51 protein-coding genes, 1 tRNA gene and 1 pseudogene (1 of these 53 only partly in view) are annotated in these 55,845 nt (G+C 71.8%); 23 read left to right on the top strand and 30 right to left on the bottom strand.

Annotated features, from left to right (window positions below; all coding sequences use genetic code 11):
• Together G3I54_RS35240 and G3I54_RS35235 are read right to left on the bottom strand one after the other, a co-directional pair.
• Positions 1–436 carry the 5' portion of a hypothetical protein gene (locus G3I54_RS35240; protein WP_164618738.1) on the bottom strand. Its footprint begins 56 nt before the window's first position, so only the first 436 of its 492 coding nucleotides appear in the window; it begins with the start codon at positions 434–436; the stop codon falls past the left edge of the window.
• 342 nt (positions 437–778) lie between these two features.
• Positions 779–2,416, bottom strand: a complete 1,638-nt coding sequence (locus G3I54_RS35235; protein WP_164618740.1) for a penicillin-binding transpeptidase domain-containing protein — start codon at positions 2,414–2,416, stop codon at positions 779–781.
• 239 nt (positions 2,417–2,655) lie between these two features.
• Here G3I54_RS35235 and G3I54_RS35230 point away from each other — a divergent pair, with 239 nt between their 5' ends.
• Positions 2,656–4,056 carry a hypothetical protein gene (locus G3I54_RS35230; protein ID WP_164618742.1) on the top strand — a complete coding sequence of 467 codons (1,401 nt, stop codon included), beginning with the start codon at positions 2,656–2,658 and terminating at the stop codon, positions 4,054–4,056.
• A gap of 86 nt (positions 4,057–4,142) precedes the next feature.
• On the opposite strand, the gene G3I54_RS35225 is transcribed toward G3I54_RS35230, so the two are convergent.
• Both G3I54_RS35225 and G3I54_RS35220 read right to left on the bottom strand, forming a co-directional pair.
• Positions 4,143–4,988: a hypothetical protein gene (locus G3I54_RS35225; RefSeq protein WP_164618744.1), complete on the bottom strand. Its 846-nt coding sequence runs from the start codon at positions 4,986–4,988 to the stop codon at positions 4,143–4,145.
• 67 nt (positions 4,989–5,055) lie between these two features.
• On the bottom strand, positions 5,056–6,822 hold the full coding sequence (locus G3I54_RS35220) for a phospholipid carrier-dependent glycosyltransferase (protein WP_164618755.1): 1,767 nt from the start codon (positions 6,820–6,822) through the stop codon (positions 5,056–5,058).
• 53 nt (positions 6,823–6,875) lie between these two features.
• On the opposite strand from G3I54_RS35220, the gene rsmI reads away from it, so the two are divergent.
• Entirely contained in the window at positions 6,876–7,757 is an 882-nt protein-coding gene (rsmI, locus tag G3I54_RS35215) for a 16S rRNA (cytidine(1402)-2'-O)-methyltransferase (protein WP_203687326.1), read from the top strand.
• A gap of 14 nt (positions 7,758–7,771) precedes the next feature.
• On the opposite strand, the gene G3I54_RS35210 is transcribed toward rsmI, so the two are convergent.
• The 5 genes from G3I54_RS35210 to G3I54_RS39155 form a co-directional block, all read right to left on the bottom strand.
• Positions 7,772–8,845, bottom strand: a complete 1,074-nt coding sequence (locus G3I54_RS35210; protein ID WP_164618760.1) for a serine hydrolase domain-containing protein — start codon at positions 8,843–8,845, stop codon at positions 7,772–7,774.
• Entirely contained in the window at positions 8,842–9,771 is a 930-nt protein-coding gene (locus tag G3I54_RS35205; RefSeq protein ID WP_164618762.1) for a hypothetical protein, read from the bottom strand. The genes G3I54_RS35210 and G3I54_RS35205 overlap by 4 nt, the downstream gene beginning before the upstream one ends.
• Positions 9,768–10,703, bottom strand: a complete 936-nt coding sequence (locus tag G3I54_RS35200; protein ID WP_203687343.1) for a hypothetical protein — start codon at positions 10,701–10,703, stop codon at positions 9,768–9,770. The genes G3I54_RS35205 and G3I54_RS35200 overlap by 4 nt, the downstream gene beginning before the upstream one ends.
• A gap of 101 nt (positions 10,704–10,804) precedes the next feature.
• Positions 10,805–11,581: a hypothetical protein gene (locus G3I54_RS35195; protein ID WP_164618766.1), complete on the bottom strand. Its 777-nt coding sequence runs from the start codon at positions 11,579–11,581 to the stop codon at positions 10,805–10,807.
• 10 nt (positions 11,582–11,591) lie between these two features.
• Complete coding sequence (locus G3I54_RS39155; protein ID WP_007455151.1) at positions 11,592–11,768, bottom strand: hypothetical protein; 177 nt, start codon at positions 11,766–11,768, stop codon at positions 11,592–11,594.
• Positions 11,769–12,220: 452 nt separating this feature from the next.
• Between G3I54_RS39155 and G3I54_RS35190 the strand changes: the two genes are divergently transcribed.
• The 5 genes from G3I54_RS35190 (at position 12,221) to G3I54_RS35170 (ending at position 16,815) form a co-directional block, all read left to right on the top strand.
• A complete protein-coding gene (locus G3I54_RS35190; RefSeq protein WP_164618768.1) occupies positions 12,221–12,592 on the top strand; it encodes a hypothetical protein in 372 nt (123 codons plus the stop codon).
• Between the two features lie 102 nt (positions 12,593–12,694).
• Positions 12,695–13,561, top strand: coding sequence for a TatD family hydrolase (locus G3I54_RS35185; protein ID WP_164618770.1), 867 nt, complete (start codon positions 12,695–12,697; stop codon positions 13,559–13,561).
• Positions 13,562–13,736: 175 nt separating this feature from the next.
• Entirely contained in the window at positions 13,737–15,035 is a 1,299-nt protein-coding gene (locus G3I54_RS35180) for a resuscitation-promoting factor (protein WP_164618772.1), read from the top strand.
• Entirely contained in the window at positions 15,032–15,922 is an 891-nt protein-coding gene (rsmA, locus tag G3I54_RS35175; RefSeq protein WP_164618774.1) for a 16S rRNA (adenine(1518)-N(6)/adenine(1519)-N(6))-dimethyltransferase RsmA, read from the top strand. Before G3I54_RS35180 ends, rsmA begins: the two co-directional genes overlap by 4 nt.
• The gene (locus G3I54_RS35170; RefSeq protein ID WP_164618776.1) at positions 15,919–16,815 is read left to right on the top strand and encodes a 4-(cytidine 5'-diphospho)-2-C-methyl-D-erythritol kinase; all 897 of its coding nucleotides are present in this window, start codon (positions 15,919–15,921) and stop codon (positions 16,813–16,815) included. Before rsmA ends, G3I54_RS35170 begins: the two co-directional genes overlap by 4 nt.
• Before the next feature lie 19 nt (positions 16,816–16,834).
• On the opposite strand, the gene G3I54_RS35165 is transcribed toward G3I54_RS35170, so the two are convergent.
• Entirely contained in the window at positions 16,835–17,566 is a 732-nt protein-coding gene (locus G3I54_RS35165) for a hypothetical protein (RefSeq protein WP_164618778.1), read from the bottom strand.
• 335 nt (positions 17,567–17,901) lie between these two features.
• On the opposite strand from G3I54_RS35165, the gene G3I54_RS35160 reads away from it, so the two are divergent.
• Positions 17,902–19,239 (top strand): acyltransferase, encoded by a 1,338-nt coding sequence (locus G3I54_RS35160; protein ID WP_164618780.1) that lies wholly within the window; start codon positions 17,902–17,904, stop codon positions 19,237–19,239.
• A 3-nt stretch (positions 19,240–19,242) separates the two neighbouring features.
• Here the strand turns inward: G3I54_RS35160 and G3I54_RS35155 are convergent, their stop codons facing one another.
• From G3I54_RS35155 to G3I54_RS35135, 5 genes are all read right to left on the bottom strand, one after another.
• On the bottom strand, positions 19,243–19,503 hold the full coding sequence (locus tag G3I54_RS35155) for a Txe/YoeB family addiction module toxin (RefSeq protein ID WP_164618783.1): 261 nt from the start codon (positions 19,501–19,503) through the stop codon (positions 19,243–19,245).
• Positions 19,500–19,751 (bottom strand): type II toxin-antitoxin system prevent-host-death family antitoxin, encoded by a 252-nt coding sequence (locus G3I54_RS35150; RefSeq protein WP_006125193.1) that lies wholly within the window; start codon positions 19,749–19,751, stop codon positions 19,500–19,502. Before G3I54_RS35150 ends, G3I54_RS35155 begins: the two co-directional genes overlap by 4 nt.
• A 104-nt stretch (positions 19,752–19,855) precedes the next feature.
• Positions 19,856–20,938, bottom strand: a complete 1,083-nt coding sequence (locus tag G3I54_RS35145) for a hypothetical protein (RefSeq protein ID WP_164618785.1) — start codon at positions 20,936–20,938, stop codon at positions 19,856–19,858.
• Positions 20,935–22,035, bottom strand: a complete 1,101-nt coding sequence (locus G3I54_RS35140) for a hypothetical protein (protein ID WP_343240457.1) — start codon at positions 22,033–22,035, stop codon at positions 20,935–20,937. The genes G3I54_RS35145 and G3I54_RS35140 overlap by 4 nt, the downstream gene beginning before the upstream one ends.
• A gap of 127 nt (positions 22,036–22,162) precedes the next feature.
• A complete protein-coding gene (locus G3I54_RS35135; protein ID WP_343240458.1) occupies positions 22,163–22,498 on the bottom strand; it encodes a hypothetical protein in 336 nt (111 codons plus the stop codon).
• Between the two features lie 198 nt (positions 22,499–22,696).
• On the opposite strand from G3I54_RS35135, the gene G3I54_RS35130 reads away from it, so the two are divergent.
• The 5 genes from G3I54_RS35130 to G3I54_RS35110 all read left to right on the top strand — a co-directional run bounded on the left by G3I54_RS35130 (position 22,697) and on the right by G3I54_RS35110 (position 31,515).
• A complete protein-coding gene (locus G3I54_RS35130; protein ID WP_164618791.1) occupies positions 22,697–24,520 on the top strand; it encodes an ABC-F family ATP-binding cassette domain-containing protein in 1,824 nt (607 codons plus the stop codon).
• A gap of 76 nt (positions 24,521–24,596) precedes the next feature.
• Positions 24,597–26,333 (top strand): PQQ-binding-like beta-propeller repeat protein, encoded by a 1,737-nt coding sequence (locus G3I54_RS35125; RefSeq protein ID WP_164618793.1) that lies wholly within the window; start codon positions 24,597–24,599, stop codon positions 26,331–26,333.
• Positions 26,334–26,569: 236 nt separating this feature from the next.
• Positions 26,570–28,498, top strand: a complete 1,929-nt coding sequence (locus tag G3I54_RS35120) for a PQQ-binding-like beta-propeller repeat protein (RefSeq protein ID WP_164618795.1) — start codon at positions 26,570–26,572, stop codon at positions 28,496–28,498.
• Between the two features lie 130 nt (positions 28,499–28,628).
• The gene (locus G3I54_RS35115; RefSeq protein ID WP_164618797.1) at positions 28,629–30,545 is read left to right on the top strand and encodes a PQQ-binding-like beta-propeller repeat protein; all 1,917 of its coding nucleotides are present in this window, start codon (positions 28,629–28,631) and stop codon (positions 30,543–30,545) included.
• 250 nt (positions 30,546–30,795) lie between these two features.
• Positions 30,796–31,515, top strand: coding sequence for a LuxR C-terminal-related transcriptional regulator (locus G3I54_RS35110; protein WP_164618799.1), 720 nt, complete (start codon positions 30,796–30,798; stop codon positions 31,513–31,515).
• 42 nt (positions 31,516–31,557) lie between these two features.
• On the opposite strand, the gene G3I54_RS35105 is transcribed toward G3I54_RS35110, so the two are convergent.
• A complete protein-coding gene (locus G3I54_RS35105; RefSeq protein ID WP_164618800.1) occupies positions 31,558–31,866 on the bottom strand; it encodes a hypothetical protein in 309 nt (102 codons plus the stop codon).
• 15 nt (positions 31,867–31,881) lie between these two features.
• The gene (locus G3I54_RS35100) at positions 31,882–33,552 is read right to left on the bottom strand and encodes a sodium:solute symporter family protein (protein WP_164618802.1); all 1,671 of its coding nucleotides are present in this window, start codon (positions 33,550–33,552) and stop codon (positions 31,882–31,884) included.
• Between the two features lie 235 nt (positions 33,553–33,787).
• Between G3I54_RS35100 and galT the strand changes: the two genes are divergently transcribed.
• Genes galT through galK form a run of 3 tightly spaced genes read left to right on the top strand, consistent with a single transcriptional unit; the run spans position 33,788 to position 37,001 of the window.
• Positions 33,788–34,831, top strand: coding sequence for a galactose-1-phosphate uridylyltransferase (gene galT / locus G3I54_RS35095; protein ID WP_164618804.1), 1,044 nt, complete (start codon positions 33,788–33,790; stop codon positions 34,829–34,831).
• 14 nt (positions 34,832–34,845) lie between these two features.
• A complete protein-coding gene (gene galE / locus G3I54_RS35090; protein WP_164618867.1) occupies positions 34,846–35,823 on the top strand; it encodes a UDP-glucose 4-epimerase GalE in 978 nt (325 codons plus the stop codon).
• Positions 35,820–37,001, top strand: a complete 1,182-nt coding sequence (galK, locus tag G3I54_RS35085) for a galactokinase (protein ID WP_164618806.1) — start codon at positions 35,820–35,822, stop codon at positions 36,999–37,001. The genes galE and galK overlap by 4 nt, the downstream gene beginning before the upstream one ends.
• A gap of 36 nt (positions 37,002–37,037) precedes the next feature.
• Here galK and G3I54_RS35080 read toward each other — a convergent pair whose 3' ends face one another.
• On the bottom strand, positions 37,038–37,478 hold the full coding sequence (locus tag G3I54_RS35080) for a GNAT family N-acetyltransferase (RefSeq protein ID WP_164618808.1): 441 nt from the start codon (positions 37,476–37,478) through the stop codon (positions 37,038–37,040).
• A gap of 246 nt (positions 37,479–37,724) precedes the next feature.
• Between G3I54_RS35080 and G3I54_RS35075 the strand changes: the two genes are divergently transcribed.
• Entirely contained in the window at positions 37,725–38,510 is a 786-nt protein-coding gene (locus G3I54_RS35075; RefSeq protein WP_164618810.1) for a response regulator transcription factor, read from the top strand.
• Here the strand turns inward: G3I54_RS35075 and G3I54_RS35070 are convergent.
• On the bottom strand, positions 38,466–38,963 hold the full coding sequence (locus G3I54_RS35070; RefSeq protein ID WP_164618813.1) for a MarR family transcriptional regulator: 498 nt from the start codon (positions 38,961–38,963) through the stop codon (positions 38,466–38,468). The two genes, G3I54_RS35075 and G3I54_RS35070, sit on opposite strands and share 45 nt — an antisense overlap.
• An 89-nt stretch (positions 38,964–39,052) precedes the next feature.
• Here G3I54_RS35070 and G3I54_RS35065 point away from each other — a divergent pair, with 89 nt between their 5' ends.
• Positions 39,053–39,862, top strand: coding sequence for a trans-aconitate 2-methyltransferase (locus G3I54_RS35065; RefSeq protein WP_164618815.1), 810 nt, complete (start codon positions 39,053–39,055; stop codon positions 39,860–39,862).
• Positions 39,862–40,245 carry a VOC family protein gene (locus G3I54_RS35060; RefSeq protein ID WP_164618817.1) on the top strand — a complete coding sequence of 128 codons (384 nt, stop codon included), beginning with the start codon at positions 39,862–39,864 and terminating at the stop codon, positions 40,243–40,245. Before G3I54_RS35065 ends, G3I54_RS35060 begins: the two co-directional genes overlap by 1 nt.
• 11 nt (positions 40,246–40,256) lie before the next feature.
• Here G3I54_RS35060 and G3I54_RS35055 read toward each other — a convergent pair whose 3' ends face one another.
• The 3 genes from G3I54_RS35055 to G3I54_RS35045 form a co-directional block, all read right to left on the bottom strand.
• Positions 40,257–40,859, bottom strand: coding sequence for a Uma2 family endonuclease (locus G3I54_RS35055; RefSeq protein ID WP_164618869.1), 603 nt, complete (start codon positions 40,857–40,859; stop codon positions 40,257–40,259).
• A 103-nt stretch (positions 40,860–40,962) separates the two neighbouring features.
• Positions 40,963–41,649, bottom strand: coding sequence for a TetR/AcrR family transcriptional regulator (locus G3I54_RS35050; protein ID WP_030086289.1), 687 nt, complete (start codon positions 41,647–41,649; stop codon positions 40,963–40,965).
• The gene (locus G3I54_RS35045; RefSeq protein ID WP_164618819.1) at positions 41,646–42,641 is read right to left on the bottom strand and encodes a fatty acid desaturase; all 996 of its coding nucleotides are present in this window, start codon (positions 42,639–42,641) and stop codon (positions 41,646–41,648) included. Before G3I54_RS35045 ends, G3I54_RS35050 begins: the two co-directional genes overlap by 4 nt.
• 400 nt (positions 42,642–43,041) lie before the next feature.
• On the opposite strand from G3I54_RS35045, the gene ppc reads away from it, so the two are divergent.
• Positions 43,042–45,771 (top strand): phosphoenolpyruvate carboxylase, encoded by a 2,730-nt coding sequence (gene ppc, locus G3I54_RS35040; protein WP_030086285.1) that lies wholly within the window; start codon positions 43,042–43,044, stop codon positions 45,769–45,771.
• Between the two features lie 28 nt (positions 45,772–45,799).
• Here the strand turns inward: ppc and G3I54_RS35035 are convergent, their stop codons facing one another.
• From G3I54_RS35035 to G3I54_RS35010, 6 genes are all read right to left on the bottom strand, one after another.
• A complete protein-coding gene (locus tag G3I54_RS35035; RefSeq protein ID WP_164618821.1) occupies positions 45,800–46,270 on the bottom strand; it encodes a hypothetical protein in 471 nt (156 codons plus the stop codon).
• Positions 46,271–46,399: 129 nt separating this feature from the next.
• Positions 46,400–46,993, bottom strand: a complete 594-nt coding sequence (gene pth / locus G3I54_RS35030; protein WP_164618823.1) for an aminoacyl-tRNA hydrolase — start codon at positions 46,991–46,993, stop codon at positions 46,400–46,402.
• 146 nt (positions 46,994–47,139) lie between these two features.
• On the bottom strand, positions 47,140–47,730 hold the full coding sequence (locus G3I54_RS35025; protein WP_164618826.1) for a 50S ribosomal protein L25/general stress protein Ctc: 591 nt from the start codon (positions 47,728–47,730) through the stop codon (positions 47,140–47,142).
• Between the two features lie 207 nt (positions 47,731–47,937).
• The gene (locus G3I54_RS35020; RefSeq protein ID WP_007455203.1) at positions 47,938–48,915 is read right to left on the bottom strand and encodes a ribose-phosphate diphosphokinase; all 978 of its coding nucleotides are present in this window, start codon (positions 48,913–48,915) and stop codon (positions 47,938–47,940) included.
• A gap of 119 nt (positions 48,916–49,034) precedes the next feature.
• The gene (glmU, locus tag G3I54_RS35015; RefSeq protein ID WP_164618828.1) at positions 49,035–50,483 is read right to left on the bottom strand and encodes a bifunctional UDP-N-acetylglucosamine diphosphorylase/glucosamine-1-phosphate N-acetyltransferase GlmU; all 1,449 of its coding nucleotides are present in this window, start codon (positions 50,481–50,483) and stop codon (positions 49,035–49,037) included.
• A gap of 108 nt (positions 50,484–50,591) precedes the next feature.
• Positions 50,592–50,662: transfer RNA gene (locus tag G3I54_RS35010), tRNA-Gln, on the bottom strand.
• Between the two features lie 264 nt (positions 50,663–50,926).
• On the opposite strand from G3I54_RS35010, the gene G3I54_RS35005 reads away from it, so the two are divergent.
• On the top strand, positions 50,927–52,246 hold the full coding sequence (locus G3I54_RS35005) for a histidine kinase (protein WP_164618830.1): 1,320 nt from the start codon (positions 50,927–50,929) through the stop codon (positions 52,244–52,246).
• Positions 52,247–52,475: 229 nt separating this feature from the next.
• Here the strand turns inward: G3I54_RS35005 and G3I54_RS35000 are convergent, their stop codons facing one another.
• Positions 52,476–52,973, bottom strand: coding sequence for an SUKH-3 domain-containing protein (locus tag G3I54_RS35000; protein WP_164618832.1), 498 nt, complete (start codon positions 52,971–52,973; stop codon positions 52,476–52,478).
• A 10-nt stretch (positions 52,974–52,983) separates the two neighbouring features.
• Entirely contained in the window at positions 52,984–53,508 is a 525-nt protein-coding gene (locus tag G3I54_RS34995; protein WP_164618834.1) for a YwqJ-related putative deaminase, read from the bottom strand.
• A 235-nt stretch (positions 53,509–53,743) separates the two neighbouring features.
• Here G3I54_RS34995 and G3I54_RS34990 point away from each other — a divergent pair, with 235 nt between their 5' ends.
• Positions 53,744–54,721 carry an SMI1/KNR4 family protein gene (locus G3I54_RS34990; RefSeq protein ID WP_164618836.1) on the top strand — a complete coding sequence of 326 codons (978 nt, stop codon included), beginning with the start codon at positions 53,744–53,746 and terminating at the stop codon, positions 54,719–54,721.
• Positions 54,718–55,845: pseudogene (locus G3I54_RS34985) on the top strand (hypothetical protein); the annotation flags it as partial. The gene G3I54_RS34990 and the pseudogene G3I54_RS34985, both read left to right, overlap by 4 nt.

Below are 55,845 nucleotides of genomic sequence, written 5' to 3'. Positions count from 1 at the left end.
TGTTTCCGGACTCAATCGTCTGGTACGGGCCCGCGTAGGACGTGTTGAAGAAGACCCGATGGGATCGGCTGTCGGCATTGGATCCGCCGGCGGCGTTGTTCTTCACGCCGTCGCCGAGTCCACTGTTGTCGCAGCCGCTTCCGTTGACGAGTGTTATTCCGTTGTTCGCGAACTGGTATCTGACGGTAACCACCGAACTGCCGTTGGGTGAGTACTGGTAGCCGGTGTGCGAATACTCCGACTTGTTGGTCAGGAAGCATCCGGTGCGAAAGAATCCGCCGCTCTGGAGGCTGTTGTACATGATGCCGAAGCATCTGGTACTCGAACTGCATTCGTCATTCGTATAGACGGTCTGGGCGCTGGCGGGTGTCGACAGGGAGACGGAAGCCGCGAAGGCGCCTGCTGTGACAGCGATGATCCTGAAGGCTTTGTTCATGATGCTCTGGACTTTCTCTTGGTGAGATGCAAGTCAAGCAGCGAGTCGCCGCGAGGGAGATCCCCGGGGCGTTTTATGGGCGGAGCATAATTCGACCCCGAGTTAAAGGTCCAGGCCTATGGGCTGCGCATCGGGTGGCCACTGTGTGGTTAATTGCCCAAAGTGGACAGTGACATGCATCACGTCCACTTCTGTGTGTGGTTTCGCGCAGTCGATATCGGGAGCCGAAGAGGCTTCACCGTGAACAATGGCTGCGAAATGGCAGCCGTGAGGCGGGCTGGTTCCGGGTGAGCGCCGCGGCGTGCCGCCGGCGGCTTCTCCTGCTCACCCGGAACCCACGCCTCAGCCGCCCGCCTGCAGCACCTCCGCCACGACCGGGCCCGCCGCGTCGGCGCCGTGGCCGCCGACCTGGACGACCGCCGCCGCGGCGAGGTCGTTGCTGAAGCCGGTGAACCAGCTGTTGGAGGTGTCCTGCCCGTCGACCTCTGCCGAACCGGTCTTGGCGCCCTTGTCGCCGCCGACCGCGCCCATCGCCTTCGCGCCGGTGCCCCAGGCCGCCGTGGCGCGCATCATCGTGTTCAGCTGCTGGACGACAGACGCGGGCAACGAGCGCGAGGCCTTCGCCAGCTCCCGGTTGTCCAGGGACTGCGGGACGATGATCGGCTGCCGGAAGGTGCCGGTGCGGGCGGTCGCGGTGATGGACGCCATGTTGAGGACGTTCATCTGGACGGTGCCCTGGCCGATGTACTGGGCGGCGGCTTCGCCCTCGACCTCCTCCGGCACGCTGCCGTCGGACGACACGACACCGGTCTTCCAGTCCAGGCCGATCCCGAAGACCTCCCGGGCCTCCTTGGCGAGTGCCGAGTCGTCGTCGACGTCGTCGATCATTTTGATGAAGGCGGTGTTGCAGGACTTGGCGAAGCTCTGCGTGAAGGTCGAACCGTCCGGCAGCGAGAAGCGGCCCAGGTTCTCGATCGTGCGGGTGTAGTACCTGACGTCCGGCGGGCACTCGGCTGCCCCGTTCGCGGTGACGAGGCCCTTCTCCAGCAGCATCGCCGCCGTCATGATCTTCAGCGTCGAGCCGGGCGCCTGCTTGCCCTCCAGTGCCACGTTGAACTCGGTCACCGGATTGTTGGCCACCGCGCGGATCGCCCCGGTGGACGGCTTCACCGCGACCACGGAGGCCTGCTCGAACTTCTTCACCGCCCGCTCGGCCGCCGCCTGGGCGCCCGCGTCCAGCGTCGTCTGCACCTTGCCGGGCCTGCCCTTGGCGAGCGTCACCAGGCTGATGTCCGGCTGGGCCTCGTCGGCGGGCTCGATCCAGGTCTCGATGCCGGCCGAACCGCCCGACGTCTCACCGTACTTCTTGCGCAGCGTGTCCAGGATCGGCCCGAGCGAGGGGTATTTCTCCTTGGTCAGCACCGTTCCGTTGCGGTCGACGGCCTCGATCGTCGGCGTCGAGGACTCGCCCGTCTTCAGCGTCGCGCCCTCCGTCAACTGCGGGTGCACGACCGTCGGAGCCCAGTCGACCAGCGCCTTGCCCGTCGTCAGACCGCGGACGACCGTCAGTTCCGAGGCGTACGACAGGGGCTTCGACCTGCCCTCGTACGAGATGGTCGCCTTGACCGTGTAGGGCACCTTCGTGCCGGTCGCCGGGCCCGGGGTGATCTTCACCTTGCCGATGTGGGCGTCCTCGCCGTACGAGGCGAGCACCGGCTCCGCGCCCGACTCGTTGTTGGTGAGGACCGCCGCCGCCGACGCGTCCCCGGCCGCCCACGCGTCGAAGAAGCCCTTCGACGTCTCGGCTATCTCCTCCGCGCTCGGCGGTCCTGACTTCACCTTCGACGACTCGGACGCGCTCTGCGTACCGCCGCCCCCGTCGCCCGTGTCCCCGAGCACGCTGTACGCCCCGTAGCCGATCCCGCCGGCCACCAGGACGAACGCTCCGCCGATCACGGCGACCTTCGCTCCACTGCGCATCTCGCAGTCCCCCTCCCCAGGAGAGCCCCTTGAACATGTTCAAGGGGCAACTGTGAGGAAGACTAAAGGGCTGTGGCGGATGGTGAGGGCGTTGTTACCGGACCGGAATGCTTGGCCGGAAAGCGCTCTCCGCGGTGTCGCGAAGGACCGGCGTGGGCAGACTGGCGGGGAAACGCACGGGGGAGCGAGCGTCGGGGGGCGTGCGGCATGGGCATACACGGGTGCGCGGCGGTGGACCGGTGACGGCGTATCACATCAAGCATCTGCCGCCGGAGATCCTGCCCGACGGCGGTTCCGTCACCTGGTCCGTGGCCGGAAACGGCACGGTCTCCCGGCTGTCCGGCGGGGTCGCCGTCTGGCCCGTGGCCGAGGCCGAACGGTGGCGGAAGGCAGGAGTTCCGGCCGTGCTCGCCCCGGTCCTGGGCGGCTGGATCCTCGCCGCCCTGGTGGTGGCGGCGTACGTCCTCCTGTTCGGGATCGCGGCCGGGGCCGGGGTCTGGGGCGGCGGACCCGGGAACGGGACGGACTGGTCGCGGTATCCGGGCGTGGTCCTGCTGACCGCGCTGCCCTTCTGGTACCGGTACGTTCCGGTCGCGGCCATTTTGGCGGCGCTGTACGTGGCCGTGGAGGCGGGCCTGTCGACGGCCTCGACCGGAGCCTCCGGCGGCGCGGCGACGGCCGGGCGGCTGGTCGTCCTCACCGCCTGCGCCATGGCGTTCACGGGAAGCTGCCTGCGGCTGTCGGCCCGCCGCCGACAGCGGGCCCTGGCCCTCGCATCGGCCGGAAAGCGACGCTTCCCGCTGCCCGAGCGCGTCCCGGAATCGGACGGCTACCGAGGCCACGCGCAGGTGTACCTCGGGCTGGCGCTCTGCGTCGTCGCCGCGGGCATCCTCGCCGACGGCCTGGTCGAGGACCTGACCTCGGGCGGCATCGCGTACGACGCCGTCGGGCAGCAGCGCATCGGCCTGGTGCTCCTCGTGGCCGGTACGACCTTCGGCGGCTGGGGCCAGCTCGCCTACCTGGCGGCGCGACGGCTGTACGAGAAGGAGCAGCCGGCCCTGATCGTGGGCGTGCGCGCCGGGGCGGACGGACGCCACTGGATCTGCGCGGACGCCCGCACCCGCGCGGCGCGGCCGCTGATCGCGTACGTCCCCCGCGACCGCGACACCCGGAACATGACACGGCTGCTCGGCAGCGGTTCGGCGTACGGGGTGGGAAACGGGCACCACGACATCGACCCGAGGCACGAGCCGTTCGAAGTGGTGCTGTACGGAACCCTCGCGGAGGGCGACGAGGTCGTCCTCGAATACGCCTGCGCCGAATATCACCGCTACCAGGACACGGGCCGGATGTCCGCGACGGTGACCACCGCCCCGCTCCGCCCGGACCGGCGCCACGGGCTGAGCCCCTGGGAACCGGCGGACGGCCCCGCCCGGCAGCGCGAGCGGCTCCGCGAGGCCCAGGAAGAGGCGGCGCGCCGACGGGCGGCGGACGAGCGGGCGAGGCGCGAGGCGGAGGACCGCCGCAAGAACCCGCCGCGCACCTCGTCGACCCGTAGCACCCGGCGCGACGACGACCGGAGCAGGAACCGCTGCGGCTCCGGCTGCGGGTCGAGCTGCGGCGGCTGCGGGGGCGACTGAGGCCGGGCGCGCCCGGCCACCGAGCCCGGGCGATCCCCGTAGCGCCGTCAGTGAGCCCGGGCCGCCCCCGCCCCCGACCGCGCCCGCTACTGCGCCCAGTCGAAGACGCCCGACTCCAGGTCGATCTGCGCGTTGCCGCCGCCGAGGTTGAACCCACCGACGCCGTCCTCCAGCTCGAACACGTACGGCGTCAGCCCCTCCGGCAGCCCCTGGCAGGGCATCACCGTTCCGCCGAGGTGCGAGATGCCGCCGACGGACGACCAGAACGCTTCGAGCTCCTCGTCGTCCGAGGACCAGGCCTCCACATAGCCGCCGGCGCCGTCCTCCGCCGGGGCTATGCCGGTGTTCGGGTCGCCGGTGCGCTCGCCGATCCACACCGTGGTCTCGGGTGCGCTGTCGTCCCAGGCGTTCTGGCCGCGGCTGTACTTGTCGCCGAGCCCGTCCGGCCGGATGTCGGCCGGGGGACCGATGCGCGGCGCGGCGAACTCCTCGGCGGTGAGCCAGATGAGCGCGTGCGTGCCGCCGATCATGTCCTCCAGGTCCTGCTGCCGGGGATGGCGAGCCGCCGCCGTCGCGGCCACTTCGGCGAGGAACGGATCGGCGGCCTGCTCCGCGGTGGGCTCGGCACCCGCCAGCAGCTCGGCGACGCCCTCGATGTCATCGGCGACATGGTCGTCGGCGTGGAAGAGGGCGACGGCCACCAGGTCCGCGCCCTTGCGCCGGTAGTCCTCCGGCAGTTCGAGCGTGATGATGTGGGTCATCGGCAGCCCGGTGACGGGACTCCGGGGCCAGGAGGCCGTCCCGATACCCGGCGCACGACCACCGCACCACCCGGCGACGCGGGCCCCGGGCAGATCGATCTCGATGGTCTTGCCGGGCCGGACCGACAACTCGTCCGCGGATTCCCCGAACCCCAGGTCGTACGCCTTCACCTTGTTCCTCCCGTTCGACTGCGACGGCGCTCAAGGTACGCGAGGGGGGTCGTGGTCCGCCGTCCCGCTACACCCAGGTGTCCAGCCACATCCGGTCCCGCCACAGGTCCTCCGGGATCTGCGTCCCCGTGTACAGCGGCCAGAAGTAGATGAAGTTCCAGATGATCAGGAGCACCAGCACGCCCACCGCGATCGCCCCCAGCGTGCGGCGGCGTTCGCCGGTGGGGTCGTGGGTGGTGAGGCCCAGTTCGGCGCGGGTGCCCGTGTCCGTCGCCGGGCCCAGGATCGCGCCCAGCATCATCGTCACGGCCAGGCAGAGGAACGGGACGAACACCACCGCGTAGAAGAGGAAGATCGTGCGCTCCTGGTAGAAGAACCAGGGCAGCCAGCCCGCCACCACACCGCAGGCGATCGCGCCCGCCCGCCAGTCGCGGCGGAAGAACCAGCGCCAGACCACGTAGGCGAGGGCGAAGCACGCCAGCCACCACAGCAGCGGGGTGCCGATGGCCAGGACCTCGGCGGCGCACTTGCCCGTCGACGACTCCTTGCAGCCCGTCTGCTCCTCGTAGAAGTACGAGACGGGGCGGCCGAGGACGAGCCAGCTCCAGGGGTTCGACTCGTACGTGTGGCCCGAGGTCAGGCCCACGTGGAAGTCGTACACCTGGTTCTCGTAGTGCCACAGGCTGCGCAGCCAGTCCGGCAGCCAGCTCCAGGAGGAGTCCTTGCCCTCGGTGGCCGCCCAGTTGCGGTAGTAGCCCTTGTCCGTGACGATCCAGCCGGTCCAGGACACGACGTACGTGACGATCGCCACCGGGACCGTGGAGAAGAAGGCGGGGATCAGGTCGCGGCGCAGCACCGCCTGATACGGGTGGACAGCCCCTGCCGTACGCCGCGCCCCTACGTCCCACAACACCGTCATCAGGCCGAACGCCGCCAGGACGTAGAGGCCGTTCCACTTCGTGGCGAAGGCCAGGCCCAGCATCACGCCCGCCGCCAGCCGCCACGGCCGCCACCCCAGGCGCAGGGTCTCCGCGATCCGGGCGTCCGGGCGCAGGACGCCCTCCTCGTCCTCCGGCAGCGCGTCGGAGAGTCTGCGCCGGGCGTGGTCCCGGTCCACCACCAGGCAGCCGAACGCGGCCAGCACGAAGAACATGACGATCAGGTCCAGCAGCGCGGTCCGGCTCATCACGAAGTGCAGCCCGTCCACCGCGAGCAGCAGGCCCGCCAGACAGCCCAGGAACGTCGAGCGGAAGAGGCGTCGGCCGATCCGGCACAGGAGCAGGACGGAGAGCGTGCCGAGCACCGCCACCATGAACCGCCAGCCGAACGGCGTGAAGCCGAACAGCTGCTCACCGAAGCCGATGATCCACTTGCCGACCGGCGGATGCACCACATAGCCCGGGTCGGTCGGGATCGGCACGGAGGACGGGTCGTTCAGGATCTGCTTGTCGACGTCCTTGGGCCAGGACCCCTCGTACCCCTGGTTGACCAGCGCCCACGCGTCCTTCGCGTAATACGTCTCGTCGAATATCACCGCGTGCGGCTGGTCCAGCTTCCAGAAGCGCAGCAGGCCCGCGACCAGGGTGACCAGGAGGGGGCCGCCCCAGCCGGACCAGCGCACCAGGCGGTCCGCCAGGTGCGGCGGGATCGCGAGCACCGACCACATCTGCCGCCCCGGCCGGGTGTACGGCGGGTCCAGCCGGTCGCGGAGAGAGGTCTCCGGGCGCGGAACATGGCCGAAGCGGCGCAGCCGCCGTTGCCAGGAGGTCGGCTGTTCGCCGAGCGGGTCCCCGGCGTCTTGGCCCCGCTGGGTCTCGGGTGCGGTACTCGTCACCGCGCCATCGTAGGGAACGCATCTGTGCGGAGGGCGCTGCCCGTGCTGCGAGGATGGCTGATGTGACTGGAACGACTGGAACGCTCGTGCTCGCAGGAACCCCCATCGGTGACGTGGCGGACGCCCCGCCGCGCCTCGCCGCCGAACTGGAGCGGGCCGACGTCGTCGCCGCCGAGGACACCCGGCGGCTGCGCCGGCTCACCCAGGCGCTCGGCATCCACACCTCGGGGCGTGTCGTCTCCTACTTCGAGGGCAACGAGTCCGCCCGTACGCCGGAGCTGGTCGAGGCATTGGCCGGCGGCGCCCGGGTGCTCCTCGTCACGGACGCCGGCATGCCGTCCGTCTCCGATCCCGGGTACCGGCTCGTCGCCGCCGCCGTGGAGCGGGACATTCGCGTCACCGCCGTCCCGGGGCCCAGCGCCGTACTGACGGCCCTGGCCCTGTCCGGGCTGCCCGTCGACCGTTTCTGCTTCGAGGGGTTTCTGCCGCGCAAGGCCGGTGAACGGCTCTCCAAGCTCCGTGAGGTCGGGGACGAGCGGCGCACCATGGTCTTCTTCGAGGCCCCGCACCGGCTCGACGACACCCTCGCCGCCATGGCCGAGGTCTTCGGCTCCGAGCGCCGCGCCGCCGTGTGCCGCGAGCTGACCAAGACGTACGAGGAGGTCAAGCGCGGTCCGCTCGGCGAGCTGGCCGTGTGGGCCGCCGAGGGCGTACGCGGGGAGATCACCGTCGTCGTCGAAGGCGCCACCGACTCCGGCGACGAGGGGCTGGACGCCGAGGAGCTCGTACGGCGTGTGCGGGTGCGCGAGGAGGCGGGGGAGCGGCGCAAGGAGGCCATCGCCGCTGTCGCCGCCGCCGCCGGGCTGCCCAAGCGGGAGGTGTTCGACGCGGTGGTCGCCGCCAAGAACGCGGAGAAGGCCCCGCCGAAGCCGTAGCCGTACCGCCTGGCCTACGGCGTTTCCGTCAGGAGTCCGTACGCCGTCGCCACGAACGTGTCCGCCCGGTGCACCCGCCGCGTCGCCGTCGCCGCCACCGCCAGACCCGTGTCCGGGCGGAAGCCCAGGAACGCCTGCTGGCCGAGCGTCGCCCCGGCGTGGAAGAGGACCGGGCCGTACGGGGACGGGTGGTGGAACCACGTGAGGGTGTGGGTGTGCGTGTGCCGCAGGCCGCGTCGCAGCAGCGGGCGGCACACGTCGGCGAGCGCGGCGCTCAGCGCCGGGTCGCGGGGGTCGGACCCGCCCGCATCCGCCGCCGGGCCCACATGCGCCTCCAGGAACGTCAGCAGGTCCAGCGGGGTGGCCCGGACCGCGCCCGCCGCCGTGAAGCCCCCGGTGTCCAGCGTGGGCACCGGCGTGCCGTCGCGGCGGTGGCCCACCGCCTCCGTGCCCTCCAGGCCCGGGCGCACCCGGGTCGCTTCCAGGTGCAGCGGGGCCAGCACCTGCTGGTGCAGCAGGACCTCCCACGGCGTCCCGGTGGCCGCCGCCAGGGTGTGGCCGAGCACCGAGACGGCGAAGTTCGAGTAGTGCCAGCGGGTTCCGGGCCGGTGGCGCGGGCGGGCCCGCAGGAAGGCCCGGACCACCCGGTCGGCCGGGTAGCCGCCGTACGGGTCGGTCGACCAGCGGGGCACCGCCTGCGGGTAGAAGTCGGCGGGCAGGCCCGGCAGCCCCGAGGTGTGGGTGAGCAGATGGCGCAGGGTGATCCGGCGCACCGCCGGGTGCACCGGGAAGCCCGGGGCCAGCAGGTCCGCCGCGCGGTCCTCGTACCGCACCCGGCCCTGCGCCACCAGCCGGGCCAGCAGCAGCCCCGCGTACGGCTTCGACGCCGAGCCCAGCTCGTACGCCAGATGCTCCCGGTCCACCGGGCCCGGCTCCGCGCTTCCGCCGGTGTGGACGGTGCGCACCCCGCTGCGGCTGACCGCGAGTACCAGGTCCGGCGCGTCGACGGCCCGCGCCGCCTCGGCCAGGAGGCGGGCGGTGGCCGAGGAGCCGGGGGCGGTCACCGGGGCCGCCGTCGTGTCGGTCATGCCGGGGCCGGTGCGGCGGAGAGGTCGGACAGGGCGCGGGACATCGCGAGCGCCGAGGCGAACGCGGCGACCAGCGTCGGGTGGTAGACGAGGTCGAACACCGACTCCTCGTCGCCCTCCGGCATCGCGCCCACCACCGGCATCGCCCCGTCCGGCTGCTGGGCCTGCGCGAAGCCCTGCCAGGCCGCCGGGTCCAGCGTCGGTTCGGGCAGACAGGCGTCGACCACCAGCAGCTCGCCCAGCAGGTCCCAGCGCTTCAGGTCCAGCCAGTCGTCCAGCCAGACCGGCAGCCACAGCGCCAGGTACTCGGCGATGTCGGAGGGCAGCCCGGCCGGCTTCTCGCCCCAGTCGGTGAGGTGGAACACCGTGTGCGTGATGTCGTAGCCGATATGGCCCTCGACCGTCCACGGCTCGGGCCGCCGCGCCAGCCAGGTGTGCGCCAGCGCCGCCGTCTCCGGAAGGCTCGGCTCCACCCCGAACCGCCGCTCGATCGCGCTCAGTCCGAGCCGCCGCACCGGCAGCACCTCCAGCGCCGCCCAGCTCGCGAGGCGGTGGTTGAGGCGGATCGCGGATTCCAGGTCCGGCTGCCGATAGCCCAGCTCCCGGAACGGTACGTAGACCTCCAGCGGCACCGGTGAGAGCGGTTCGCGCCGCTGGCCCTCCAGCAGGCGCGCCCCGGAGCCCAGCAGCTCGTGCCAGCCGTGGTCCAGGAGCTTGTGGGCGAGCGAGGACTGCTGCGAGCCGGCCACGCCCTCGCGGAAGATGACCTTGCCGATCAGCGCCAGCTCGCCCAGCGGCTTGAAGCGGTCCAGCATCCCCGCCTCCGGCGACGGGTCGGCCTCCAGCCGGAACCCCTCCCGGTGTTCGTACAGCCAGCCCAGGGCCTTCGCCCCGACGTCGTGGATCTGCTGGATGCCGCTGCTCATGCGGTGCGCCTTTCCCGGCCGGGCGCGAACCCGTCCGTCCGCCCCGGCGACCGCAGCGACCTCAGGGACAGGGCCGCGGCGAAGGCCGTGACGAGCGTGGAGTGGTAGCAGTCGATGAAGGGGTACGGGTCCGGCGCCGTCGGGTCCTGCGCCGGCGGGCCGGTCTCCGGGACGCAGCCGGTCGGGTGCTGTACGTCGGCGAGCACCGGCCACACCGCGTCCAGCAGCGGTTCCGGCGCCGGGCCCGGCAGCGAGGCCGCCACCGCCAGCAGTTCGCCCGTCAGGTCCCACTGGCCGCTCTCCAGACAGCCGTCCGCCCACGCGGGCAGCCAGGTCCGCAGATAGCCGTCGATCTTCCCGGGCACCCGGTCCGGCATCCGGCCCCAGTCCGTGAGGTGGAAGACGGTGTGGGTCAGCGCGTAGCCGGACGGACCCTCGAACATCCACGGCTCCGACAGGCCGCCCAGCCAGGTCCGGGACAGGACCGCGCCCGCGTCGGTGTGGGTCACCACGCCGACCCGCCGCTCCGAGTTGACCAGGCCCAGCTGCCGGTTGGCGTGCTGCTCGGTGTGGGCCCAGGCGCGGGTCGCGGTCAGCGGGCGGGCCAGCGCCTCGAACCCCTCGTGGCGCAGCCCGTACCCGGCGAAGGCGGCGTAGATCTCGTACGGGTACGCGGCGAACGGCTCGGCGCGCAGCAGCTCCAGGAGGAGATCGCCTGCCGCCACCTGCTCCCAGGCGTACGCGACGAGGTCGCCGGCCAGCTCGTGTTCCCGGGTGCCGGGGGTGGTGGTGCGGCGGATCGTGGAGCCGAGCTGGGCCAGCTCGCCGAGCGGTTTGAGCGTGGCGTTGACCTGGGTGTGGGGTTCCAGGACGTCGCCGGGGAGCGCGAAGTCGCCCCGGTGCGCGTCGGTCCAGGCGAGGGCCCCGCGCAGGACGTCGGGGAGGACGGCGAGCGCGGCGCCGGGGGTCCGGTCGTGCGCCGGGCGGTTCGGGCGGCTTTCGGGCCCCGGGCGGTCCTGGGTCGCGCTCGCCGTCACCGTGCCCTCGCCTCGGCCATCAGCCGGGCGGCCCGGATGTGCAGGGTGACCCGGGGGTCGTGGCCGCCCATCAGCTCGACGAAGTCGAGGCCGCGCTCCAGGCCCAGCGTCGCCGGTTCGCCGCCGATGGCCGCGAGCCAGCGGCCCGCGCCCGCCGCCTGGAGCCAGTCGCGCCGCCGGACCGCGCGGACGAAGCCGCGCGACAGGTCGACGGCCCGGTTCGCCGCGGCCCGCTGTACGGCCGAGGGGGCGGCCGGGACGGCGAGCGGCGCGAGGACCGAGAGCTGGTGGGTGAACGCCTGCCAGGGAGCCTCCTCCAGCCAGGAGGCATCGGGCTCCGCGTACGCCGTCCCGGGCCCGGAAGGGGTCGTGCCGGACATGGTTGTGCCGGACGCGGTCGCGCCCGGATCGGTTGTGCCCGGAGCGGTCATGCCCGGTGGAGGCGGTGCCATCCGCTGGAGCGTGGAGATCATGTGCCAGTGGCTCCAGGCCGTGGCGGCCGGGGCGTCGGGCTTGGGCGGGAATTCCCGCACCGCCCGGTCGAGTACGGCGATATCACCCGGATGCGGATGACGTCCGTAAAGAACACTGGGCAGCAACAGGTCGGCCCCGATGACCCGTACCGCAGCGATTCCGGTCCGATTCTCCTCGTCGATTCCCGCCGCGCCGCACACCGTGGCGAGGTGGTCCCCGCTCCGAAGAGCGAGGACCACCTCTGTTGCCAGGTCATGCACGGCACCCGCCAGGGGCGACGAAGCATGTGTCTGGTCCATGTGCCGGCGACTAGCCCTTCTTCGGGCGCGGGGTCGGCGGCGAGAGCAGCAGGGCGCCGCCGCCTGCGAGAAGCGCGAGGTAGGCGCACTCGCGGGAGTCGCGGTACAGACCTTCGACCTCGCCGGGGTTGAGAGCGGCGTCGAGGTCGAGCTCGATGTCGGTGGCAGTGGTGTCCGTGGTGAACATGGGTTGTTCCCCGTCCTGTGGGAAATGGGGTGGACGTAATGAGTGAAAAGGAGGAATGGAGGCGCCGCAAATCGGGGCGCGGCATCCGGGTAAATCACGCATTCAATTGAATGGTGAATTCATGGGGCGCGGGCGGGGCGAAAGCCCGGGAATTCGGGGAAGAAGGGGGGTTCAGGCGGGGGTGGTGCGCGGGCGCGTTCGCGGTCCGCGCCGGGCGCGCTCGGGGGCGCTCGGTGGCCCGGCGGTCACGCGCTGTCCTGCCCTGGACCTGTCCCGCGCCATGCACCGGCAAAGGGCGGCAAAAGGAGGCCAAGAACGCATCAACATTGGTCCTGAGCTGGTGCGTCCGTCCGGGTGCAGGTGTCCACTGGAAGGGACGGGCCACCTGTTCGAACCCCTCGGGCGGGCCGGCCGTCCCCGGAGCGCTTGACCGGCGGCCAGGAGGAGCAGGCATGAGCGAGATCGCAGCGACCACTGTCCACGAGGCGTATGCCTTCGCCTGCATGAAGTGCGGGTACGGCTGGGAGCAGTCCTACGAGATAGAGCACCACGTCGACGTCCACGGGCACGCGTTCGTCGTCTACACGGCGGACGGTGAGCGTGTGCCGTCCCCGCTCTCCACGCCCACCTGCACCAACTGCGGCGGACACGTGGTGCGCATCATGCGGGCGGGGCGGGTCGCCGGCGTCCAGGAGCTGCTGCGGAAGCAGCAGACGCCGCGCGCCGCGGAGGCCGCCGCCGAGGACCGTACGGTGTCGACCGCCGCCGACCCGGCCCGCCACTGGCGGCTGTCCGACCTGCTCCACCCCTTCCAGCGCAGGTGATGCCTCTCCGCCTCTCCCGGTATGCCCTCTCCCGGTACGTCCTCTCCCGGTACGCCGGACGCCGACGTCGTACGGGGGCCGAGCCCTCGTAGAGTCGTCGGCATGAGCCGTACCGAAGCCCCGCCGCTGCCCGAGCCCCTGCGGGTTCCGGTCGCCGACTCCCACACCCACCTGGACATGCAGGACGCCACCGTCGAGGAGGCCCTCGCCCGGGCCGCCGCGGTGAACGTGACGACCGTCGTCCAGGTGGGCTGCGACGTGGCCGGCTCCCGCTGGGCCGCCGACACCGCCGCCGCCCACCCCGCCGTCCACGCCTCGGTCGCCCTGCACCCCAACGAGGCCCCGCGCATCGTCCACGGCGATCCGGACGGCACCGCGCGGCAGGGGGCGCGGGAGCCCGGCGGCAAGGCGGCCCTGGACGAGGCGCTGGCGGAGATCGACGCGCTGGCCGCCCTCGACCAGGTGCGCGGGGTCGGCGAGACGGGCCTGGACTTCTTCCGCACCGGCCCCGAGGGCGTCGCGGCCCAGGAGGAGTCCTTCCGGGCCCACATCGAGATCGCCAAGCGGCACGGCAAGGCCCTCGTCATCCACGACCGGGACGCGCACGCGGACGTGCTGCGGGTCCTGCGCGACGCGGGCGCGCCCGAGCGGACCGTGTTCCACTGCTACTCCGGCGACGCCGAGATGGCCCGGATCTGCGCGCGCGCCGGGTACTTCATGTCCTTCGCGGGCAACGTGACCTTCAAGAACGCCCAGCCGCTGCGGGACGCGCTGGCCGTCGCCCCGGCCGAGCTGGTCCTCGTCGAGACGGACGCCCCTTTCCTCACCCCCGCCCCCTACCGCGGACGGCCCAACGCGCCGTACCTCATTCCGGTCACGCTCCGTGCCATGGCCGAGGTGAAGGGCCTGGACGAGGACGTGCTGGCCGCCGCGGTCTACGACAACACCGCGCGGGCCTTCGACTTCTGACCGCCGGCTCCCCGACCACCGCCCGAACCCTCCCGGGCACGCTGCGTAGCCGTGTCGCTTTGGAGAGTGACCGGAGCTCCGCTATCGTCCCCGCGCACGACGGGGTGGCAGCCGGCGGATCTCCGGCAGTGGGCTGATCTTCGGGAGCGGCGTGAGCATTTCGCAGGACAGCGGCGTGAGTACTGCGCGGGACGGGCGCATCGGCGCGTTCCACGAACAGCTGACCCTGGCCGACGGGGCGTGGCCGGCGAGCCCCGCCGCCCACGCCCCGACGGTCGTCGACACCCCGCTCGCCGGGCCGCCGCCCGTGGTGCCCCGGCAGGGCCCCACCCGTGCCGACGCCCGGCGGGCCGCCAAGCGTCGCCGGAGGCTCGTCGCCGACCCGGAGAACCTGAAGCGTCTCGTCCCGAAGGCCCTCGTCGTCGCGTTCCTGGCGGGCGGCACCACCGCGTTCGTCGCCCAGGACAAGGCCGTCCGGCTGAGCGTCGACGGCGCGCCCCGGACCTTGCACACCTTCGCCGACGACGTCACCGAGCTCCTGGCGGAGGAGGGCGTCACCGTCGGCGCGCACGACGTCGTCGCCCCGGCCCCCGGCGCCGCCCTCGACCACGGCGACGAGGTCCACATCCGCTACGGGCGGCCGGTCACCCTCACCCTCGACGGCGTCCGCCGCCAGGTCTGGACGACCGCCGACACGGTGGCGGGGGCGCTGCGCGAATTCGGGATCCGCGCCGAGGGGGCGCACCTCTCCGCGGCCCGCTCCACCCGGATCGCCCGCACCGGCCTGACCCTGACCGTCCGCACCGAACGCACCGTGACCTTCATGGCCGACGGCCAGGAACGCACCCTGCGCACCAACGCCGCCACCGTCCGCGAGGCCCTCGCCCAGGCGGGCATCACCCTGCACGGCCACGACACCACCTCCGTCGACCCCGAGTACTTCCCGCGCGACGGCCAGACGATCTCCGTCATGCGGATCACCGACACCCGCGAGGTGCGCGAGGAGACCGTCCCGTACGCCGTCGAGCGCAGCGAGGATCCCGCCTTGTTCCGGGGCACCGAGGTCGTCGAGCGGGCGGGCCGCAACGGCGTGCGCCGGGTCACGTACGCGGTACGGACCGTCAACGGCGTCCGGCAGAAGCCGCGCAGGGCCGCCGAGGAACTGGTCCACCGGCCGGTGAGCCGCGTCGTACGCACCGGCACCCGGCAGCGCCCCGCGTCGGTCGCCGGGGCGGACGGGCTGAACTGGGGCGCGCTCGCCGCCTGCGAGTCCGGTGGGCGGCCCGGCGCGGTCGACCCGAGCGGGACGTACGGCGGGCTGTACCAGTTCGACACCGGGACCTGGCAGTCCCTCGGCGGCAGCGGCCGGCCCCAGGACGCACCCGCCGCCGAGCAGACGTACCGGGCGAAGAAGCTCTACGTGCAACGGGGGGCGAGCCCGTGGCCCCACTGCGGCCGTAGGCTTACCGGGTGAGCAGCACAGAGCCCGACGCCCTCCTGGGCCCCGCAGACATCCGCGACCTGGCCGCCAAGCTGGGGGTCCGCCCCACCAAGCAGCGCGGTCAGAACTTCGTCATCGACGCCAACACCGTCCGCCGGATCGTGCGCACGGCCGAGGTCCGCCCGGACGACACCGTCGTCGAGGTCGGCCCCGGGCTCGGCTCGCTGACCCTGGCGCTGCTGGAGGCGGCGGACCGGGTGATCGCGGTCGAGATCGACGACGTGCTCGCGGCCGCCCTGCCGGCCACGGTGAACGCCCGGATGCCGGAGCGCGCCGACCGCTTCGCCCTCGTCCACTCCGACGCGATGCTGGTCACCGAACTGCCCGGCCCCGCGCCCACCGCGCTCGTCGCGAACCTCCCGTACAACGTGGCGGTGCCCGTCCTGCTCACCATGCTGGAGCGCTTCCCCAGCATCGAGCGGACGCTCGTCATGGTCCAGGCCGAGGTCGCCGACCGGCTCGCCGCCCGCCCGGGCAACAAGGTCTACGGCGTGCCGTCGGTGAAGGCCAACTGGTACGCGGACGTCAAGCGCGCCGGGTCCATCGGCCGCACGGTCTTCTGGCCCGCCCCGAACGTCGACTCCGGCCTCGTCTCGCTCGTCCGGCGCACCGAGCCCATCGCCACCACCGCGAGCCGCGCCGAGGTCTTCGCGGTCGTGGACGCGGCCTTCGCCCAGCGCCGCAAGACGCTGCGCGCGGCGCTGTCCGGCTGGGCCGGCTCCGCACCCGCCGCCGAGGCCGCGCTGGTCGCCGCCGGGATCTCCCCGCAGGCGCGCGGCGAGGCGCTGACGGTGGAGGAGTTCGCCGCCATCGCGGAGAACAAGCCGGAGGCGGCCGAGCTTTCCGGGGGCGACAAGTGAGCGTCACCGTCCGCGTTCCCGCCAAGGTCAACGTCCAGCTCGCCGTGGGCGCGGCCCGCCCCGACGGCTTCCACGACCTGGCCAACGTCTTCCTCGCCGTCGGCCTGTACGACGAGGTCACCGCGACCCCCGCCGACGAACTGCGCATCACCTGCTCGGGCCCGGACGCCGCCCAGGTCCCGCTGGACACCACCAACCTCGCCGCCCGCGCCGCCCTGGCCCTGGCCGAGCGGTACGGCATCGACCCCGCCGTCCACCTCCACATCGCCAAGGACATCCCGGTCGCGGGCGGCATGGCCGGCGGCAGCGCCGACGGGGCGGCCGCCCTGGTCGCGTGCGACGCCCTGTGGGGTACGGGCGCGAGCCGCGACGAACTCCTCGCTATCTGTGCGGACCTGGGCAGCGACGTGCCGTTCAGCCTGGTCGGCGGGGCGGCGCTCGGCACCGGACGCGGTGAGAACCTCACTCCGATCGAGGTCGGCGGGACCTTCCACTGGGTCTTCGCCGTGGCGGACGGCGGCCTCTCCACGCCCGCCGTCTACGGCGAGTTCGACCGCCTCACGGCGGAGACGGACGTTCCCGAACCCACCGCGTCCGCCGCCCTGCTGACCGCCCTGCGCACCGGCGACTCCGGCGCGCTCGCGGGCGCCCTGAGCAACGACCTCCAGCCCGCCGCGCTCTCCCTGCGCCCCTCCCTCGCCGACACCCTGGCCGCGGGCACGGAGGCGGGGGCCCTGGCCGCGCTGGTCTCCGGGTCCGGGCCGACGACGGCGTTTCTGGTGGAGGACGAGACGGCGGCCCGCAAGGTGGCCGACGCGCTGAAGGCCTCCGGAACGTGCCGCGAGGCGCGCGTGGCGGTGTCGCCGGCGCCGGGGGCCACGGCGGCCTCGTGAGCCACGGCGGCTTCGTGCGTCACTGCCAGCGGTACGGCGTGATGCTGGGGTCGTAGGAGCAGGTGACCATCGTCCGGTTGGTGGCCATGAGGGTGCGGCCGCGGTCGGCCTTCGCGCAGAACTGGCCGTCGACGACGGGGTGGCCGTTGGACGTGCAGGCGTAGCCCGGCTTGCCGTCGGAGCAGGTGGTCATCGAGCCGCCGGCGGGCTTCGGCACGGCCTTCGTGGGGGCCGGGGCGGGAGCGCGGGTGGCGGTGGGCTTCGGCTTCGGGGCGGCCGTCCTGGGCGGGACGTAGGCCGGGTCGTTCTTCTGGTGCAGATAGCCGTGGAAGCTGGTCGTGCAGTCGCTGAAGTCTTTCGCGAGCCCGACGGTGACCGTGGCGTCGGCGGTGAGCCGGGCGCCGGGCCCGGGGCTGGTGTCGCAGATGTACCAGCCGTCGTGGTCCCGGGGGAGGGTGACGTCCTTGTGCTGGGCGGCGGCCTTCAGGCGCGCGGTGGATATGTCCTGGCGGGTGAACTCCGCCCGCGCCTCCTCGTAGGTCCGGCTGTGCAGGGCGGGCACGACCGGATCGGGCGCGAGGGTCGCGGTGGGCGTGGGGGAGGGAGTGGCCGTGGGGGTGGCCGAAGCGGTCGGCGTGGCGGTGGGCGAGGTCGCCGGGGCGCTGTCGTCGGTCCGGGTGCCGCCCTCGCACCCTGTCAGGGCGAGCACGCCGAGCAGGACGACAGGGGCGAAGTGACGAGAAATCCGCACGGTTTCGGTACTCCGGTTCTCGGGAACGGCGGGCGCCGCGGCAGATCGCCGAGGGGTCGCCGGTGTGCCTGCCCCGCGGGCCGCGATGCCGGGCCGCGCGGAGCGGCGAAACCCCTGGTGGCCTGCGCCGTCTCCCCCGAAGAGCAGATTTTATGCTCGTTTTACTCGCCAATGACCGGCCTGTCCAGATCTACTCCGCAGTAGGACGCTTCCGAATCGTTTCGGCGCTTTCTGGCGCTTTCCGGCCTCTTCGGTTCGCCGACTCGGCTACTCAGGCGTCGAATTGAGTACGCGCACCCTGCCGCGCCCCACCCGGCTCGCGCGACCGTACGCCCATGGGATCAAGTGTTCGTGAACTGGCCGGGACCACCCCCGTCACCCGGGACCGCTACGTCGACCTCCTGCGGGTCGCCTCGCTCGCCGCGGTCGTGCTCGGCCACTGGCTGATGGCCGCCGTCACCCCGGACGGGGTCGGCAATCTGCTCGCCGTCGTCCCGGCGCTCCAGCCGCTGACCTGGCTGCTCCAGGTCATGCCGGTGTTCTTCTTCGTCGGCGGCTTCTCCCACGCGCTGTCCTACCGCTCCCTGCTCCGCAAGCGCCCGGAGGCCACGTCAGGGGCCGCCACCCACTCCGTCTACTCCGCGTTCCTGCGCGCCCGGCTCCAGCGGCTGCTGCGCCCGACCATGGTCTTCGTCCTGGTGTGGGGCGTGGCCGCGCTGCTGGTCCAACTCCTCGGCGGGGGCGGCGGGCTGACCGGCGTCACCCTGCGCATGGTGACCCAGCCGCTGTGGTTCATCGGGATCTATCTGGCGATGGTCGCGTTCACCCCGCCGCTGCTGAAGCTGCACGAGCGGTACGGCTGGGGGGCGTTCGCCGCCCTCGTGGCCGCGGCCGCCGCCGTGGACGTGCTGCGCTTCGCGGCCGGGGTCCCGTACGTCGAGTTCCTGAACTTCGCGTTCGTCTGGCTGGCGGTCCACCAGCTCGGCTTCCTGCGTGCCGACGGTCACCTCCGCCTGCGCCGCCCCGCCCTGCTCGCCGGCGGCGGCCTGGTCACCGCCTGCGCGCTGGTGGCGTTCGGGCCGTACCCGCTGTCCATGGTCGGGATGCCCGGCGAGAAGGTCAGCAACATGGCCCCGCCCACCCTCGCCCTGCTGGCCCACGGCCTCTGGCTCGTCGGCGCGGTCGAACTGCTCCGCGCCCCGGCCGCCCGCCTGCTGGAGCGCCCCCGCGTCTGGCGCACGGTGGTGGCGGCCAACGGGGTGGCGATGACCGCGTTCCTCTGGCACCTCACGGCGATGTTCGGCGTGTACGGGGCCATGCTCGCCCTCGACGTCCCACTGCCCGAGCCCGCGTCGGCCGCCTGGTGGGCCCAGGTCCCGCTGCGGATCGCGCTCGCGGCGGCCCTCACCGCCGGACTCGTCGCGGCCTTCCGCACCTTCGAACGCCCGGCCCCCGCCACACCCGCCCAGGGCCACGGCCCCCTCGCGGCGCTCGGCGCGACGCTCTGCCTGCTCGGCGTGCTGGGCCTGTCCATGGTCGGCTTCAACGGCCTGCTGGACGGCCGCACGGCCCTGCTGATCGCGATCCCGGTCAGCGCCCCGGCCGCCGTCGCGATGACCCTGGGCGGCTGGCTGCTGGTGGAACGGGCGGGGCGGGGAGCGGGCGTGCGGTAGGGGTCAGTGGCCGTAGTGGTAGCGGCAGGCGGCAATGCGGACCTCGTCGTCGACCACCTTGTAGATGAGCCGGTGCTCGTCGGTGATGCGGCGGGACCAGTACCCGTGGAAGCCGTGCTTCAGGGGTTCCGGCTTGCCCATTCCTTCGTTGCCGTTCCGGGCGATGTCCTGGAGCAGCGTGTTGATCCTCTTGAGGATCTTGCGATCCTGGTTCTGCCACCAGACGTAGTCGTCCCACGACGACTGGTCCCACACGAACTTCACTCCGCAAGCTCCTGCACAGTGCCGCCGCCGCTCTCCAGGCGGTCGATCGAAGCCAGCAGCCGACGGGCGTTCTCCGGGCTCCGGAGCTGGTACGCGGTCTCCTTGAGGGACTCGTACTCGTCGAGCGCCACTATCACCACGGGCTCGTGTCCGGCACGCGTGACCACGACCTCTTCACGGTCGTCCACGACTGCACTCAGGGTCTCGGCGTACTTCGCGCGGGACTCCGTGTAGGTCATCGTGCGCATGATCGCCTCCCGTGCTCTATGTACATCATCCTGTACGTACGGAAAAGCGTACAGGTAGCTGGGAGGGAGCGGCAAGGTGCCCGCCCGCCGCACCCTCCCCGCCCCTACACCGCCCGCGGCGCCTCGCAGCCGTGCTTCTTCGCCGAGCGCTCGGCGAAGCGCTGGAGCGCCGCCCGCAGCCCGCGGTGGTCCACGAGCGGCGCCGCGAGCTTCGGGTTGTCCTCGTCGCCGAGGGTGTCCACCTCGAACAGGGCCGTCCCGCCCGCTCCGGGGCACCGGGCGGCCAGCGCGTAGGAGCCGCTCAGCGCGTCCGGGCCCCTGCGGGCGGCGGCGTCGCTGTCCCGCCAATCGTCCAGCCGCATGCGGGCGTACCGGGCGGACGGCCCGTAGGACGCGGTCAAGCCGTACAGAAACGCACCGCGCAGACCGCCCAGGTCACAGTTCTCCAAGGGCGCCGGGTCCGCCGTGACCTCCCGCACCGTGCTCACGCCCCACCGGGCGGCGGTCTTCTCGTCCAGCACGCCCGCGCAGCTCCCCGTGGCCGCCGCGACGGGTTTGTAGTCCCTGCGGTTCGTCGAGACGCCGACGTCCTTCACCCGCCCGCCGGCCGGAGCCTCGCAGCCGGTGCGCCGGGTGTACGCCGTCGCCGTCTCCGTGAGGACGGCGACGAGCCGCTCCCGGGCCACCGGATCGTCGAATCCGCCCCGGCCGAGGTCCGCGTCCACCGTCATCAGCCGCCCGTGACCGGACTCCTTGCCGCAGCTCAGCAGCAGGACGGCCCCCGCCTCGTCCGGGTCCTCGCTGTCCGGGTCGAACCGGAAGGAGCCGGTCCAGCCGTGCCCCAGAGGCGCGTCGAAGCCGTCGGAGTTCTCCAGATTCGTCATGCGTTCCGTGTGCCCGGCCCACAGCGACAGGCCGGTGTCCGTGTCGTCGTCGGACGCGCTGACCGTGCAGTACCGTCGGTCGCTCCAACTGCCCGACGAGGTAAGGGAGATGCCGTCGAACAGCTCCCGTACCGCGCCGGCCGCCAGGTCGCCGTCGCAGGCCGTGTCCAGCGCCCGGTCGTCGCGCCAGGAGTCGTAGCCGCCGGAGACCCAGAAGAGCCCGCCCGCCAGCACCGCCGCGGTCACGGTCCAGGCAGCCGTGCGGCGCACCCGTAGCCTGCGCCAGAAACGGACGTCGCTCACTTCCACACCTTTCCGAGGACCTTCACCGCACGGCAGCCGGACGAGGTCAGATACGCGTCGAGAATCCGGTCGGCCCGGTCGGTGGCGAGGGAGGCCGCGGCCGTCGTCACCGTCACCCGGCTCAGCGTCCGGGCTCCCGAGCACGAGGACTCGGCCCAGACGGCCAGCGTGTACGACGTCTCGCCGCTCTCCGCTTGCGGGGCCGGGGACAGGGCGGCCAGCTCGGCCCCGTACGCCGTGCGCGCCTCGGGCAGCAGCGGCCCCCGCCAGCTCACCGAACCCACTTCGGCGAAGTGGTCCAGTCGATTCGCCGGCTTCACACGCGGCACCCTCAGGGAGCAGGCGTCCACGTCGTCGCTCGTGACGCCGGCGGGTTCCCGATCGTCGCGCCCCCGGGGCTTGCCGTCGAGCAGCTCCGGCCGGAACCAGCGGCAGGACGGCGGGTCCTCGTCGGACTCCTCGTCCGCGTCCGCGACGGGCTCCGGCGGCGGCTGGACGTCCGAGGGCTTCACCGCCGGACCTCCGCAGCCGCCCCGGTCCCGTACGTGGTTGGCGACGGCCGCCACCGCGTCGCTCAGCTCCTCCGCCGTGCGGACGTGCTCCGGCTCGTCGGACAGGGACGAGGCATGGACCCGGAAGCGGGTCACCGGGTGCGGGTAACCGGGCAGACCGGCTGGGCAGGCGGCGGTGACCTGGGCGGTGGCGGTCCGGTACGCGGTGGCCCGGTCGGGCTCCTTCGCGTTCCGCGCGGAGAGGACGTCCCCGAGCCGCACGCCGGACAGCGGAACGTCCAGCACCGGTACCGCCGCGAGTCGCAGACTCCCGGACGCGCTGCCCCAGTATTCGTCCCACCCCACCGAGCACCGCAGCAGGGTGCGCGGACCGTGCCCGGACGGCCCGGTCAGGTCGAGGTCGTCGTACAGCTCCCAGGTCTCGTCCCCGGGCAGCAGACCACGCACCGTCTCGCGCGGGAGGACACCTCCGCAGGCCGTTTCCAGGACCTCGGCGTTATGGGCGTCGCGCCGCTCGGACCGTACGAGCAGGAAACCGGCCACCAGCACCGCGGCCAGCACGACCAGGGCCGCTCTCGGCGCCACCCGATGACCGATGAACCGTTCCCACGCCGTCGCCGCCACTCCGACCCCCCAGGCCCCATGATCAGTCGGCGCACGCTACCGCACGGCCCGGGACCGTCACCGGGCGGGCCGGGCCCGGCCCCGGGGCTCACCAGCCCGTCATCACTCCGCCCAGCAGCAGCGGCGCGGCGACCAGCGAGAGCAGCTTCACCCGGAACGGCCCGGCAGCGCGGCAGACGACGAACGCGGCGACGATGCCCAGCGGGGCGAGGGTGGGCACGGACTCGGCGACGGCCCCGCGCGCTCCGCCCGCCCACTCCGCGGCCCATGACCCGGCGAGACCCGCCAGCACGGCGAGGAACACCTGGTTCGTGGCGAACCACCGGTTCTCCAGTACGTCGACCAGCTCGCCGAAGCCGGCGCCCGCGCGGCGGGCCCGGACGGCGGTGACGAGGAAAGCCACCAGGATTCCCACTCCGGCCACGAGAAAGATCCACCGCAGCACCGTCGCGACGACTACCACCCGTACGCCCCCGTTTTCACATCTGTCGCCATAGGCCATGGAATACGCCACGGACGAGGGTATTCGACCCTCCGGCCGGGACGCCGAGGCCGCACGACCGGCTCCCCGCCGCCGCGCCGTACCCTGGGAAGGTCGATCAACCACCTAGGCAGGAGTGAAATGGCCGTCAATCTGGTCAATGTCGAGCAGGTCAGCAAGGTGTACGGCACCCGTGCCCTGCTCGACGGTGTGTCCCTCGGGGTGTCCGAGGGCGACCGGATCGGTGTCGTGGGCCGCAACGGCGACGGCAAGACCACCCTCATCCGGATGCTCGCCAAGCTGGAGGACGCGGACACCGGCCGCGTCACCCACAACGGCGGGCTGCGTCTCGGCGTCCTCACCCAGCACGACTCCCTGGACCCGGCGAAGACCATCCGCCAGGAGGTCATCGGCGACCTCGCCGACCACGAGTGGGCGGGCAGCGCCAAGATCCGTGACGTGCTCACCGGGCTCTTCGGCGGCCTGGCCCTCCCCGGCTTCGAGCACGGGCTCGACACCGTCATCGCCCCGCTCTCCGGCGGCGAGCGCCGCCGTATCGCCCTGGCCAAGCTCCTCATCGACGAGCAGGACCTGATCGTCCTCGACGAGCCCACCAACCACCTCGACGTCGAGGGCATCTCCTGGCTGGCCGGCCATCTGCGGGCCCGCCGCTCCGCCCTCGTCTGCGTCACCCACGACCGGTGGTTCCTCGACCAGGTCTGCACCCGCATGTGGGACGTCCAGCGCGGCGCCGTCCACGAGTACGAGGGCGGCTACAGCGACTACGTGTTCGCCCGCGCCGAGCGGGAGCGCATCGCCGCCACCGAGGAGTCCAAGCGGCAGAACCTGATGCGCAAGGAGCTGGCCTGGCTGCGCCGCGGCGCCCCGGCCCGTACGTCGAAGCCGCGCTACCGCATCGAGGCCGCCAACGAGCTCATCGCCGACGTGCCGCCGCCGCGCGACACCAGCGAGCTGATGAAGTTCGCCAACGCCCGCCTCGGTAAGACCGTGTTCGACCTGGAGGACGTGACCGTCCAGGCCGGGCCCAAGACCCTCCTCACCCACCTCACCTGGCAGCTCGGCCCCGGCGACCGCGTCGGCCTGGTCGGCGTCAACGGCGCGGGCAAGACCTCGCTGCTGCGCGCCCTCGCCGAGGCCGCCCGTACGCAGGGCGACGAGCAGCCCGCCGCCGGGAAGGTCGTCGTCGGCAAGACCGTCAAGCTCGCCTACCTCTCCCAGGAGGTCTCCGAGCTGAACCCGAACCTCCGGGTGCTGGAGGCCGTCCAGCAGGTGCGCGACCGGGTCGACCTCGGCAAGGGCCGCGAGATGACCGCGGGCCAGCTCTGCGAGCAGTTCGGGTTCACCAAGGAGAAGCAGTGGACGCCCGTCGGCGACCTCTCCGGCGGTGAGCGCCGCCGGCTCCAGATCCTGCGGCTGCTGATGGACGAGCCCAACGTCCTCTTCCTCGACGAGCCCACCAACGACCTCGACATCGAGACCCTGACCCAGCTGGAGGACCTCCTCGACGGCTGGCCCGGGTCGATGATCGTGATCTCCCACGACCGGTTCTTCATCGAGCGGACCACGGACAAGGTCATGGCGCTCCTCGGCGACCGCGCCCTGCGCATGCTGCCGCGCGGGATCGACGAGTACCTGGAGCGCAGGCAGCGGATGGAGGAGGAGTCCACCCCCTCCGCCGCCGCCCCCCGTTCGTCCGGGGCCGCCGCCCCCGCCGCCGCACCGGCCGTCTCCGCGCAGGAGGCACGCGCCGCGAAGAAGGAGCTGCAGAAGGTCGAGCGGCAGCTCGACAAGCTCTCCACCCGCGAGACCACGCTGCACAAGCAGATCGCGGACCACGCGACCGACTTCGAGAAGGTCGCCAAGCTCGACGCCGAACTGCGCGAACTGGTCACCGAGCGGGACGAGTTGGAAATGCGCTGGCTGGAACTGGCCGAGGACGCCTGACCGGACCCGTGGGGCCGGTGGGGCAGGTGGTAGAACGGGGCGGCAGGGACCGTACGTTCGAGGGGGACCAACACCGATGTCGCAGCCGCCGCCGCAGCAGGGCAGGCCGGGAGAGCCGGAGGGCTTCGGCGCTCCGTACGAACCACAGCCCGGTGCGTACGGAGCCCCCGGGCAGCCGCCGCACCAGCCTCAGCCCGGACCGTACGGTCAACCGCAGCCCGGACCGTACGGTCAGCAGCCGCCGACCGTGCCGTACGGCTACCCGCAGCCGCAGCAGCCCACGGGGCCGTACGGCTACCCGCAGCCGCAGCCGCAGCCCCAGCCGCCCACCGTGCCGTACGGCCGGCCCCAGCAGCCGTCCGGCGGGCCCGGTGGCGGCGGGCGTTCGCGCGGCCGGGTCGCCGGTCTCGTCGCCGCCGTGCTCGCCGGGGTCCTCGTCATCGGGACGGGCGTCTGGTTCGCGGTGGGCGGCGACGACGGCGCCGACGACAAGAAGCCCGTCGCGAAGGAGAGCACCGCCCCGAAGGACCCCAGCGCCGATCCGAGCCCGAAGCCGACGCCCGCCCCGGGCGCCGCGGAGTTCAACAAGAAGCTCAAGGAGGGCGAGGCCAAGGTCCGCTGGATCCTGAAGAACGACGTGGACGTGCCGTCGGGCGGCGTCCCCGTGCGCGGCCCGTGGATCACGGACGGCATCGTGGCCAAAGCCATGTACCGCACGGCGTCCGGCTACTCCCTCGACGACGGCTCGCAGAAGTGGAGCCTGCGCCTGCCGGCCGACGTCTGCGCCGCGCCGTCCCAGCCGAGCCCGGACGGCAAGATCGTCATCGCCCTCAGGGAAAGCACCGAGGAAGGCGCGGACTGCGAGAAGCTCCAGATGATCGACCTGGTCACCGGCAAGGCGGGCTGGACCGCCACGCTCGACCGCTCCTCGATGTCGGACGGGCTGTCGGACGTCGTCATGGCGGTCAACGGCGACGTCGTGACGGCCGGCCGGACGACCCGCACCGACGCCTACCGGATCAGCGACGGCAAGCACCTGTGGGACCGGCTGCCGGGCACCTGCCAGCCGTACGGATTCGCCAGCGGCGACGTCCCGCTCGCCGCGGTCGACTGCCTCAAGGCGCCGAGTGACACGTACGACGAGGAAGTGCGGCGCATCGACCCGGCCACCGGCAAGACCGTGTGGACGTACAAGGTCAAGAAGGGCTGGCGGATCGACAAGTTCTACTCCGTCGACCCGCCGGTCGTCTCGCTGCGGCAGGACGAGCCGAAGCCGAACTGGGCCATCGCGCTCCTGAGCAACGACGGCACCCTCCTCGCCCAGCCCGATCCCGGCAAGGAGGAGTTCGAGATGGAGTGCGGCCAGCGGGACGAGAACCTCGACGACTGCCTCGGTGCGACCGCCGGCGGCGACACGTTCTACCTCGCGACGAAGCCCGCCTATGTGAACGGCGCGTTCAACAACTCCGTCGTCGCCTTCGACATGAAGACCGGCAAGATCAAGTGGAAGGTGCCGGCGCCGCCCGGGCAGACGCTGAAGCCGATGCGGGTCGAGAACGGCAAGGTGCTGCTGTACCTCGCCGCTCCGGAATCGAAGGCCACGACCGGCGGCGGCATCATGGCGCTCGGACCGCAGGGCGGCGCCCTGCAGACGGTCCTTCGCCATCCGACGTCGGCGGCGAAGACCGAGCACGTCTTCGATCCCACGATCCGCTATGCCGACGGGCGCTCGCTGATCGCCATCGGCCGCATCGGCGGCGAGTCCGACGAGGAGGAGATGGACGTGCGGACGATCATCACCTTCGGTGACTGACCATCACCTCCGTCCGGGGCGTAACGAGGGCATCACAAGGCGGTTCTCCCTTGGGAACAGGGGCGGGACCGATCCGGTGCCGGGTGGCGGACGGGTGGTACAAAGAAGCCCCGCCCGACTGTCGTAACACCGCGGAAGCCATGCCTGATTCGCTCCTTTCCGAGGGGAATTGACCCTTCTCGGAATCGCGGGGGAGACCGGATCGGGCACCGGACCGCACGAAGGGGGACGTGCTGATGAGCCAGCCGCCCAGCCAGCAACCGCCGCAGGGAGGCTTCGGGGCTCCGCAGGAGCCGCCGAACGGAGCTCCTCAGCCGCCCCAGGACCAGCCGAACCTGGCCAAGCCGCCGCAGACGCCGCCCGGTCAGCCGCCCCAGGGGCCGCCCCCCGCCCAGCCGCCCGCGCCCCCGGCCGGTCCGCCGCAGACGCCCCCGCCCGGCGCCCCGGCGTACGGCTACCCGCAGCAGCCCCCGGCGGGGCCCGGTTACGGCTACCCGCAGCAGCCCGGCCAGGCCCCCGGACCGTACGGTCAGCAGCCGGGCCAGCCCACCGGCCCGTACGCCCAGCAGCCCGGCCCCTACGGTCAGCAGGCCCCGGGCCCGTACGGCCAGCAGGCTCCCGGACCGTACGGTCAGCCGACCCAGCCCGGTTACGGCTACCCGCAGCAGCAGTACCCCGGCGCCCCCGGCGGACCGGGCTCCGGCGGCGGCGGGTTCCTCAAGAACAAGACCGCCGTCATCGTCGCGGCGGCGGTCGCCGTGGTCCTGGTCGCCGGTACGGGCACCTGGTTCCTCGTGAGCGACAGCGGCGACGAGGACCCGAAGAAGCCGCTGGCCAACACCAGCAACGACCCCAAGCCCCCCAGCGCGTCGCCCACGGTCGACGAGGGCGACGGCAGCGGCGACGGCCGCGAGGGCAACGACGACCTCAACGCCGGGCGCAAGCCGGGCGAGGCGAAGGTCGCCTGGCTCCAGAAGAACGACGTCGACCTGCCCCGCAGCGGCGCGTCCGTGTACGGCCCGTGGTTCGCCGGAGACGTGGTCGCCAAGGCCATGTATCGCGGCGTCTCCGGCTACTCGGTCGCCGACGGCAAGCAGAAGTGGACCGTGCCGCTGCCCGCCGACGTGTGCGCCGCGCCCAACGCCCCCACCGCCGATGGCAAGATCGTCATCGGGGTGAAGGACGGCACCACCGACAAGGCCAACTGCTCCGTCCTCCAGATGATCGACCTCAACACCGGCAAGCCCGGCTGGAAGAAGGCGGTCAAGAAGAACGGCACCTGGGACTTCCTGTCGGACATCGGTCTGGCGATCAGCGGAGACACCGTCACCGTGGGACGCACCAGCAACTCCAACGCCTACCGGGTCAGCGACGGCAAGGAGCTGTTCGGCAACCCCGACGGCAACTGCAAGCCCTTCGCCTTCGCCGGCGGCCCGAAGCTCATCGCCGCGGCCAGCTGCCGCACCGACGACGTCAAGAACCCGCAGCACCAGGTCCAGGAGCTGAACCCGACCACCGGCAAGCCCAAGTGGACCTACCAGCCGCCGCGCGGCTGGGAGATCGGCAAGGTCTACTCGGTCACCCCGCTCGTCGTGCGGCTGGAGCACGAGGAGAAGAAGCAGTACGCCATCGCCGCGCTCACCGACAACGGCAAGCTCCGCTCCCAGCTCGCGCCCGCCAAGGGCGACAAGCTCACCCACGACTGCGGGAACAGCTTCGCCATCTTCGGCCAGAAGCTCGAAGGGTGCAGCGGTGTCGCCGCCGACGCCAACACCTTCTACATCGCGACCGAGGACGACAGCAGCGGGACCGCCCGGACGAACAAGGTCATCGCCTTCGACCTGAACACCGGAAAGCCCAAGTGGGAAGCGCCCGCCCCGGCCGAGCGCGTTCTGAAGCCGCTGGGCATGGAGGGCGGTGACCTGGTGCTCTACATGCGGCCGAAGTACGACGCCGCCGGCGCCATCGTGACCCTCCCGCCGACCGGCGGCGCCACCAAGACGCTGCTCCAGCACCCGGAGGCGGCCGGCCGGATCGAGAACGGCTTCTTCTCGGCCAAGGTCGCCTACCAGGGCGGCCGTTCCTTCATCTTCAGCAACCGCGTGAGCGCGAGCAACGACAAGGAAGAGCTGGAGCAGTCGACGATGCTGGTGTTCGAGAAGTGACGGCCCGCGAGCCCGGCACGATCCGAACGACCGCTCCCGGCACGATCCGCACGACCGCTCCCGGCATCCGGTCGGCCCTTCCCCGCCCCACGCGCCCCCACACCCACTCGTCCCCCGAGGTACGCACGCCATGAGCCAGCCGCCCCAGCCACCGCAGCAGCCGCCCAACGAGCCGCCGAACACGCCCCCGGGCGAGCCGAACACGCCCCCGGCGCCGCCCGCCGGCCCGCCCTCCGGTGGTTTCGGCGCGCCGCAGGACCCGCCGCCCGGAGGGTTCGGACAGCCGACCCCGCCGCCCGCGGACCCCTTCGGCAAGCAGCCGCAGCAGCCGCAGCAGCCTCCGCAGCCGCCCCCCGCACCGCAGGACGCGCCCGCCGGGGGCTACGGCACCCCGCCGCCCCCGGCGCCGGGCAGCTACCCCACCCCGCCCGCGCCGCAGCCCAACGGATACGGCTACCCCCAGGCCCCGCAGCCGGGCTACGGCTACCCGCAGGGGCCCGCCGGACAGCCCGGGATGCCGCAGCAGGGGTACGGCTACCCGACCCAGCCGATGCAGCCGCAGTACGCTGCCCCGCAGCAGCCCGGCGGCGGCAAGAAGTTCTCCACCCAGATGCAGATCATCGTCGCCGCGGCCGTCGCCGTGGTGCTGATCATCGGCGCCGGGGTCATCTACGCCTCCACCGGCGATGACGACAAGGGCGGCAAGAACGAGGCCTCCTCCTCCGGCTCCACCGGCGGCGAGGCCAAGGGCGGCGAGGGCGGCCTGGCCGGCGGCGACGAGAAGCCGCCCGCCAACACCAAGTCCAAGGTCGTCTTCCAGCTCCCGGAGCCGGAGGTCGACGACGTCACCACGGTCATGGGCTCCTGGATCACCGACAAGGCGTACGTGAAGTCCGGCGTCGCCGAGATCGTCGCCTACGACCGCGACAAGGGCACCAAGCTCTGGTCCGTCCCGCTGCCCGGCGAGGTCTGCTCCGCCTCCCGGCACATGAGCAAGGACTACAAGACCGCGGTCGTCTTCGAGGAGACGAAGGCGACCAAGGAGAACAAGTACCCGTCGTGCAACCAGGTCGGCGTGATCGACATGGCCGCCGGCAAGCTGGTGTGGAGCAAGGGCGTCACCTCCGCCACCGGCGGTGACCAGCAGGTCCGCTTCGACGAGGTCACGCTCAGCGGGTCCACCGTCGCCGCGGGCGGCACCTCGGGCGGCGCGGCCTTCAAGCTGGAGACCGGCGCCGAGCTGTGGAAGCCGAAGGTCGGCGCGGACGGCTGCTACGACCGCGGCTACGGCGGCGGCGATGCCCTCGCCGTGGTCCGCAAGTGCGGTACGTCCGACAGCCCGCAGCTCACCGTGCAGGCGCTGAACCCGACGACCGGCGCACCGCTGTCCTCGTTCCAGATGCCCGCCGGCGTCGACTACGCGAGCATCGTCTCCACCAAGCCGCTGGTGGTCGCGGCCGACGTCGGCGACACCGCCGGCGACGGCAGCGGCATCTCCGACTTCTTCTCGATCGACGCGGCGACCGGCAAGCTGATCGTGCGCATCCCCGCCGACGCCGAGCAGTACGCGGCCCGTTGCGGCTCCACCGAGGTCGAGCGCTGCCAGAACCTGGCCGTCGGCAACAACCGGCTCTACCTGCCGACCGAGAACCACGACGGCACCAGCGAGTACGGCGACACCAACGAGATCGTCGCCTTCGACCTGACCACCGGGAAGCTCCTCGGCGCCCGGGCCGACGCGGGCGACCGCTACAGCCTGGTCCCGCTGCGGATGGACGGCACCAGCATCATCGCGTACAAGGAGCCCCCCTACGACAAGGGCGGCCAGATCGTCTCCATCGACGGCGAGACCTTCAAGCAGACCCTGCTGATGGAGAACCCGAACGACGAGGCGGTCCGTGAGGCGGAGCGGCGGTTCTCCGGCGACCACTCCGAACTCCTGTACTCCGAAGGGCACTTCTTCAAGTCGAAGCGCCTGATCAGCAAGCGCAGCGTCGTCGACGGCGACGACAAGCTCTACCTCGTCGTCGGTTACCGCACCGACTGACCACCGCTCGCCGCCACGAGCGGCGCGAGACGCGCTCCAGGCCCTGCCGGTCGATCACCGACCGGCAGGGCCGATCGTTTTCCGCCCGCGAAGCGATCACCGAGCAACGGTCGACGAGCCCCGAATGACGCAGAATTCGGCATTCTGGGGGGCTTCTCCCACGTAAGGGCGGCGCGAGGTCGAACAAGCGTGTAACTTGCCGGGTCAGGCGGCCGGGGGGTCGGGTGTACAGGGCTGGGAGGCTTGGTCGATGGGCGTGCGGCTCATGGTGGTCGACGATCACCGACTGCTCGCCGAGGCACTCGCCTCGGCGCTGAAACTGCGCGGGCACCGGGTGCTCGCGGCGGCCGCGCCGACCTCCGGGACCGCGGAACTGGTGGTCAGCAGGGCCCCGGAGGTCTGCCTGTTCGGTACGGCGTCGCCCGCCGCCCCCGGGGTCTTCGACCCGATCGTGCGCATCGGCCAGGAGCGCCCGCAGGTCGCGGTGGTGGTCCTCGGGCCGGTGCCCAGCCCGCGCGGGATCGCCGCGGCGTTCGCCGCCGGGGCCGTGGGGTACGTCCGGCACGACGAGCGCATCGAGGGCGTCGAGCGGGCCATGCTCAAGGCGCGGGCGGGGGAGAGCGCCATCGCCCCGCAGCTGCTGCGGGGGGCCTTCGCGGAACTGCTCAACCCGGCGGTCCAGCCCGACGACGAGGGCCGGCGGCTGCTGCGGATGCTCACCCCGCGCGAGGCGGAGGTGCTGGTGCGGGTCGCCGAGGGCGAGGACACCCGGCTGATCGCCGCCGGTATGGACATCGCCCCGAGCACCGCCCGCACCCATGTCCAGCGGGTCCTGATGAAGCTCGGCGTCGGCTCCCGCCTGGAGGCCGCCGCGCTCGCCGCCCGTACGGGACTGCTGGAGCGGGCCGCGGGCAACGGCGACCACGGCGGCACGCCGCAGGGGCCGTACGTCCCCGGGCGGAGCGGGTGACGTACGGCCCCTGCGGGACGCTGGACGGACGGGCTTTCGGGCTCAGCCCGCGTCGGACTCCCGGTCGGCCGGGGCGTCCGGTTCCGGGGCCGCCGGGGCCTCGGCCGGGCGCAGCTTCATCCAGGCCAGGAAGAACAGGCCGAGCGCCAGCATGGCCAGGCCCGTCCACAGGTTGATGTGGACGCCCTCGGCCTTCTTCAGGTCGGCGTCGGACGGGCTGATGCCGGCGATGGTGACGATCACTCCGTAGACCACGAACAGGCCGCCGATGATCCGCCGGATGTCGAAGAGACGGGCCGCGGTCGCGGACTTGCGCTCCAGCTCGGAGACTTCCTTGTGCAGGTCGGACATGGTGAGTTCCTCCGATCAGAACGAGTACGGGATGTAGCACGCGGCGGCGAGGACGACCGCGCCCCAGCCGAGCAGCGCGGGCTTGCGGTACCAGGCGCTGTCGGCCTCGTCGAGCGCCTCGTCGGGGTCCGGCGACTCGGTCCCGTACACCAGACCGGCCAGTTCGGCGTCGGGCTTCGGTGCGGTGAAGAGCGTGACGGCGACCATGACGACGGCTCCGGCGACGAATCCGACGATCGCGGAGACGAAGTTGGCGCCCTGGTCGGACGGGATGTCGATGATCCCGCCCTTGTAGATCCAGAAGTAGTTGATCATCGCGGCGGCGGTGCCCGCGACCAGGCCCCAGACACCGGACTTCATCGAGGCGCGCTTCCAGAACATGCCGATGATGAACACGACGAACATCGGGACGTTGAAGAACGAGAACAGCGTCTGGAGGTAGCTCATGATGTTCGAGAAGCTGGCGGCGATGAACGCCGTGCCGATCGAGGCCAGCACCCCGATCGCCGTGATCAGCCGTCCGAACCTCAGGTAGTACGTGTCCGGCTTGTCCTTCACCACGTACCGCTGCCAGATGTCGGTGGTGAACACCGTGTTGAACGAGGACACGTTGGCCGCCATGCCCGCCATGAAGGCGGCGAGCAGACCGGTCACCGCGATGCCGAGCACCCCGTTGGGCAGCAGCTCCTGCATCAGCAGGGGTATCGCGTCGTTGTAGGTGAGGTCGGAGCCCGGGGTGCCGATCTTGGGCACGATCACGGCGGCGACCAGGCCCGGGATCATCACCGCGAAGACGATGAAGATCTTCGGGAAGGCGGCGATCAGCGGGGTGCGCTTGGCGGCGGAGAGGTTCTTCGCGGACAGCGCGCGCTGCACCTCGGCGAAGTTCGTCGTCCAGTAGCCGAAGGACAGCACGAAGCCGAGGCCGAGGATGATCGTCAGCCAGTTGGCGCCCAGCGGGTTGGCGTCACCGATGCCGGTGCCGCCCCAGGCGGTCATGAAGTCGCCGCCGTGCTGCTTGGTCAGCGAGTCGCTCATGGCGTCCCAGCCGCCGACCCGCTTCAGGCCGAGGACGGTGAGCGGGATCAGCGCGGCGAGGATGACGAAGAACTGGAGCACCTCGTTGTAGATCGCCGAGGAGAGCCCGCCGATCGTGATGTAGACCAGCACGAACAGGCCCGCGACGACGATCGCGACCCACTGCGGCCAGCCGAGGAGCGCCTCCACGACGATCGAGAGGGCGTAGAGGTTGACGCCCGCGATGAGGATCGCCGCGAAGGCGAAGAGCACGGAGCTCAGCAGATGGGCGGACTTGTCGAAACGCTGGAGCAGGAACTCCGGCACGGAGCGCACCTTGGAGCGGTAGTAGAACGGCATCATCACCAGGCCGAGGAAGACCATGGCCGGGATCGCGCCGATCCAGTACCAGTGCACCACCGCGACGCCGTACTGCGCGCCGGTGGCCGCCATGCCGAGGATCTCGGTGGCGCCGAGGTTCGCCGCGACGAAGGCGAGCCCGGTCACCCAGGCGGGCAGCGACCGTCCGGAGAGGAAGAAGTCGAGGCTCGTCTTGACGCTGGCACGGGCCGCGAAGCCGATGCCGAGTACGACGACGAAGTAGATCGCCAGGATGGCGTAGTCGAGCCCGTTCGTGGGGAGCCGAAGCCCTTCGGCCAGTGTCTGCATGGGGGGTACTCGCTTCGTTGCGCGAACTGAACCCGACGGAACTTACGCCTCCATGTTCGAGAAATGAACACTCTCGTTGGGGTTCTTTGTTCGATCGTGATTGAGTGTGGGTGAATGTCCGGGTATGTGGCCCCTGAGGCCAGTCGCAGTCGCGGCGAGCCGCGGCATTGACGAGGGTGTTCGCTTGTGATTTGTTATGTGCGATTATGTTGGGAGGATCTGGTGGAGGACCCTGGTGAAGAAAACGGTTACGACTCTCGCCGACGGCCGTGAGCTGATCTATTACGACTCCGCGGACGACACCGTCCGCGACGCCGTCGACCACCGCCCCCTGGATCCCGTCTCCACCTCCTCCGAGATCCGCCGCGATCCGCTGCTCGGCGACGCGGTCGCCATCGCCTCGCACCGCCAGGCCCGCACCTACCACCCGCCGGCCGACGCCTGCCCGCTCTGCCCCACCCGGGACGGACGGCAGAGCGAGATCCCCGACGACCACTACGACGTCGCGGTCTTCGAGAACCGCTTCCCCTCCCTGGCCGGCGACTCCGGCCGCTGCGAGGTGGTCTGCTTCACCTCCGACCACGACGCGTCCTTCGCCGACCTCACCGAGGAGCAGGCCGCCCTCGTCCTCGCCGCCTGGACCGACCGCACCGCCGCGCTGGCCGGACTCGACCAGGTCACCCAGGTCTTCTGCTTCGAGAACCGCGGCGCCGAGATCGGCGTCACCCTCGGCCACCCCCACGGCCAGATCTACGGCTACCCCTTCGTCACCCCGCGCACCGAGCTGATGCTCCGCTCGGCCGCCCGCCACCGCGAGGAGACCGGCTCCAACCTCTTCGACGACGTCGTCGCCCGCGAGGAGAAGGACGGCTCACGCGTCGTCCTCGCCACCGACCACTGGATCGCCTACGTCCCCTACGCGGCGCACTGGCCCTACGAGGTCCATCTCCACCCCCGCCGCCGCGTCCCCGACCTGCGGGAACTGGACGAGGGTGCGCGCACGGAGTTCCCACAGGTCTATCTGGAACTCTTGAGGCGCTTCGACCGGATCTTCGGACCCGGCGAGCCGCCGACCCCGTACATCTCCGCCTGGCACCAGGCGCCGTTCGGGGTTCCCGGACGGGAGGACTTCGCCCTGCACCTGGAGCTTTTCACCATTCGCCGGACCTCCGGCAAGCTGAAGTTCCTCGCGGGATCCGAGTCCGGCATGAGCGTGTTCATCAACGACGTGCCGCCGGAGGCCGCGGCCGAGCGACTGCGAGAGGTAGCGAGCGAGTGAGCAACCCCCAGAACGTGAGCAACCCGAAGAAGTACCTGGTCACCGGCGGCGCCGGATACGTCGGCAGCGTCGTCGCCCAGCACCTTCTGGAGGCCGGGCACACGGTGACCGTCCTGGACGACCTCTCCACCGGCTTCCGCGAGGGCGTCCCGGCCGGCGCCGCGTTCATCGAGGGCCGCATCCAGGACGCCGCCCGCCATCTGGACCCGTCCTACGACGGCGTCCTGCACTTCGCCGCGTTCTCCCAGGTCGGCGAGTCCGTGGTGAACCCCGAGAAGTACTGGGTCAACAACGTCGGCGGCACCACCGCCCTGCTCGCCGCCATGCGCGAACACGGCGTGCGCACCCTCGTCTTCTCCTCCACCGCCGCCACCTACGGCGAACCGGTCTCCAGCCCCATCACCGAGGCCGACCCCACCGCCCCCACCAGCCCCTACGGCGCGTCCAAGCTCGCCGTCGACCACATGATCAGCGGCGAGGCCACCGCCCACGGCCTGGCCGCCGTCTCGCTCCGCTACTTCAACGTGGCCGGGGCGTACGGCAGTTGCGGAGAGCGCCACGACCCCGAGTCCCACCTCATCCCGCTGGTCCTTCAAGTCGCCCTGGGAAAGCGCGAGTCGATCAACGTCTACGGCGACGACTACCCCACCCCGGACGGCACCTGCGTCCGCGACTACATCCATGTCGCCGACCTCGCCGAGGCCCACCTGCTGGCCCTGACCGCCGCCGCCCCCGGCGAGCACCTGATCTGCAACCTCGGCAACGGCAACGGCTTCTCGGTCCGCGAGGTCATCGAGACCGTCCGCAAGGTCACCGGCCACCCCGTCCCCGAGACCGCCGCCCCCCGGCGCGGCGGCGACCCGGCCGTCCTCGTCGCCTCCGCCGCCACCGCCGTGGAGCGCCTCGGCTGGCAGCCGTCCCGCGCCGACCTCGCCGGAATCATCGCCGACGCCTGGCAGTTCGCCCGCCGAGAGGAAACGACCACCTCATGACCCAGCATGCCGAGCCGTCCGGCGCCGACCCCGCCGCCACCTTCGCCGAGCTGTACGGGGCCGAGCCCGACGGCATCTGGGCGGCACCCGGACGGGTGAACCTCATCGGTGAATACACCGACTTCAACGACGGCTTCGTCATGCCGCTCGCCCTCCCGCACACCGCCCGCGCCGCCGTCTCCCGCCGCGACGACGGCGTCCTGCGGCTGTACTCCTCCGACGTCCCCGGCGGCGTCGTCTCCCTCCGCGTCGACGAGCTCGTCCCGCACTCCGGCCACGGCTGGGCCGCCTACCCGGCGGGAGTCCTCTGGGCGCTGCGCGAGGCCGGGCACCCGGTCACCGGCGCGGACGTCGCCCTGACCTCCACCGTGCCCACGGGCGCCGGACTCTCCTCCTCCGCCGCCCTGGAAGTCGTCACCGCGCTCGCCCTGAACGACCTCTTCGACCTGGGGCTGACCGCGGCCGAACTCGCCGTGATCGGCCGCCGCGCCGAGAACGACTTCGTCGGCGTGCCCTGCGGGATCATGGACCAGATGGCCTCGGCCTGCTGCACCGAGGGCCACGCCCTCCACCTGGACACCCGCGACCTCTCACTGCGCCAGATCCCCTTCGACCTGGCCGCCCAGGGCCTGACGCTCCTGGTCGTCGACACCCGGGTCAAGCACGCGCTCGGCGACGGCGCGTACGCGGAGCGCCGGGCCGGCTGCGAGGAGGGCGCCCGGCTGCTCGGCATACCGATGCTCCGCGACCTGCCGTACGCCGGTCTCGAAGCGGCGCTCGCCACCCTCGCCGACGCCGGGGCGGACGAGTCCGTGATCCGTTACGTACGCCATGTCGTCGGCGACAACCGCCGGGTCGAGCAGGTCATCGCCCTGCTCGACGCGGGCGACGTCCGGGCGGCGGGCCCCGTCCTGAACGAGGGCCACCGCTCGCTCCGCGACGATCTGCGGGTCTCCTGCCCCGAGTTGGACCTGGTGGTCGAGGCGGCGAACGCGGCCGGGGCGCTCGGTGCGCGGATGACCGGCGGCGGCTTCGGCGGCTCGGCGGTCGTCCTGGTGGAGGCGTCGGCGGCCGACACCGTGGCCAAGGCGGTCAGCGAGGCGTTCGCGGCGGCCGGACACGCGGCCCCGGGCATCTTCGACGCCGTCCCGTCGGCCGGGGCGCGCCGGCTGCGCTGAGCCCGGGGCCTCCGGGTCCGCCCCGGAGGGCCGGGCTCACAACTCCTTGACCAGGATGAACTCGGTGACGCCCGGCGGGTAGTCCTCGACCCGGCCGATCTCCTCGTACCCCTGCCCGCGGTAGAAGCCGGGGGCCTGGAAGTCCCAGGTCTCCAGCCGTGAGCGGGTGCAGGCGCGCTCGGTGCGGGCGGTCCGTTCGGCCTCGGCGAGCAGGCGCGCACCGAGGCCGATGCCCCGGTGCGGGGCGTCCACCCAGAGCAGATCCACATGCAGCCAGTACGCCCAGGTCCGCCCGGTCAGCCCGCCGGCCAGGGCCCCGTGCTCGTCCAACGCCCAGACCTCCAGCGGCACTTCGTGCTCCGCGGAGGTGGCGAGCAGGGCCCGCAGACCGGCCGAGGCCGCGACGTTGTCCTGGTGCAGACGCCCGCTCAGCAGAATGCGACGTTCTCTGTCTACTTCTGTCTCAAGACGGAACATGAAGCACACCCTAAACACCTGAGGCCACCAGTTCGCCGAATCGCCTTCCCCCCGTGGCCCCCGCCCGTACGCTGATGCTCAGCACCGGTGGGGGCCGGTGCCGATTCAGGGGAGCGAGAGAGCCGGGTACGGCGTCCGGGGCAGGGCGGCAGGCGGTTCGACGACGGCGGTCGTCGGGCGCGGCAGGCCGCAGTGAAGCCCCGGACGCCGTACCCGCAGCTGTCCGCCCCCACCGATGGGGGTTCTGTGGCGCGTATCCGGGTTCTGGTGGTCGACGACCACCGCATCTTCGCCGAGTCGCTCGCGGCTGCCCTCGCGGCCGAGCCGGACGTCGACGTCTCCGCCGCGGGCAGCGGCCCTGCCGCGCTGCGCGCCCTGGAGCGCGCGGCCGCCGAGGGGCGCGGTTACGACGTGCTGCTGGTGGACGCCGAGTTGGGCGCCCTGGCGACCGGCGGTGCGCCCGCCGTGCCCGCGCCCCGGCCGGAGGAGCCGGGCGTCGTCGACGGCATCTCGCTGGTCGCCGGGGTCCGCTCGAACCGGCCCGCCGTACGGTCGGTGGTGCTGGCCGAGAAGGACGACCCGCGGGCCGCCGCGCGGGCGCTCCAGGCGGGGGCGTCGGGCTGGGTGGCCAAGGACTGCTCGCTGCAACGGCTGCTGTCGGTGATCCGGGGTGTGCTGCGCGACGAGACGCATCTGCCGCCCGCCCTGCTCACCGGCGTACTGCGGGAGCTGACCGCCGCCCGCAAGCACCGCACCGAGAGCGAGCGGCTGGTGGAGTCGCTGACGCCCCGGGAGCGCGAGGTGCTGCGCTGCATGGTGGCGGGGCTCGGCCGCAAGGCGGTCGCCGAGCGGCTGTTCCTGTCCCCGCACACGGTGCGCACCCATATGCAGAACGTGCTGGGCAAGCTCGGGGTGCACTCGACGCTGGCCGCGGTGGCGCTGGCCCGCCGGGCGGGGGTCGGCCCGGCGGAGCCGGCGATGCGTCCGCTAGGTGGGGATGTTGTCGAACGGGGCGGTCAACTGGCGCAGTAGCCCGGCCAGTTCGCCCCGCTGGTGGCGGGAGAGCTCGGCGAGGATGGCGCGCTCCTGGGCGAGCAGTCCGGCCAGCGACTGGTCGGCCTTGTCGCGGCCCTCGGCCGTGAGCCGGACGAGGACGCCGCGTCGGTCGCTCGGGTCGGGCAGCCGCTCGACGAGGTTCTTCTTGGTCAGGCGGTCGATGCGGTTGGTCATCGTGCCCGAGGTGACCAGGGTCTGGGTGAGGAGCTGTCCGGGGGAGAGCTGGTAGGGGGCGCCGGCCCGGCGCAGCGACGTCAGCACGTCGAACTCCCACGGCTCCAGGTTGTGCTCGGCGAAGGCTATGCGGCGGGCCCGGTCGAGGTGGCGAGCCAGGCGGGAGACGCGACTGAGCACCTCGAGTGGTTCCACGTCGAGGTCGGGGCGCTCTCGGCGCCATGCAGCGACCAAACGGTCGACCTCGTCCTCCATGTCGATCAGTGTAGAGGGTCCCTCGACATGAAGTCTCTTGAATTCAAGTGTCTTGACATCAAGATAGTCTCGGCGTGATCCTGATGCCCATGACACCCACTCCCGAACCCACCTGGGATCCGCGGCAGTACTTGCGCCACGCGGACCATCGCACCCGCCCCTTCCAGGACCTCCTGGCTCGCATCGGCGACCTCCCCGGCCACCCCGCGCCCCGCATCGCCGACCTCGGCTGCGGCGCGGGCAACGTCACCGCCCTCCTCGCGGACCGCTGGCCGAACGCCCGGATCACCGGCTACGACACCTCCCGCGAGATGCTCGCCGAAGCCGCCGCCCACGCCCGCCCGCCCCTGCTCGACTTCGCCGAGGCCGACGCCGCGGCCTGGCGGCCCACCGAGACGTACGGCCTGATCGTCTCCACCTCCGCGCTCCAGTGGATCCCCGGCCACGCCGAACACTTCCCCCGCTGGCTCGACGCCCTCGCCCCCGGCGGCACCCTCGCCTTCCAGGTCCCCGGCAACTTCACCGCCCCCAGCCACACCCTCCTGGCCGGCCTCCGCGAATCCGACCGCTGGCGCCCCCGCCTCCACGGCATCGGCGACCGCACCGCATCCGTCCTGGACCCCGCCGACTACCTCACCCGCCTCCGCGACCTGGGCTGCGCGGCCGACGTCTGGGAGACCACCTACCTCCAGACCCTGCACGGCGACGACGCGGTCCTCGACTGGGTCAAGGGCACCGCCCTGCGCCCCGTCCTCACCGCCCTGGCCGACGACCCCGAGGCCCGCGACGCGTTCCTCGCCGAATACCGCGACCTGCTCCGCGAGGCCTACCCGCCCGGCCCGTACGGCACGGTCTTCCCGTTCCGCCGCATCTTCGCCGTCGCCCGCAAGGAGAAGTGATGACCGCCTCCGCCCCTGCCGGCCTCGCCGCCGTCGACCACGTACAGCTCGCCGCCCCGCCCGGCTCCGAGGACGCCCTGCGCGCCTTCTACACCGAAGCCCTGGGCATGACCGAGATCCCGAAACCCCCGGTGCTCGCCGCCCGCGGCGGCTGCTGGTTCGCCGCCGGACCCGTCCAGCTCCACCTGGGCGTCGAGGAGAACTTCCGCCCCGCCAAGAAGGCCCACCCGGGCCTGCGCGTGACGGGAATCGTGGAGTACGCGGCCCGCCTGGAGGCCCACGGCGTCCACGTCGTATGGGACGACGACCTCCCCGGCCACCGCCGCTGCTACGCCCACGACCCGGTCGGCAACCGGCTGGAGTTCCTGGAGCCGGATGCGTAACCCGGCCCGCTCTACAGCGCTGCGAGCGCCTCCGCCGAGACGTCGATGTCCACCGGGAACGGCACACCCGTCTTCAGCCGGTCGTGGTGGATGCCCGTCAGCGCGTACGCCTTCGTCACCGGGTCCAGCTCGTAGACCCGGACGACGGGGTGCTGGTCGGTGCCGGTCATCTCGACCAGCCAGAAGTGCGGGATCCCGGCCGTCGCGTACTTGTGCGGCTTGGCTTCACGGTCGCGGGCCTCGGAGTCGGGGGAGACGACCTCGACGGCGAGGAGGACGTCGGCGGCCTGGTACCGCGTCACGTCGAGCCCGGTGATCGCCTCGGTCCGTACCACGGAGACATCCGGCTCGGGAGCGTTCCGCCGATCCAGTACCACGGTCATCTCCCGGCGCACCTTCACCTCCGGGGGCGCCGTACTGCGCAGTCCTGTCGTCAGCAGATCGATCATCGTGCTGTGAAAGTCTCGCTGCGGACTCACGAAAACCAGGCTCCCGTCGATCAGCTCGGTGTGCGGCGGGAGATCGGGCAGCGTGAACAGATCGTCCACGGTGTATCCGTCCTGCGGGGGCACCGGCCAGCGGGAGCTGTGCGCGGTGGTCGGCTCCGGGGTCATGGTTCCTCCCATGGACGGGATTCTGTGCCCTGCCGACCACACTACGGCGGGAAAACCGGACCCGTCCGCACGACGGGTGACCAAGTACGAACAGGTTCGAAGATCAGCTCTTCCGGTGCCCTATCAGCCGCGGCTTCGACTCCAGGTTCTCCAGCCCGTGCCAGCACAGATTCACCAGATGGGCGGCGACCTCCGCCTTCTTCGGCTTGCGGACGTCCAGCCACCACTGGCCCGTCAGCGCCACCATGCCCACCAGCGCCTGCGCGTACAGCGGGGCCAGCTTCGGGTCGAAGCCCCGGGCCTTGAACTCCAGGCCCAGGATGTCCTCCACCTGCGTGGCGATATCGCTGATCAGCGAAGCGAACGTGCCCGTCGACTGCGCCACCGGCGAATCCCGCACCAGGATCCGGAAACCGTCCGTGTACGACTCGATGTAGTCCAGCAGCGCGAACGCCGCCTGCTCCAGCAGCTCACGCGGATGGCCCGCCGTGAGCGCCCCCGTCACCATGTCCAGCAACTGACGCATCTCGCGGTCGACCACCACGGCGTACAGGCCCTCCTTGCCGCCGAAGTGCTCGTACACCACCGGCTTGGACACCCCGGCGCGCGCCGCGATCTCCTCCACCGACGTGCCCTCGAAGCCCTTGTCGGCGAACAGGGCGCGCCCGATGTCCAGCAGCTGCTCGCGGCGCTCCTTGCCCGTCATCCGGACCCGCCTGGCCCGGCGGGAGGGGGAAGGCCTGCTCTTCTCGCTGCTCGTGCTGGAGTCGGTCGCCACGTCGTCAATCATGCCGCGTCGGCCGGTACGGACGTGCGCCGGGAGCCGATACGCGCGGCATCGGGCCACCGTACGTCCGTGGCCCAGCCCAGCTTCTCGAACCAGCGGATCAGCCGGGCGCTGGAGTCGATCTGCCCCCGCATCACCCCGTGCCGCGCGCTCGTCGGATCCGCGTGGTGCAGGTTGTGCCACGACTCGCCGCACGACAGCACCGCCAGCCACCACACGTTCCCCGACCGGTCACGGGACTTGAAGGGCCGCTTGCCCACCGCGTGACAGATCGAGTTGATCGACCAGGTCACATGGTGCAGCAGCGCCACCCGCACCAGCGAACCCCAGAAGAACGCCGTCGCCGCACCCCACCACGACATCGTCACCAGACCGCCGACCAGCGGCGGAATCGCCAGCGAGACGATCGTGAAGGACAGGAAGTGGCGCGAGATGCCCCGGATCGCCGGGTCCTTGATCAGATCCGGCGCGTACTTCTGCTGCGGCGTCTGCTCCTCGTCGAACATCCATGCGATGTGTGCCCACCACAGCCCCTTCATCAGGGCCGGCAGCGTCTCCCCGAACCGCCACGGCGAATGCGGATCGCCCTCCGCGTCCGAGAACCGGTGGTGCTTGCGGTGATCGGCCACCCACCGCACCAGGGGCCCCTCCACCGCCAGCGAGCCCATCACGGCCAGCGCGATCCGCAACGGCCGCTTCGCCTTGAACGAACCGTGCGTGAAGTACCGGTGGAAGCCGATCGTGATCCCGTGGCATCCGATGAAGTACATCGCCACCAGCAGCCCCACATCCAGCCAGCTCACCCCCCAGCCCCACGCCAGAGGCACCGCCGCGACCAGCGCCACGAACGGCACCACGATGAACGCCAGCAGCGCGAACTGCTCGATCGACCGCTTCTTGTCGCCGCCCAGCGTGGCGGGCGGCAGCGAGGCCTCGGCGGCCCCGGGCGGCTCGGTCTCGTCGATCACTTGGGGAGCATGGGGAGTGCTCGGCATAGGGGAATACCTCGGAAGGTGAGGGAGCGGTACCAGGACGGCCGTGGCTACGGTTCCGTAACCTACGGCTTGGTAAGTATGGCAGTGACGGGCCCCACAACACGAGAGGCCGCTCCAACCCGTCCCACGCGGTAACCGACCCACCCACGGGGTAAGGGGCTAGAGGCCCGGGTGTCCCGGGCGGCGACCGCGGCCCCCGCCGGGGCAACGGACACGCCGCCTGCGACGACACCTATCCTGGGAGCGTCGGACAGCGCGGTCCGCACCCGCTCGTCGGGGCGTGGTGACAGCACCGCTGCCAGCCGCAGGGCCCCGGACCCCGCCACCCGCCCCCACCACCGGACACACGGGGACGGCGAAGCGAACGCACCTCCTCATTCACTGCAAGGAGCCGCACACTGTGAGCAGTGCCGACCAGACCCCTGCCGCCAGCCCCGCGCTGCGCGCCGACATCCGCCGCCTCGGCGACCTCCTCGGCGAGACCCTCGTACGCCAGGAGGGCCAGGAGCTCCTCGACCTCGTCGAGCGGGTCCGCGCCCTGACCCGCACCGACGGCGAAGCCGCCGCCGAGCTCCTCGGCGACACGGACCTGGAGACCGCCGCCCAGCTCGTGCGCGCCTTCTCCACCTACTTCCACCTCGCCAACGTCACCGAGCAGGTCCACCGCGCCCACGAGATGCGCGACCGCCGCTCGGCCGAGGGCGGCCTGCTGGCCCGCACCGCCGACCGGCTCAAGGACGCCGACCCCGAGCACCTGCGCGAGACGGTCAAGAACCTCAACGTCCGCCCCGTCTTCACCGCACACCCCACCGAGGCCGCCCGCCGGTCCGTCCTCAACAAGCTGCGCCGCATCGCGGCCCTCCTGGAGACCCCGGCCATCGAGGCCGACCGCCGCCGCCTGGACCTCCGCCTCGCCGAGAACATCGACCTCATCTGGCAGACCGACGAACTCCGCGTCGTCCGCCCGGAGCCCGCCGACGAGGCCCGCAACGCCATCTACTACCTCGACGAGCTGCACGCCAACGCCGTCGGCGATGTCCTCGAAGACCTCGCCGCCGAACTGGACCGCGTCGGCGTCGAACTCCCCGCCGGCACCCGCCCCCTCACCTTCGGCACCTGGATCGGCGGCGACCGCGACGGCAACCCCAACGTGACGCCCGCCGTCACCTGGGACGTCCTGATCCTCCAGCACGAGCACGGCATCACCGACGCCCTGGAGATGATCGACCACCTCCGCGGCCTCCTCTCCAACTCCATCCGCTACGCCGGAGCCACCGAGGAACTCCTCACCTCCCTCCAGGCCGACCTGGAACGCCTCCCCGGCATCAGCCCCCGCTACAAGCGGCTGAACGCCGAGGAGCCCTACCGCCTCAAGGCCACCTGCATCCGGCAGAAGCTCGTCAACACCCGCGAGCGCCTCGCCGAAGGCACCCCCCACCGCCCCGGCTGCGACTACCTCGGCACCGCCGAACTCCTCGCCGACCTGGAGCTCATCCAGACCTCCCTGCGCGAGCACCGCGGCGGCCTCTTCGCCGACGGCCGGATGGACCGCACCATCCGCACCCTGGCCGCCTTCGGCCTCCAGCTCGCCACCATGGACGTACGCGAACACGCCGACGCCCACCACCACGCCCTCGGCCAGCTCTTCGACCGGCTCGGCGAGGAATCCTGGCGCTACGCCGACATGCCCCGCGACTACCGGCAGAAGCTCCTCGCCAAGGAACTCCGCTCGCGCCGCCCGCTGGCCCCCACCCCGGCCCCGCTCGACGCGGCCGGCGAGAAGACCCTCGGCGTCTTCCACACCATCAAGCAGGCCTTCGAACGCTTCGGCCCCGAAGTCATCGAGTCCTACATCATCTCCATGTGCCAGGGCGCCGACGACGTCTTCGCCGCCGCCGTCCTCGCCCGCGAGGCCGGACTCATCGACCTCCACGCCGGCTGGGCCAAGATCGGCATCGTCCCGCTCCTGGAGACCACCGACGAGCTCAAGGCCGCCGACGTCATCCTCGACGCGATGCTCGCCGACCCCTCCTACCGCCGCCTCGTCTCACTGCGCGGCGACGTCCAGGAGGTCATGCTCGGCTACAGCGACTCCTCCAAGTTCGGCGGCATCACCACCTCCCAGTGGGAGATCCACCGCGCCCAGCGACGCCTCCGCGACGTCGCCCACCGCTACGGCGTACGCCTGCGCCTCTTCCACGGCCGCGGCGGCACCGTCGGCCGCGGCGGCGGCCCCTCCCACGACGCGATCCTCGCCCAGCCCTGGGGCACGCTGGAGGGCGAGATCAAGGTGACCGAGCAGGGCGAGGTCATCTCCGACAAGTACCTCATCCCCGCCCTCGCCCGCGAGAACCTGGAACTGACCGTCGCGGCCACCCTCCAGGCCTCCGCCCTGCACACCGCACCCCGCCAGTCCGACGAGGCCCTCGCCCGCTGGGACGCGGCCATGGACACCGTCTCCGACGCGGCCCACGGCGCCTACCGCAAGCTCGTCGAGGACCCGGACCTGCCCGCGTACTTCCTCGCCTCCACCCCGGTGGACCAGCTCGCCGACCTGCACCTGGGCTCGCGGCCCTCCCGCCGCCCCGGCTCGGGCGTCTCGCTCGACGGACTCCGCGCCATCCCGTGGGTCTTCGGCTGGACCCAGTCCCGCCAGATCGTGCCCGGCTGGTACGGCGTCGGCTCCGGCCTCAAGGCCCTGCGCGAAGCCGGACTCGACACCGTCCTCGAAGAGATGCACGAGCACTGGCACTTCTTCCGGAACTTCCTCTCCAACGTGGAGATGACGCTCGCCAAGACCGACCTGCGCATCGCCCGGCACTACGTCGACACGCTCGTCCCCGACGAGCTGAAGCACGTCTTCGACGCCATCGAGGCCGAGCACGCGCTGACCGTGAGCGAAGTCCTCAAGGTCACCGGCTCCACCGAACTGCTCGGCACCAGCCCGGTGCTCCAGCAGACCTTCGCCATCCGCGACGCCTACCTGGACCCGATCTCCTACCTCCAGGTCTCGCTGCTGGCCCGCCAGCGCCAGGCCGCCGAACGCGGCGAGGAACCCGACCCGCTGCTCTCCCGCGCCCTGCTGCTCACCGTCAACGGCGTAGCGGCAGGCCTGCGCAACACCGGCTGACCGTACGGAAGACCCCGGGGCGGTCCTGCTACAGCGCGACGAACGTCGCCACCAGCAGGGCCGCCCCCGCCGTTCCCGCACCCCACGCCGTACGCGTCAGCCGCAGCCCGCCGCCGATCACGAACGCGGCCAGCACCAGCGCCCCGCCCAACGGCACCCAGGCATGCAGAAAGCCCGGCAGCCCCGTGCGGACCACCGCATCGGTACCGGGCTTCACCACCACGGGGAAACGATCCCCCTTCCGCGCCGCGACGGACGCGTCCAGCGTCACCCGCGGACGCTCCCGCGACACCGAGTCCGGCTCGTACGACCCGGTGCACGTGTCCTCGCCGCACCCCGTCACCGTCACGGTCCCGTGCTCGCGGCCCTTGGCCAGAACGATGTGGTGCGCGGTGTTCCACGACGACCAGGCACCCGCGACCAGCAGCACCAGGACGACCAGCCCCATGGCCGCCCGACGCCCCGCGACCGCCGCACGCTGGGAAGAGCTCCGCTTCATGGGGGCCGATCCTTGGCCAGACCCGCACCCCCGGTCAACCTATGGCCGAAAAACGCCCCACCAGCACCAGGAATGTCAGGAGTTGTACGCGGCGGGACGGGGTACGCACACGCGACAGCTCACAGGCCCTCAGGAGTTGTACGCGCTCTGCGCCCGCTCCAGACCCTCCGCCAGCAGACACTCCACCGCGTCCGCCGACCGGTCCACCAGGAACGCCAGCTCCTTGCGCTCGGTCGACGAGAAGTCCTTCAACACGAAATCCGCGACCTGCATCCGCCCCGGCGGCCGCCCGATCCCGAACCGCACCCGGTGATAGTCCGGACCCATCGCCTTCGTCATCGACTTCAGCCCGTTGTGCCCGTTGTCCCCGCCGCCCAGCTTCAGCCGCAGCGCCCCGTAGTCGACGTCCAGCTCGTCATGGACCGCCACCACATGATCCGTCGGCACCTTGTAGAAGTCCCGCAGCGCCGTCACCGGACCGCCCGACAGATTCATGTACGACATCGGCTTCGCCAGGACCACCCGACGGCTCGCCGGCCCCGGCGGACCGATCCGCCCCTCCAGGACCTGCGCCTGCGCCTTCTGCGCCCGCTTGAACTTCGCGCCGATCCGTGTCGCCAGCAGATCGGCGACCATGAACCCGACATTGTGCCGGTTCGCCGCATAGTCGGGACCCGGATTGCCCAGGCCCACGATGAGCCAGGGGTCGGTGGCGTCGGACATCAGCGCTCGGTCTCCTCACGTACGGCTTGCGGCTTGCGGCACAGGCAAACGGGGCGGTGGCTCCCGGAAGGGAACCACCACCCCGTCAGTCAAGCAGGTGGAACAAGTGATGCGGGTTGTGCGGGTGAAACCGTGAGCGGTGAGGCTCAGGCCTCGGCGGCGGCGGTCTCGGCAGCCTCGTCCGCGGACGGCTCCTCGGCCTGCGCGGCGACGACCTGGATCACGATGGCGTCCTCGTCACCGGCGAGCACGGAGCCCTTCGGCAGCGCGATGTCCTTCGCCAGGATCGAGTCACCGGCGTCCAGGCCCGCGACGGAGACCGTCACGGACTCGGGGATGTGGGTGGCCTCGGCCTCGACGAGCAGCGTGTTCAGCACGAACTCGAGCAGGTTGGCGCCCGGCGCCAGGTCGCCCTCGGCGTGCACCGCGATCTCGACGTTGACCTTCTCGCCGCGCTTCACGGTCAGCAGGTCGACGTGCTCGATGGTGCCCTTGAGGGGGTGACGCTGCACGGCCTTCGGGATGACCAGCGCGTCCTTGCCGTCGATCTCCAGACCGATCAGCACGTTGGCCGTACGCAGCGCGAGCAGCAGGTCGTGACCCGGCAGCGTGACGTGGACCGGCTCGGCGCCGTGGCCGTAGACGACCGCGGGAACACGGTTGGCACGACGCACACGGCGGGCGGCGCCCTTGCCGAACTCGGTACGGACCTCGGTGGCGAGCTTGATCTCAGCCATGGTTGCACTCCTCGTCAGGTGGGTGAGCCGTCGGGAGACGGAACACGAACGGTCACCCGGCCCACGACAGGCCTGCTACGAAGAGCGCGTCGATAACGGACCGCCGTACACACAGGTACGGCCTCCCTCGCCGAGCAACTCGCTGAGTCTACCCGGCGGGGAGGCCGCACCCCAAAGTGGATCACCAGGCGGTGATCAGCACCGCTGTCAGCCCTGCTCCTCGAAGAGGCTCGTCACCGAACCGTCCTCGAACACCTCACGCACCGCACGCGCGATCGTCGGCGCGATCGAGAGCACCGTGATCTTGTCCAGCTCCAGCTCACCCGGGGTCGGCAGCGTGTCCGTGAACACGAACTCGCTCACCTTCGAGTTCTTCAGCCGGTCCGCCGCCGGACCCGACAGCACACCGTGCGTCGCCGTCACGATGACGTCCTCCGCACCGTGCGCGAACAGGGCGTCCGCCGCGGCGCAGATCGTGCCACCGGTGTCGATCATGTCGTCGACCAGCACACAGACGCGGCCCTCGACGTTGCCGACGACCTCGTGGACGGAGACCTGGTTCGGAACGTCCTTGTCACGGCGCTTGTGCACGATCGCCAGCGGCGCGTCCAGCCGGTCGCACCAGCGGTCGGCGACCCGCACACGGCCCGCGTCCGGCGACACGATCGTCAGCTTGGAACGGTCGACCTTCGCGCCGACGTAGTCCGCCAGGATCGGCAGCGCGAACAGGTGGTCCACCGGGCCGTCGAAGAAGCCCTGGATCTGGTCCGTGTGCAGATCGACGGTGAGGATCCGGTCCGCACCCGCCGTCTTCATCAGGTCCGCCACCAGACGGGCCGAGATCGGCTCACGGCCACGGTGCTTCTTGTCCTGGCGGGCGTACCCGTAGAACGGCACGATCACCGTGATGGAACGGGCCGAAGCGCGCTTCAGCGCGTCCAGCATGATCAGCTGCTCCATGATCCACTTGTTGATCGGAGCCGTGTGGCTCTGGATCAGGAAGCAGTCCGCGCCACGTGCCGACTCCTGGAAGCGCACGTAGATCTCACCGTTGGCGAAATCGAAGGCCTTCGTCGGCACGAGGCCGACACCCAGTTGATGTGCGACCTCCTCGGCCAGCTCGGGGTGGGCGCGGCCGGAGAAGAGCATCAGTTTCTTCTCGCCGGTCGTCTTGATCCCGGTCACAGCACAGTCTCCTCAGACGTGTATCTGGCGCTGCACGCATAGGTCCCGATGTGCAACGAGCCAGCCGAAATGGGTGAGCATCTATCACGGTACGCCGTCACCGGCGCACCTGTTTCCGGTCAGCTTTGGCCGTCGGTCTCCTGCGAGGAGGCCTGAGCGGCCTGAGCGGCGGCGCTGCCCGGACGCTTCCGGGCCACCCAACCCTCGATATTCCGCTGCTGGCCCCGCGCCACGGCCAGCGAACCGGCGGGCACGTCCTTCGTGATGACCGACCCGGCGGCGGTGTAGACCCCGTCCCCGACCGTGACAGGCGCCACAAACATATTGTCGGAACCGGTACGGCAGTGAGAACCGATCGTCGTGTGGTGCTTGGCGACGCCGTCGTAGTTCACGAAGACGCTCGCCGCGCCGATGTTGGTGTGATCGCCGATCGTCGCGTCACCGACGTAGCTGAGGTGCGGGACCTTCGTCCCTTCTCCGATCGTCGCGTTCTTCATCTCCACGTACGTACCGGCCTTGGCCTTCGTGCCCAGCCGGGTGCCCGGCCGCAGGTAGGCGTACGGCCCGACCGACGCCCCGGGCCCGACCTCGGCCGAGAGCGTCACGGAGTTGTCCACCCGGGCGCCGGCGCCGACGACGGTGTCCTCGATCCGCGAGTTCGGTCCCACCTCGCTGTCCTCCGCGAGATGCGTGGTCCCCAGCAGCTGGGTCCCCGGGTGCACGATCGCGTCCCGCTCGTACGTGACGGTCGCGTCGATCAGCGTGGACGCCGGGTCGACGATCGTCACGCCCGCGAGCATCGCCCGCTCCAACAGCCGCTCGTTCAGCAGCCGGCGCGCCTCGGCCAGCTGGAGCCGGTTGTTGATGCCGAGGATCTCGCGGTGGTCGCCCGCCACGGACGCCCCGACCCGGTGCCCGGCCTCGCGCAGGATGGAGAGCACATCGGTGAGGTACTCCTCGCCCTGGCTGTTGTCGGTACGCACCTTGCCCAGCGCGTCGCCCAGCAGCCGCCCGTCGAACGCGAACACCCCGGAGTTGATCTCTGAGATCGCCCGCTGCTCGTCGGTGGCGTCCTTGTGCTCGACGATCTCGGTGACCGCACCGGTGGCGGGGTCGCGCACGATGCGCCCGTAACCGGTGGAGTCCGGGACCTCGGCGCTCAGGACGGTGACCGCGTTGGCGTCGGCGGCATGGGTGGCGGCGAGCGCGCCGAGCGTCTCGCCGGACAGCAGCGGGGTGTCGCCGCAGACGACGATCACGGTGCCGTCGACGCCCCCGCCGAGCTCTTCGAGCCCCATGCGGACGGCGTGCCCGGTGCCGTTCTGCTCGGCCTGGAAGGCGGTGCGCACGGGGGCGTCGCCGGCGTTCAGATGCGCGGTGACCTGCTCACTGGCGTGTCCGACGACCACGACGAGGTGCTGGGGGTCCAGCTCACGGGCGGCGGCGACGACATGTCCGACGAGCGAGCGCCCGGAGATCTCGTGCAGAACCTTGGGAGTCTTCGACTTCATGCGGGTGCCCTCACCCGCTGCGAGGACGACGACGGCTGCCGGGCTGGTTGCGCTCACGGATGTGCCCTTCGGCTTCGGGTGGTGGTCATCCGCAGGATACCGGGGGTGTTTCCGGTGGAAACGGGGGCGGGCCCCGACCGGTGTGGTCGGGGCCCGCATGCGCTGCTCCCGGGGAAGGAATCGAACCCTCATTCAATGGACCAAAACCATTTGTCCTGCCATTAGACGACCCGGGATAGTATCGCCGTTTATGTCCGATTCTCTTGATCGGCTCGTTTTGCAGCCCCTACTATGCCGCACCAGGAGCCCTCGACGCGACGGTACAGGTCGGCACCTTTGAGGGACGTCTTGCCGAACGCCGTGGGGGGCGGCGCCCGGTGAGAGTGATCCAGTGCTGCTCCGCTGCCGCGATCGGCATGCGTTTCGTGCTTGTTCGAACGCGGAACGTGCTGTTGCCGGTCACCCGAAATTGAGATGCGTCCGCCCGTAGGCTGGATGCCATGACCGCAACGGGGGCAGACCGGGAAGCGGCGGGATCGACCACCCGCGGCTACTGGTGGTGGGAGCGGCGACGCAGTGTCGCCCTGGACGTGGGACTGGCGCTGGTGTCGGCGCTGGAGTGTGGCCTGGAGGGGGTGGAGTTCGCCCGGAACACCGGGGTGCCGGTGCCGGTGGGCGTGGTGTTCGGGCTGTTGGCGGGTTCGGTGCTGCTGGTACGTCGGCGGTGGCCGATCGCCGTGGTGCTCGTGACCATCGCGATGACGCCCGCCGAGATGGGCTTCCTGATGGCCCTCGTGGGCCTCTACACGCTGGCCGCGTCCGAGGTGCCGCGCCGGATCACCGTCGTCCTGGCGGGGATGGCGCTGGTGGGGACGTTCATCGTCACGTACGTACGGCTGCGGCAGAGCGTGGCCGAGCAGGCCGACTTCGGGCCGGGGGACTGGTATGTCCCGCTGATGTCCGTCTTCATGGCGGTGGGGCTGACGGCCCCGTCCGTGCTGTTCGGCCTCTACATAGGGGCCAGACGCCGGCTGATGGAGAGCCTGCGGGAGCGGGCCGATTCGCTGGAGCGGGAGCTGTCGCTGCTCGCGGACCGGGCCGAGGAGCGGGCCGAGTGGGCGCGTACGGAGGAGCGGACCCGGATCGCCCGGGAGATGCACGACGTGGTCGCCCACCGGGTGAGCCTGATGGTGGTCCACGCCGCCGCGCTCCAGGCCGTCGCGCCGAAGGACCCGGCGAAGGCGGTGCGCAACGCGGCGCTGGTCGGGGACATGGGCCGGCAGGCGCTGACGGAGCTGCGCGAGATGCTCGGGGTGCTGCGGACCGGGGACGCGCTGATCGCGCCGGCCGCGGCGGGGGCGGTTCCGCTGGCGTCGGTGAAGCAGGTGGCCGCGGCCGCCGCTGCCGCCGCCTCGGAGGACGGGCCCCGGCTGGACGAGCTGGAGGCGCTGGTGGCGCAGTCGCGGCAGGCGGGGATGACCGTCGAGATGTCCGTGGACGGTGAGGTGCGGCCGTATCCGCCGGAGGTCGAGCAGACCGCGTTCCGGGTGGTGCAGGAGGCGCTGACGAACGTGCACAAGCATGCGGCGGGCGCGAAGACGTGGGTGCGGCTCGCGCATCGGGAGTCCGAGGTCGCGATGCAGGTGGAGAACGGGCCCTCGGACTCGGCGGCGGCGGATGCGGGGCTGCCCAGTGGGGGGAACGGGTTGGTGGGGATGCGGGAGCGGGTGCTGGGGCTGGGGGGCGTGTTCGTGTCCGGTCCTACGGACGCGGGGGGTTTCCGGGTCTCGGCGGTGCTCCCGGACGGCTCGAACGCCTGACGACGACCCCGGCCACTCCTGCCCGTCCGGCGTTTGAGGACGGAACCCCGGTGGTGGGGAGCGGCGCCCTCTTCCTGGCCGGGAAGCGATGGTGCCCGTTCGTCCCGGGCAACGGTTTCGTCCTCAAACGCCGGACGGGCTAGGAGGTGCAACGGGTCCGTCCTCAAGCGCCGGACGGGCTGGGAGGTGCAACGGGTCCGTCCTCAAGCGCCGGACGGGCTGGGTATGGCTAGGCCGATGTCAGGCGGGACGGTTGGGTGCCCGTTACCAGTGTGGCCAGGGCCTCGTCGATGTCCTGGCCCAGGAACCAGTCGCCCGTGTGGTCGATGCTGTACACCCGCCCCTCCGTGTCGATCGCCAGCACCGCCTGCTCCTCGCCCTCCGCCCCCAGCGGGCTGACCTCCGTCTCCAGGGCCCGGCCGAGGTCGCCCAGCGTCCGGGCCAGATGGAGCCCGCTCAGCGGATCGATCCGTACCGACGCGGGCGCGATGTGCCGGCCGGGCGCGGACGCGGTGATGTGGAGGCCGCCGAACTCGGCCCAGGCCTCCACCGCCGCCGGGAAGACGGCGTGCCGGTGGCCGGCCGGAGAGGCGTGGGAGCGCAGCGCGTCGGCCCACTCCTCCGCCTGGCGGATGTCCCAGCGCCCGGGCTGCCAGCCCGCTTCGCGCAGGGCGGCGTCGACGGCGACGGGGAAGCGGGTGGAGGTGTGCTGCTGACGGTCGTGCATCGGTGGGCGGTCAGCCCTTCTCGGCGGTGGTCGCGGCGCCGGTGGAGGTCAGGTCGACGGGGCGTACGCCGAAGTGGGACAGGAGTGCCGAACAGGATCGGCAGGGCGGTGCGTAGCTGCCGTGGAGCGGATCGCCGTCCTCGCGGATGCGCCGGGCGGTGAGCCGGGAGTGCTTGAGCGCACGGCGCGCTTCCCCGTTGGTCAGGGGTTTTCGCTGGGCGCGTTTGGAGCGCCCGCTCTCGGCGGCGGTGAGCTGACGGGAGAGGAGTATCGCTTCGGGGCAGCGCCCGGTGAAGCGTTCGCGCTGGCCGCTGGTGAGGGTGTCGAGGAAGTCCTGGACGAGCGGGTGCAGCACCGACGGCTGGTCCCCCTTGCCCGCGGTGCAGGTGAGCGTCTCGCCGCGTACGGACAGGGCGGCGGCCACCGCGGGAAGGATCCCGTCGCGGCGGTGGATCAGTCGGGGCGTACGGCTGGTCTCGGTGCTGCTCCAGGTGAGTCGCGGATCCCCTGATGTGACGGTTTGTGTGGAATGCATCGTGCTGACGTCCCTCCCTGCAATCCCCCGAGTTGCGGGGACAGCCTGCCAAATGTGCCAGGTGGTGGGGAAGCTGGGGCGGGGAAACGTGTCTGCGTGTCGCCCGAAGGTGCGAGACCGTCGCCTCACCGTCACGCGAATGTGACCGTTCGTGACGGAACCGGCGGGACGGGACCCCCTGTTGCCCCACCGCTTAGGCTGTGCGGAACACCGGACGCAGCAGGGGGCATCAGCCATGACGACAGGTCGGCTCGGGCAGCAAGCCGCGCCACCGAACGCCGCCTACGCCGGGCAGGTCGTGAACTTCCCGGACCCGGTCCGGGCGGCCCGCCACCCCGCAGGGGTGCGGATGGACGGAAGCGGCCACCCGGTTCTTTCGCCGTACGCGCGCGCCGCCGCGGAGATCGCCGATCCGCCTCCGGGCTTCGGTATCGACGAGCTGCGCCTGACCGACTACGTGTCGGCGAACGCTGCGATGGCGGCGAGCGGCCACGACCTGTGGGACACGATTCCCGCGGTGGCGACCCCGCACGGCTGGACCTGGCACCACGTGCCGGGCGGCCGGCGGATGGAGCTGGTGCCGGTCGAGGTGAAGGCGCTGCTGCGCCATCACGGCGGTCTGGCGGGTACGGACGTGGACCAGAACCGGCGGGGCACCCGCCCGTTGCAGGAGACCCGTCCGGCGCACTTCCGGCTGCCCAAGGGCGCGGGCGCGGTGAGCGAGCAGCAGGTGCAGGGTGTCGAGGAGGATCTCGGCTACCGGCTGCCCGGCGCGTACCGCTCTTTCCTGAAGGCGGCCGGCGGTTCGGCCCCGGTGGGCGCGGCGTTGGACGCGGAGCTGGGGCTGCTGGTGGACCAGCCGTTCTTCACGGTGCGTGACGAGGCCGCGGTGAACGACCTGGTGTACGTGAACAAGTGCCTGCGGGACCACTTCACCAAGGACTACCTGGGCGTCGCGTTCGTCCAGGGCGGGATTCTGGCGGTGAAGGTGCGCGGCCAGGACCCCGGTTCGGTGTGGTTCTGCCCGTACGACGATGCCCGGGACCAGGACGGTTGGAGTGTCCAGGAGCGTGTGGAGCGGCTGCTGCTGCCCTGCGGTGCGGACTTCGACGCCTTCCTGCAGCGGCTGGCGGGCAATCCGCCGGAGCTGGAGACCGTGGCGAACCTGATGGTGGACGGCGGCTTCGCGCGCGCCGTCCCGGTGGAGGGGTGAGCGCGGTGGTGACTTTCGCGCAGGCGCAGGAGCGGGCGGACGAGTGGGTCAACGGTGACGTGCCCGCGTATCAGCACCGTGAGGTGCGGGTCCGTGAGTTCGAGCTGGGTTTCGTGGTGTGGGCCGAGGACCGGCCGGAGGGCCCCGTCTCGGACGGCGGCCGGCAGCGGCTGGTGATCGCCCGGGACAGCGGTGAGGCGACGTTGTGGCCGGGGCTGCCGGTGGGCGAGGTGATCCGGCGGTACGAGGAGGAGTACGGCGCTCCGGCCGGTGCGCCGGTCGCCGCTCCGGAGCCGCCGCAGCGGGTGGATCTGAACCAGACGTCGTTCCTGCTGACTCCGCCGGAGTGGCTCCAGGAGGCGGCGGACAAGCTGGGGATTCCGGATCACCGTGCGGAGCGGCGGGAGTCGGAGGCCCGGCCCGAGGCGGAGGCGGCCGAGCCCTCTTCGCCCCCGGCCCCCTCGCCGTCGGTATCGGCGTCCGGTGCGACCCCGGTTCCCGGCCCCGGTCCTGTCGCCGACTCCGTCCCGGAGCCCGCGTCGGCCGGCGCGGACGCGACGCCTCCGCCGTCCTCTTCCTCTTCGTGGCCCGCCGCCGGTGGTGGCGACGCCTACGAGCCCACGGCCTCCGACGGCGTGCCGGCCGGGGCGACGCCCTGGGCGGGCACGGACACCAACTCCGACTCCGACGACGCGGCCGTTCCGCTGCCCGCGACGGTGTTCGCGCCGCCGCTGTCGGGGACGGACGACGAGGAGGCCCCGCCGCCGGTCGTCCCGGCCGAGGCGCCCACCGCGCTGATGTCCGGGGGCAGCCAGCTGCCGCGTACACAGGTGGCTCCGGCTCTCCGGCCGGACCAGGGGCAGGGGGCTGCGCAGGGCGGGGCCGGTGACATCGCGGACGCGGCCACCAGCAAGGCCGTGGTGCCGCCGCGCGGTGCGCGCGGGGGCGGTTCGTCGACCCCGCCGCCGCCCGGTGCGCCCGGGATTCCCGGTATGCCGCCGGGCGCTACGCCGCCGCCCTCGGGCCCGGGTGCGCCCGGGGCCCCGGCGGGTGGGTACGTCCCGACGCAGCTCGTCTCCCAGCTCGGCCCGCCCGGACCGCCCGCGCCTCCGGGTCCGCCCGGT

Source organism: Streptomyces sp. SID14515 (assembly GCF_010548505.1).
Lineage (GTDB): Bacteria > Actinomycetota > Actinomycetes > Streptomycetales > Streptomycetaceae > Streptomyces > Streptomyces caviscabies.
Note: the sequence above shows the minus strand (reverse complement) of the source record. Positions and strands in the feature narration are given on the sequence as shown.

What these genes read in the sequence shown, in the direction of transcription:
- G3I54_RS35125 (WP_164618793.1), top strand. Translation starts at nt 24,597, where the DNA reads ATGTCGCAGCCGCCGCCGCAGCAGGGCAGGCCGGGAGAGCCGGAGGGC.
- G3I54_RS35065 (WP_164618815.1), top strand. Translation starts at nt 39,053, where the DNA reads ATGACACCCACTCCCGAACCCACCTGGGATCCGCGGCAGTACTTGCGC.
- G3I54_RS35185 (WP_164618770.1), top strand. Translation starts at nt 12,695, where the DNA reads ATGAGCCGTACCGAAGCCCCGCCGCTGCCCGAGCCCCTGCGGGTTCCG.
- G3I54_RS35070 (WP_164618813.1), bottom strand. Translation starts at nt 38,963, where the DNA reads ATGGAGGACGAGGTCGACCGTTTGGTCGCTGCATGGCGCCGAGAGCGC.
- G3I54_RS35060 (WP_164618817.1), top strand. Translation starts at nt 39,862, where the DNA reads ATGACCGCCTCCGCCCCTGCCGGCCTCGCCGCCGTCGACCACGTACAG.
- G3I54_RS35110 (WP_164618799.1), top strand. Translation starts at nt 30,796, where the DNA reads ATGGGCGTGCGGCTCATGGTGGTCGACGATCACCGACTGCTCGCCGAG.
- G3I54_RS35025 (WP_164618826.1), bottom strand. Translation starts at nt 47,730, where the DNA reads ATGGCTGAGATCAAGCTCGCCACCGAGGTCCGTACCGAGTTCGGCAAG.
- G3I54_RS35035 (WP_164618821.1), bottom strand. Translation starts at nt 46,270, where the DNA reads ATGAAGCGGAGCTCTTCCCAGCGTGCGGCGGTCGCGGGGCGTCGGGCG.
- G3I54_RS35000 (WP_164618832.1), bottom strand. Translation starts at nt 52,973, where the DNA reads ATGCACGACCGTCAGCAGCACACCTCCACCCGCTTCCCCGTCGCCGTC.
- pth (WP_164618823.1), bottom strand. Translation starts at nt 46,993, where the DNA reads ATGTCCGACGCCACCGACCCCTGGCTCATCGTGGGCCTGGGCAATCCG.
- G3I54_RS35210 (WP_164618760.1), bottom strand. Translation starts at nt 8,845, where the DNA reads ATGACCGACACGACGGCGGCCCCGGTGACCGCCCCCGGCTCCTCGGCC.
- G3I54_RS34995 (WP_164618834.1), bottom strand. Translation starts at nt 53,508, where the DNA reads ATGCATTCCACACAAACCGTCACATCAGGGGATCCGCGACTCACCTGG.
- G3I54_RS35005 (WP_164618830.1), top strand. Translation starts at nt 50,927, where the DNA reads ATGACCGCAACGGGGGCAGACCGGGAAGCGGCGGGATCGACCACCCGC.
- G3I54_RS35100 (WP_164618802.1), bottom strand. Translation starts at nt 33,552, where the DNA reads ATGCAGACACTGGCCGAAGGGCTTCGGCTCCCCACGAACGGGCTCGAC.
- G3I54_RS35080 (WP_164618808.1), bottom strand. Translation starts at nt 37,478, where the DNA reads ATGTTCCGTCTTGAGACAGAAGTAGACAGAGAACGTCGCATTCTGCTG.
- G3I54_RS35105 (WP_164618800.1), bottom strand. Translation starts at nt 31,866, where the DNA reads ATGTCCGACCTGCACAAGGAAGTCTCCGAGCTGGAGCGCAAGTCCGCG.
- G3I54_RS35045 (WP_164618819.1), bottom strand. Translation starts at nt 42,641, where the DNA reads ATGCCGAGCACTCCCCATGCTCCCCAAGTGATCGACGAGACCGAGCCG.
- G3I54_RS34990 (WP_164618836.1), top strand. Translation starts at nt 53,744, where the DNA reads ATGACGACAGGTCGGCTCGGGCAGCAAGCCGCGCCACCGAACGCCGCC.
- G3I54_RS39155 (WP_007455151.1), bottom strand. Translation starts at nt 11,768, where the DNA reads ATGTTCACCACGGACACCACTGCCACCGACATCGAGCTCGACCTCGAC.
- rsmI (WP_203687326.1), top strand. Translation starts at nt 6,876, where the DNA reads ATGGCTGATGTGACTGGAACGACTGGAACGCTCGTGCTCGCAGGAACC.
- G3I54_RS35120 (WP_164618795.1), top strand. Translation starts at nt 26,570, where the DNA reads ATGAGCCAGCCGCCCAGCCAGCAACCGCCGCAGGGAGGCTTCGGGGCT.
- G3I54_RS35235 (WP_164618740.1), bottom strand. Translation starts at nt 2,416, where the DNA reads ATGCGCAGTGGAGCGAAGGTCGCCGTGATCGGCGGAGCGTTCGTCCTG.
- G3I54_RS35055 (WP_164618869.1), bottom strand. Translation starts at nt 40,859, where the DNA reads ATGACCCCGGAGCCGACCACCGCGCACAGCTCCCGCTGGCCGGTGCCC.
- G3I54_RS35130 (WP_164618791.1), top strand. Translation starts at nt 22,697, where the DNA reads ATGGCCGTCAATCTGGTCAATGTCGAGCAGGTCAGCAAGGTGTACGGC.
- G3I54_RS35195 (WP_164618766.1), bottom strand. Translation starts at nt 11,581, where the DNA reads ATGGACCAGACACATGCTTCGTCGCCCCTGGCGGGTGCCGTGCATGAC.
- G3I54_RS35150 (WP_006125193.1), bottom strand. Translation starts at nt 19,751, where the DNA reads ATGCGCACGATGACCTACACGGAGTCCCGCGCGAAGTACGCCGAGACC.
- G3I54_RS35160 (WP_164618780.1), top strand. Translation starts at nt 17,902, where the DNA reads ATGGGATCAAGTGTTCGTGAACTGGCCGGGACCACCCCCGTCACCCGG.
- G3I54_RS35115 (WP_164618797.1), top strand. Translation starts at nt 28,629, where the DNA reads ATGAGCCAGCCGCCCCAGCCACCGCAGCAGCCGCCCAACGAGCCGCCG.
- G3I54_RS35190 (WP_164618768.1), top strand. Translation starts at nt 12,221, where the DNA reads ATGAGCGAGATCGCAGCGACCACTGTCCACGAGGCGTATGCCTTCGCC.
- G3I54_RS35050 (WP_030086289.1), bottom strand. Translation starts at nt 41,649, where the DNA reads ATGATTGACGACGTGGCGACCGACTCCAGCACGAGCAGCGAGAAGAGC.
- G3I54_RS35205 (WP_164618762.1), bottom strand. Translation starts at nt 9,771, where the DNA reads ATGAGCAGCGGCATCCAGCAGATCCACGACGTCGGGGCGAAGGCCCTG.
- galK (WP_164618806.1), top strand. Translation starts at nt 35,820, where the DNA reads ATGACCCAGCATGCCGAGCCGTCCGGCGCCGACCCCGCCGCCACCTTC.